Here is a 55,768-nt window from a genome sequence, read left to right on the forward strand (position 1 = left end):
TTGACCGACGTGGGCGCGCTGGCGGTGGACCGGGCCGGGTTCTGGCAGGTCCCGGTACCCGGGACGCCGACGCTGCCGGTGCTGGTGCGCTGCCCGGAGTCGGACCTGGCGCAGGTGCTGGACGTGTTGCTGGACAACGCGGTGAAGTACGGCGGGGCGGTGCGGGTGTCGCTGGGCGCGGACCGTTCGGCCGGTGTGGGGTGGGTCGAGGTGCACGACGACGGTCCGGGGTTGACGGCGGAGGAGCTGGCGTTGGCGACGTCGAGGTTCTGGCGCGGGCGGTCGGGGAAGCCGGGCACGGGGCTCGGCCTGGCGATCGCGGACCAGTTGGTCAAGGCGCGGCAGGGCGTCCTGTCGTTGTCCTCGGTGGACGGGTTCACCGCGCGCGTGACGCTGCCGCTGGAGCCGGTGCTGTGAACCGGCGGGTGTTCCTCCTCGGGCTGCTGGCCGGCACGGCCGGGTGCACCGCTGGGGCGCCGTCCGGCGAGTTGGCCATCGCGGCCGGTGAGCGCGGCGGGATGTACTTCGACTTCGCCACCCTGCTCGCCGAGCAGCTGGTCGACGTGCGCGGGCGGGTGCTGGAGACGGAGGGCAGCCTGGCGAACCTGGCCCTGCTCGCCGACGGTCGGGCCCAGGTCGTGCTGACGCTCGCCGACTCGGCCCGCGTCGCCGATCCCGGTCTGGAGCTGCGTGCCCTCGGTCGGGTGTACGAGAACTACCTCCAGCTCGTGGTGCGCGAGGACGATCCGGCGCGGATGCCCGCCGACCTGGCCGGGCGGACCCTGTCGCTGGGCGCCGAGGGGTCGGGCGCGTCGCTGTCCGGTGAGCGGATGCTGGTCGCCCTGGGTCTGCGGGACTCGGTGCGGGTGGAGCACTTCAGGCTCGGCGACGCCGCCCAGGCGTTGGTGGAACGGCGGATCGACGCGCTGCTGTGGTCGGGCGGGGTGCCGACGCCGATGTTGGACGGGCTGACCGGGATCCGGCTGCTGCCGCTCGCCGAGCTGCTGCCCGGTCTGCGCGCGGCGCACGGTTCGGTGTACGAGCAGGTGCCGGTGCCGGTGGGCGTCTACGGGGCGACCCGCGAGGTGCCGACGATCGGGGTGGCGAACCTGCTGGTGTGCCGGGCGTCGCTGCCGGACGCGGTGGCCGCCGCGATCACCCGCACGTTGATCTCCCGTGCCGCCGCCCTGGTGCCCCAGCAGACGCTCGGCACCCAGTTCCTGGACGTCCGCAGTCTGATCGGCACCGCCGGCCTCCCCCTCCACCCCGGCGCCGCCGCCACCTACCGCACCATCCACGGCTGACCCCCCGCGTGAGTCCTCCGTCCTGAACGGAGGACTCACGGGGTCATGTGTTGGCGGTGTAGGCCTCGCGGAGCAGGCAGAGGGTGTCGTCGTCCACGTCGTCGGCGCTGACGATGCCGATCCGGACGGTGATGGTGTCGTTGCCCAGGGAACGCGCCGCTTCGAGGCGACCGGTCGCCTCGTGGCCGGCCAACCGCAGGCCCAGGTCGACGCGGGCGCGCGAAGTCGCCTTGACGATGGCGAACGTGCGCCGCGGCGACACCAGCGCCACGTACGTCTTGCGCGCCTGGACGCGCATCGGCCCCAGCAACGCCGCCTCGGCCAGCAGCCGGTCGAGGATGGGACGCAGCTCGGGCCGGTCGGCGTACTGGGCGTCCACCAACGCGTCCGACGACGCCTCCAGCACGTCCGGGTAGCCGAACCGCTCCATCACCAACAGCATCTGCGGGTACCCGGTGACACCCTGCTCCCGCAGCCAGACCCGCAGGTCACGCTCGTTGCCGAGCCCCGAGGACAGCACCCGCCGGTTCCACTCGGGCACGCCCTCGCCGGTGCCGCGGCGCAGCTGCGCCGCGGACCAGTCGACCATCTCCCGCAACCTCGTCGACACCACGGCCGACATCCTGCCCGCTCAGGGCAGACGTTGCCCGAAGAGCAGCGCGCCGGCCACGGCGACCATCCCCAGCACGGTGCCCAACACCACCCACGGCCGCGACGCGTCGGCCTGCTTCTTCTCGTAACCGATCTGCTCGCCCAGCGTGTCGTACACCCGGCGCAGCTCCTCGGCGCTCGCCGCCTTGAAGAACTCACCGCCGGACCGCTCGGCGATCTCCTTCATGGAATCGTCGTCCACCGGCACTTCCTGCTGCCGTCCCTCGATCTCGACCACGCCGTCCTCGGTGCCGAACGAGATCGTGGAGATCGGGATGCCGGCCTTCTTCGCGTCATCGGCCGCCTCGGTCGCCTTGCGGGTGCCGACCGTCTCCTTGCCGTCGGTCATCAGCACGACGCGCGCCGGCGGTGGGCCGTCCGCGCCGCCGACGACCTTGCCGAACGAGTCGACCGCCGCCAGCGCGGCCACGATCGCGTCACCGGTGGCCGTCGACTGGGCGAGCTTCAGCCCGTCGATGCTCTGGGTGACCGCCTCGCGGTCGGTGGTCGGCGCGACCAGCACGGTGGCCGACCCGGCGAACGAGATCAGCCCGAGGTTGATGCCCGGCGTGAGCCCGTCGGCGAACGACTTGGCGGCGACCTGCGCGGCCTCCAGCCGGGACGGCTTGACGTCCGTCGACTTCATCGACAGCGACGTGTCGATCACCAGCATCACGGTCGCGCGGTTGCGCGGCACCTTCTGCTCGGCGGTCGGCCCGGCCAGCGCCACCGTCAGCACGATGAACGCCACCATCAGCAACGCCGCCGGCACGTGCCTGTACCAGCCCTGCCGCTTGGGCGCGACCTTCTCCAGCATCGGCAGGTTGGCGAACCGCAGCGTCCGCTTGCGCAGCACGCGTTGCAGCACCACGTAGAACACCGCGAGCGCCGCCACCACGAGGAGCAGCAGGAACCACCACGGCGCGGTGAAGCCGGACAGGCTCATCAGGCCACCCCTCCCGACCAGCGGCGCTTGCGTGCGACGACGAAGCGGACAATGTCGGCGATCCAGTCCGAGTCGGTGCGCAGGACCAGGTGGCCCGCACCGGCGCGGCGCAGGCCGGAGGCCACCTCGGCACGGTGTTCGGCCGCCGCCGCCGCGAACTCGCGGCGCAACAACGGGGACGCCACCACCTCGCGTTGCCGACCGCTCTCCGGGTCGGCCAGCACGACCGTGCCGACGTCCGGCAAGTCGATGTCGCGCGGGTCGATCACCTCGATGGCCACCAGGTCGTGCCGGGCGGACAACGCGCGCAGCGGGCGCTGCCAGTCCGTGCCGCCGAGGAAGTCCGAGATCACCACGACCAGACCGCGGCGACGCGGCGGGCGGCGCAACTGCTCGACCACCTCGGCCAGCGAACCGCGGGTGCCCTCCGGCGCGCGGGGTGTCTCGGCGACCTTGCGGATCAGGCCCCGCGAGTGCGCCAGGCCGCCGCGCGCCGGCACCCGGGCCAGGTTCTCGCCGGTCGACACCAAGGCGCCGATCCGGTTGCCGCCGCCACGGGTCAGGTGCGCGACCGCGGCCGTCGCGGCGACCGCGAGGTCACGCTTCTCGCACGCCGCCGTGCCGAAGTCGAGGCTCGGGGACAGGTCGATCGCGAGCCACGTCTCCAGCTCGCGGTCGGCGACCGTCTCCCGGATGTGCGGCACGGTGGTGCGGGCGGTGACCGCCCAGTCCATCCGCCGGACGTCGTCGCCGGGCTGGTAGGGCCGCGCCTCGCCGGGCTCGGAGCCCGGTCCGGGGACGAGGCCCAGGTGGTTGCCCTGGAGCAGCCCGTCGAGCCGGCGGCGGACCTCCAGTTCGAGCGTGCGCAGCGCCGCTTCCATCCGACCGCCGTGCAGGATCGGCGGCGCCCAGTTCGGCCGCTCGGGGATCGCCGGAGTCGACTCGGTCACGGCCTGCCCGCGGGCTGCGGGGCCTGCGGACGTGCCGAGACCTGCGGCAACGGCACGGTCTGGAGCACCCGGGTGATGATGTGGTCCAGCGGGACGCCGTCGGCCAGCGCGTCGTAGGACAGCACCAGGCGGTGGCGCAGCACGTCCGGCACCACGTCCACGACGTCCTGCGGCAGCACGTAGTCGCGCCCGCGGACCAGGGCCAGGGCGCGCGCGGCGGCGATGATGCCGAGGCTGGCGCGCGGCGAGGCGCCGTACGCGACCCACCCGGCCACGTCGTTGAGCTGGTGCTCCTTGGGCGCGCGGGTCGCGATGACCACCCGCACCACGTAGTCGACCAGCGCGTGGTGCACGAACACCCGCGAGGCCACGCCCTGGAGGCGGACCAGCTCGTCCGCGCCGAGCACCTGGCTGGGCACCGGCGACTCGACGCCCATCCGGTAGACGATCTCCCGCTCCTCCTCGGCCGTCGGGTACTCGACCTGGATCTTGAACAGGAACCGGTCGCGCTGGGCCTCGGGCAGCGGGTAGACGCCCTCGTTCTCGATCGGGTTCTGGGTGGCCAGGACCAGGAACGGGTTGGGCATCGGGAAGGTCTTGCCGCCGATGGACACGTGCCGCTCGGCCATGACCTCCAGCATCGCCGACTGGACCTTGGCGGGCGCGCGGTTGATCTCGTCGGCGAGCACGAAGTTCGCCACCACCGGGCCGAGCTCGACGTCGAACGTCTCGCTGCCCTGGCGGTAGATGCGGGTGCCGAGGATGTCGGCGGGCACCAGGTCGGGGGTGAACTGGACGCGGGAGAACGAGCCGCCGACGACGTTGGCGAAAGTCTCCACGGCCAGCGTCTTGGCCACGCCGGGCACGCCCTCCAGCAGCAGGTGGCCCTTGGCCAGCAGACCGACGAGCATCCGCTCGACCAGCCGGTCCTGACCGACGATCACCCGCTTGACCTCGAACACGGTGCGTTCGAGCAGCTGGGCGTCACGAGCCGGCGTGTGGATCGCCTCGGCGGCGGGCTCGGACAAAGGTCCTCCTCGACAGGGTTGTGCGACTGCCCGCCCAGTCTCCCCCGACGACGGTATGGACCTTGTGAAGGGGGTCCTGACGTGCTCGACGGCCCGTTCCCGCACGCGTGACCGCCTGCCGGCTCGCGCTGACCCGTCGACCACTCAGGCACCGCGAGTCCTCCGATCGGGCACCGCGAGTCCTCCGGTCGGGCACCGCGAGCCGCGCGCTGAGGCCGTTATCGGGTGAGGTCGTGGGGGGTGTCGACGTCGTGCGCCTCACCTGGCCGGGCGGCGACGGTCACCGGGGTCAACGGGCCGAGGACGGAGCGCATCGAGACGTCACGGGGGTCGGCGGGCAGTGCGCTGCGCAGCGCTTCCGTGCGCCACGCGCCGGTGAGCCACTGATGCCGGCCGGCATCGTCCACGAGCACCGCACCGGTGTCACCGACCGCCGCCAGCAGCCGGTCCACCGTGGACCGCGTGATGCCCGGCTGGTCCACCGCCAGCACCACGACCACCTCGGCGTCCACGTGCGCGAGCCCTGCCGCCAAGCCCGCCAGCGGTCCCCCGCCCGGCGGGTCCTCCCGTGCCCACGTCACGCCGGGCACACCGTCCTTGCCCGGACCGACGACGACGGTCTGCCGTGCGGGCGCAACGGCGGTCAGCACGTGGTCGAGGAGCGTGCGGCCGTCGACCACGACCGACGCCTTGTCGACCCCGCCCAGCCTGCTGCCCCGCCCACCCGCGAGGACCACCGCCGCCCAGGACGTCACGCGCCAACGGTAGCCGCGACCTACGCGGGCTCGCCCAGCGCGTCGTCCTCCGCGGTGAACAGCATCCACAGCAGCGCCGCCACCACCAGCGCGCTCGTCACGAACACCGGGAACACCAGGTCGAACACGCTCGTGCCCACCGGCACGTCGAACGCCGGGTCGACGTCCACCCGCACCGCCGCCATGCCGGTGTAGTGCATCCCGGTGACCGCCACCCCCATGATCAACCCGGCCGCCAGCCGCGCCACCGTCGCCTTCACCACCAGGGTGAACCAGAACGCGGCGGTCGCGGCCACCACAGCGATCACGCACGACAGCACGACCATGGTCCGGTCGTAGGAGATCTCACCCCGGAACCGGATCGCGGACATGCCCATGTAGTGCATCCCGGCCACGCCGAGCCCGGCCACCGCACCCGCGATCAGCAGCCGCATCCTGGTGAACCGCAGGAGCGTGACCAGGGACAGCCCGACCCCGACCACCCCGATCGCGACCGCGGCGGACAGCGCGGTGACGGGCGCCGAGTACTTGACCGCCGTGCCGGGCACGTCGAAGCCCAGCATGGCGATGAAGTGCATGAGCCAGATGGCGACGCCGCCGATCGAGACCGCGCCGAACACCGTCCACCGCACCTTGGCGCCGCGGGCCTGCTCCGCGCGGGCGCGGGCCATGCACGCCAGGCCCAGCAGCGAGCCGACGACGGAGACGACGTAGGCGAGCGCGAGGGTGGAGAGACCGTCCGAGAAGTGCTGCATCGAGTCGTGGTTCACAAGGGCACACCGATCCTGGGTCCAGGTGAGGCGCGCCGCGCTTCCCCATGAACTCGGCGGCACGCCACATTCCTAACCCGCTGTAATCACTTTCACCACATCGGACCAGGCATGTTCATAAAGTCGCAATCGAGATGGCCTATTTCTCTACTGTGGGTAGTCATGCCCTGCGCTGAACGGCCCACACCTGCCCCCATGTGGGTGAGAGTCCACAAATCGCGCCTCAACCTGCGGAGTGGACCAACCAGGGGTCCGCCAGCGCCCCACCTCCCCCGACCGCGACGGGCGGGTCGCGTCGTGACCACCCAGGACGGCTAACCGCCCGCCCGCCGGCCGACCACCCGGTTCCGACCGGCGTCCTTCGCCTCCAGCACCGCCACGCTCGCCTCCTCCACCGCATCGGTCACCGACGCGCCGGGCAGCACCTCCACCACGCCGATCGACACCGTCACCACCCCGCCGGCGTTGCCCCGGTGCTCGACGCCCAGCCGTTCCACCGCCTGCCTGATCCGCTCGCCCAACGCCAGCGCGCCCTCCAGCCGGGTGTCCGGCAGCAGCACGGTGAACTCCTCGCCCCCGTACCGGTACGCGCGGTCGGCGGACCGGGCGGTGCGGTGGATGGCCTGGCCGACCTCGCGCAACGTCTCGTGCCCGGCCAGGTAGCGGTACAGGGTGTTGTAGCTGTGGAAGCGGTCGATGTCGACCAGCAGCAGGCCGTACGGCTCGCCCACGCGGTTGAGCCCGGCGTGGTCGGCGTCGAACGTGGCCGGGTTCGGCAGGCCGGTCCGCTGGTCGATGGTCGCCGCCTCGGCCAGCGCCCGGTTCTCCGCGTGCAGCTCCTCCAGCCGTTCGGCGAGCCGGTCGACCTGGTGCTTGCGGGCCAGCGCCCAGTCCTCCAGGTCCTCGTCGTACACGGCCACGCCCACCGGGCCGATCGTCTTCGCCCGGTACATCGCCAGGTCCGCCTGGTGCAGCAGGTCCTCCGCGCCGTGACCCGGCCGGACGAACGTGATGCCGGCCGACACCGACACCCGGACCACGCCGTCCGCCAACGTCACCGGCGTGGCGATCACGGACAGGATCTCGCGCGCGGCGGCGATGGCCTGCTGTTCGTCCAGCCGGTCGAGCAGCACGACGAACTCGTCGCCGCCGAGCCGCGCCGCCGTGCCGCGACCGGTCACGACGGCGGCCAGCCGGAACGCGACGAGGCGCAGCACGTGGTCGCCCACCGCGTGGCCGTGGTGGTCGTTGACCTCCTTGAACTGGTCGAGGTCGAGGAACAGCAGCACCGTGCCCGGCGCGCCGCGCACCGCCTGCTCCAGCCGGGGCAGGAATCCGGTGCGGTTCGCCAGACCGGTCAGCACGTCGGTGTTGAGCCGGCTGCCCAGTTCGTCCGCCGCCTCCGCCCAGCCCGTGACGTCGAGCGCCACCACCACCAGGCCGCGCACGTCCGGGTCCTCGGTCAGGTCTCGGGCGACGAGGTCGACGCGCCGGTGCACGGACCCCTCCACCGGCACCGCGCACGTGCACCGCGACGCGCCCGTGCGGCCCACCGCCTGGAGGAACGTGCCGACCGCCGCCGCGTGGCAGGACGCCACCAGGTCGGGCAGGACACCGGACGCAGCGCCGAACAGCCGCCGCGCCGCCGGGGAAGCCCACCGGACGGAGAGGTCGGTCGGGTCGACCACCAGCACCGCGGCGTCGGCGTGTTCGAGCACCGCCTGGTGGAAGCGGCCGTTCATCGCGACGCGCTGGGGAACCGCGGCGCGGCCTGGTCCGCGGCACCGCGGCCACGTCTCCCGGTGTTCGCCCCGCCGTCATCGGGCAGCAGTGAGCCGGCCGTCATGGTCCCCCCTGGACGTGACTTCCCTCAGATCTCCGGACGTTACCGAATCCGTGTCGCGCATTCGGGTGATCATGACCGAAATTACCAAATATCCGCATTTCGGGACACTGATTCGCCACCACGCCGAATAAGGGGCATATTCGCCCTGAGTCCACAGTGGACCGGGCAATCCGAGTCCCGACCCCGCCATCCCGCTCCCGCTCGACCAGGTGAACCGGCTCAAGCCGTACGCGCGACCTGCCGATGGGGCGGTGCTCGATCGAGCGAGATCCAGACCTGTGCGGGAGGAGTTCGGCATGGTCTTGCGCGACCGCGTCCGCGACGTCGTGGACGGCAAGCGCTTCCAGCGGATGATCATCGGGGTGATCGTGGTCAACGCGATCGCCCTCGGCTGCGAGACGTCACCGGCCGTGGTTTCGTCGTACGGCGGCCTGTTGACCATGCTGGACAACGCCGCCATGGTGATCTTCGTCGCCGAGTTGGCCGCGCGGTTCTACGCGCACCGCCTCCGGTTCTTCCGCGACCCGTGGAACTGCTTCGACCTCGCCGTGGTCGGCATCGCCCTGCTGCCCGCCGCCGGGCCGCTGTCCGTGATCCGGGCGCTGCGCATCCTGCGCGCGCTGCGCCTGGTCGCGATGGTGCCGAGCATGCGCCGCGTGGTGACCGCGCTGGTGCGGTCGATCCCGGGCCTGCTGTCGCTGTCCGGTCTGCTCGTGCTGCTGCTGTACGTCAGCGGTGTGGTCGCCATCAACCTGTTCCGCCCCAGCGGCGATCCCCGCTTCGGCGACCTCGGGTCGACCGTGCTGACGCTGTTCCAGATCACCACCGGTGACGGCTGGTCGGACGTGATGCGGGACCTGATGGCCACGCAACCGCTGGCCTGGGTCTTCTTCCTGGTCTACCTGCTCGTCGGCACGTTCACCATGCTGAACCTGTTCATCGCGGTGGTGTGCAGCGCGATGGAGTCCGAATCCGAATCCGAACCCCGGTCCGAGTCCAGTCCCCAGCCCCAGCCCCAGCCCGAACCCGAGCCCGACAAGCCCGCGAAGGCGAGCGCCCCGGACGACCGGCTGCTGGAGGAGATCAGGGCGCTGCGCGAGGAAGTGCGGGCGCTGCGCCTCGAACCGGTGGGCGATCGCGGCTGAGCGAGACAGCGGCTACAGCAGGCGCGTGGCGTACGGCATGATCCCGCCGTACCGGACGGGGGCGACGCGGACGGACGAGCCGGAGTACGGCGCCTCGACCATCATGCCGCCGCCCAGGTACAGGGCGACGTGGGTGCCGCCGCCCGGACCCCAGAACAGCATGTCGCCGCGCTGCGCCTGGGCGAGCGGCACCTTGCGGCCGGCGTTGTACTGGTAGCCGCTGTAGTGCGGCAGGTAAACGCCCACACCCGCGAACGCGTACATCATCAGCCCCGAGCAGTCGAAGCCGACGCTGTAGTAGTCGCCGTGCGCGTCGCCGACGCCGCCGTCGCGGATGCCGACGGTCGGGCCGTCGTAGTTGCCGCCTCCCCAGGAGTACCGCACGCCGAGTTGGCTCATCGCACGGGCGACGACGGTCTCCACGCCGCCGGGGCTCGGCCGCACCACGGGCTGCGGACGAACGGCCGGCGGTGGCGCGGGCTGAGCGGCAGCAGCCGCGGCCAGTGCCGCCTGGCGCGCGGCTTCCTCCTCCGCGCGGCGCTTGTCGGCCAGCCACTGGTTGTACTGGGCGCGCTGGCCTTCCAACCCTTCCACCGCGCCCAACGCCTGGTCGAGCTCACCCTCCACCGCGGCCTTGTCGTCTCGGATGCGCTGCGCGGCGGCGGCCTCGCCCCGCTGTGCCTCGGAAGCGGCGGCCTGGGCGGCGTCCGCCTGCTGCTTCGCCTGCTCGGCGGTGGCCTCCTTCCGGCCGGCCAGGTCGAGCGCGGCACGGGCGGCGGCGTCCTTGTTCGCCTTCTCGCCCCGGCTGCGCTCCACGTCGTCCAGCGCGTCGAGGCTGGACTCGCTGACCGCCTCCAGCAGCTGCGCGCGGGCGAGCAGGTCCTCCGGGCTGGACGCGCCGATGTAGGCGGAGACCGAGCCGACGAGGCTGCCCTGCCGGAAGCTGGCGCCGGCGAACTCGTCCAGCCGGACGCGGGCCTGCTCGACGGCGTGACCGGCGGCGTCGGCCTCGACCTTCGCCGCCTCCGCCTCGCGGCGCGCCCGGTCGGCCTCGTCCCGCGCGGTTTCCAGGTCGACCCGCGCCTTGTTCGCCAGCTCCATCTTGAACGCGACGTCGTCGGTCAGCTGCCGCAGGCGGGCCTCGGCGTCGGTGAGCCGACCGGTCAGCTCGCCGACCAGCGCTGCCTTCGCGTCCGCCTGCTGCCGGCCGGCGCCGATCTCGGCGTCACTGGGATTGGGAGGTGGTGGCGGCACGGCGACGGCCGTGCCCGCCAGACCCACCACGGTGATCAGCGAGACCACGATCGGGACCATCCACCGCGTCACGACCCCCGCCTCCTCGCGCATTCAGCCGATCCGCGTTACGCCGAATGGCGTCACGGGATCCGACTCTGCCACTCCCACCTCACTGATTCCAATGGTCCCGGCGTGAACATCAACCACATGGGTCACAGCACGCGTCTCAAACATCCTGTCCATCGGCGACCGAGGGCCCTCAGTTGACCTCGCGGTCCAGGTCGGACCAGTACGGCGCGCGCAGCTTGAACTTCTGCACCTTGCCGGTGGCGGTGCGCGGGATGGCGTCGCGGAACTCCACCGACGTCGGCGCCTTGTAGCCGGCGAGCCGGGTCTTGCAGTGCGCGATCAGCTCCGCCTCGGTCACCTCGGCGCCCTCGGCCGTCACGATCAGCGCCTTGATCGTCTCGCCCCACCTGTCGTGCGGCACGCCGATCACCGCCGCCTCGGCCACCGCGGGGTGGCTGAACAGGGCGTCCTCCACCTCGATGGACGACACGTTCTCGCCGCCGGTGATGATCACGTCCTTCTTCCGGTCGGAGATCGTGAGGTGGCCCTCGTCGTCCAGCGAGCCGCCGTCACCGGTGTGGAACCAGCCGCCCTCCAGCGCCTCGGCGGTGGCCTCGGGGTTCTCCCAGTACCCGGCCATCACGACGTTCCCGCGGGCCAGCACCTCGCCGCTCTCGGACACCTTGAGCCGCCCGCCCAGCCCCGGCGCCCCCGCCCGCGACAGCTTCCGCGCCCGGTCGTCCGCCGACAGCGCGTCGTCAGCCGGTCGGGACCGGTTGAACGTGAGCAGCGGTGACGTCTCGGTCAGGCCGTAGAGCTGCAGGAACTCCCAGCCCAGCTCCTCGGCGACGCGGGCGATGGTGCGGCTCGGCGGCGGCGCGCCCGCGCAGATGATCCGGACGCGGTCCCGGCCCGGGATCTCGCCGTCCCACTCCTGGGCCGCGTCGAGGACGGCGCTCCAGACGGCGGGCGCGCCGCACATCAGCGTGACGCCGTGGTCGCGCACGCGCCTCAGGATCTCGGCGCCGTCGACCTTGCGCAGCACGACCTGCGGCACGCCGAGGCCGGCGAGGCCGAACGGCATCCCCCAGCCGTTGCAGTGGAACATCGGCAGGACGTGCATGTAGACGTCCCGCTCCCACGCGCGGGCGTGCATGGCGAACGTGACCGCGTTGATCCAGATGTTGCGGTGGGTCATCTGGACGCCCTTGGGCCGGGCGGTGGTGCCGGACGTGTAGTTGACGGTGGCGGTCGCGTCCTCGTCGGGCTCGCTCCACGGGCGCGGCTCGGTGTCGAACCGCATCAGCTCGGACTCGGTCTGCTCGCCGAGGACGAACCGGTGGCGGGCGGTGATCCCGCCGGAATCCGGTCCGAAGTCCAGTTCGGGGTCCACGAGCAGGACGGACGCGCCGCTGTGCTCGACGATGTAGGACACCTCGTCGGCGCGCAGCCGGAAGTTGACCGGCACCGCGATGCGGCCGGAAGCGGGCACGGCGTGCAGCAGTTCGAGCAGCCGGGCCGAGTTGTGGCTGACCACGGCGACCCGTTCGCCCTCGCCGACGCCCAGCGCGTCGAACCCGGCCTGCCAGGCGCGGACGCGGGTGGCGAACCGGCCGTAGGTGGTGGTCGGCACGGGGGCCGCGGGCTGGTCGGGCTCGTCGACGGCAGCCGTCGTGTCGGCGAAGACCTGCTCCGCCCGGTAGAGGAAATCGGCGACGGTCAGGGGTACGCGCATGCACCGTGACCTTATTGACCACCGCCCGCGTTGACCACCGTTCGGCTCACCCGGTCGTCAGCACGAACCGGCGGTTGAGGGGCTGCACGGGGCGGGAGTGGTCGGCGTGGGCGCGGATGAAGGCGCGCAGGGCCGGGTCGTCCACTTGGACCGGTTCGCTCATCACCACCCAGCTCACCACCTCCTGGAACTCGCCGGTGGTCAGCGAGCCCTCGTAGCGGTGGAAGCCGCCGCCGGGGAACAGCGCGGGCAGGTCGATGCCGCTCGGCGGTTTCGCCTCCGACGCGCCCGGCTCACCGAGGCCGAGGAACACCGCGACCACGCAGGCCCGCAGGCCGTCGTCCGCCCTCAGGTGGACGGCGTGCATCTCCGCACCCCGCGACCGGCCGTCGACCCAGTGCTCGCTCGGGCGGTGGAAGTGGATGTTGTCGAGCCGGAACTCGCGCCCGGACAGGAGCACCGTGTGCTCGCCCTTCGGCCGCAGGCGCCAGCCGTGCCCCTCCTCGGCCGCGCTGAACTGGTCCGCGCGCCACCGCACGGCCAGCTCGTCCGCCAACTGCGGCACGACCACGGCGTCGCGGATGTTGATCGGTGACTGCTGGCCTCCCACACCGGCGATGCTGCCACCGGGACCTGGTCACGAGAGGATGGTCCAGCCTCCCGAACGGGTGACTACCAGCTGCTCGGGTCGCCCCAGGTGCGGACCGGGCCGGTCGCCACCACCGGCACCGCCGCCAGCTCCGGCAACGCCGAGGCGGCCGGTTCGCGCACGACGGCAGCCGCCAGTTCGTCGTACGGCGTCGGCTCCAGGGCGCAGATCACCACCGCCGCGCCCGCCCGCGCCGCCAACGGCACCAGCTGCGCGGCGGGCTCCACCATGAGCGACGTCCCGGCCACCAGCATCACGTCGCAGTCCAACGCCGCCGTCCGCGCCGCGCGCAGCACATCGGAGTCCAGCGGCTCGCCGAACGCCACCGCGGCCGGCCGGAGGATTCCACCGCACACGACGCACTGCGGCGGCGAGTCACCACCGCGCACGCGGTCCAACGCCTCGCTCATCGCACCGGCGGCACCACACGAGACGCACACGACGCGGGACATCGACCCGTGCAGCTCCACCACCGACGAAGACCCGGCCCGCTGGTGCAGCCCGTCGACGTTCTGCGTCACCAGCGACCGCACCCGCCCGGCGCGTTCCAACACCGCCAACGCGTGGTGCGCGGCGTTGGGCTCGGCCGTCCACATCGGATCGTCCAGCCAGGACTCCCACGCCGCCCGCCGCGCCTCCGCCGACGTCGCGAACGACGACGCGTCGAACCCGAACCGCACCACGCCCGACTCGACGGAGACCCCTGCGCCGGTGAGCACGGTGATCCGCCGTGCGACGGCCATCACGTCCCGTGCACTCATGCACCTACCGTGCCACACGCCTGCGAGCATGTCGGGGTGCGAGGGACACGTCGGAGGAGCCGACCATGAGACGACCGTTGGCGGGGCCGACCACCCGACACCGGGCTGGAGCGGTGCTCGGAGTTATCGGTTTGGTCACAGCGGCGGTGGGCACGTTCCTGCCCTGGCTGCGTTCCGGCACGGTCACGAGGACCAGTTACGAGGTGCTCGCTCTTCGTGGTTTCGCCGGGTTGGACGGCGTGCCGGGGGAGATCGTGCGCGGGATCTGGGTCGGACTCACCCCGTTGGCGGTGTGCTGCGTGGTGCTCTGGGTGCTGCGACTTCACCGGTTCGCCGCGTGTGTCGCACTTCTCTTTGGCACGATTGCGGGAACGGTGGCGGCACTGGCCGCCGTCCAAGGGGGCAACGAGGCAGCACTGGTCGGGATCAGCATGACCGGACCGGTGACAACCCTCGGTGGTGCCGTGCTGGGGGTCGCAGGGGCGATCACCGTGCTCACCGCGAAATCCCGCACAGCGATCAGCACTCCAGGAGGAGCACCGTGAGCTACCCAGGCGGCGGCGGAGGCGAATGGCCACCGCAGAACAACCCGTACGGCCAGCCGCAGCAGGGGGGCTACCCGCAGCAGGGCGGCTACCCCCAGCAGGGCCCGCAGCAGGGCCCGCAGCAGGGCCCGCAGCAGGGGGGCTACCCGCACCAGGGCGGCTACCCGCAGACCGGTCCACAGCCTCAGCAGGGTTACCCGCAGACCGGTCCGCAGGGCTTCCCACCGCCCCAGCAGCCCGGCTACCAGCAGGACTTCGGCCAGCAGCAGCCGTACGGCTTCGCCGGTGGCGAGCCGCCGAAGAAGAAGCGCACCGGCCTCGTCATCACCGCCGTCGTCGCCGTCCTCGCGCTGGCCGCGGGCACGGTCGGCACGGTGTGGGCGCTGCGCAGCTCCGACGACGTGGCGGCGGGCTCCGAGAGCCCGTCCACGGCGGCGAACAACCTGCTCAGCGCGCTGGGCAGCGGTGACGTCCTCGGCATCATGAACGGTCTGGCGCCCGCCGAGGCCAAGCTGAGCAAGGACTACACCGAGGCCACCATCAGCGAGGCCAAGCGGCTGGAGATCCTGAAGGCGGACGCCGACCCGAACAAGCTCAGCGGTGTCCAGATCAAGAGCGAGGGCATCAAGTTCGACGACGCCGCCGCGGAGAAGGTCAACGACCGCCTGACGATCAACAAGGTGGTCGAGGGCAAGATCACGATCACCTCGGACGTCAAGCAGATCCCGTTGACCGACAAGCTGGTCGACGCGCTCGGCGCGGACCTCGACAAGGCCGCTCCCGAGACGGAGACGCTGGACTTCGCCAAGGAGATGGCGGACCGCAAGGGCAAGCCGATCGGCATCGCCACCATCAAGGTCGGCGACGAGTGGTACCCGAGCCTCTTCTACACCATCGCGCACGCCGCCTTGGAGTCCGAAGACCTCAAGTGGCCCGCCAAGGGCATCGCGCCGGCCGGCGCGGGCTCGGCGAACGAGGCCGCCAAGCAGATGGTGACGAAGGCGCTCGCCGGTGACTTCGAGGGCGTCATCGCGCTCCTGCCGCCGGACGAGATGGGCGTGCTCCAGGACGTCGGCCCGATCCTGCTGGACCAGATGGGCAGGACGCCCGACACGGGCGCGAAGCTGATCGAGCTGGAGACCGACTCGAAGGACGTCCCCGGCGGCTCCCTGCTCACCATCCGCGAGCTCGTGATCGAGGCCGAGGGCGAGGAGGTCTCGATCAGCCGTGACGGCGACTGCTACTCCGCCACCGTCCAGGGCAAGTCGCAGAAGCTCTGCGCGGACGAGATCACGCAGCTGGTCGAGCAGCAGGGCGGCAGCCAGATCCCGCCGGCCGCGGTCGACGTGATCGCCCGGATCGGCGCGCAGGTGCTGAAGGACGGCATCGGCGTGGTCGCCACCGAGGTGGACGGCAAGTGGTACGTCAGCCCGTTCCGGACCTACAGCGAGCTGTTCCTGACGCTGATGCGCGGTCTGGAGCCGAAGGACATCGACGAGCTGATCAAGGCCGCGAAGTAGTCCTGCCGAAAGTAGTCCTGCCCTGTCGTCCCGCAGTCCTGGTCCACCGGTCGGCCCCCGTCGCGCGCGTCATCCGCGGCGGGGGCCGACCGCTGTCCCGAGCCAGGTCGCGCCGGCCACGAACAGCACCGCGAGCAGGCCGGAGAGCGCCAGCGCGGACGTGACGCCGTCGTCGTGGGACAGCGACCACAGCACGTTGCCGACCGGCGGCGTGCGACCGAACAGGAACACCACCGCCACCAGGGCGGTCGCCGCGAGCACGGACCAGCCGGGCTGCGTGATCACCGGACGGCCGCACAGCACGCCGACGCCCACGCCGACGAGCGCGCACACCGCGAGCGCCGCGAACCCCTGCGCCACCGTGCCGAGCGGGTACGGGCGGGGCTGGGTCAGCACCGGCGCCAGTGCGGCGACGACGGCCAGCCCCAGCGCCGCGAGGACGGACAGCACGGTCACGGCGGCCTGGGCGCGCGCCCAGCCTCCCGCCGCCACCACCGTGATGGTCCGGCGGACCGGGTCCTCGGCGGTCGCGATCACCACCGTCAGCCACACCGACACCGGGTAGACCAGCACGCACGTCCCGGCGTACGCGGGCAGCGGCGGCCCGGCGTCGGAGGCGTAGAGCATCCCGAGCACGGCCACGTGCAGCAGCAACGGCGGCAGCCAGCGCTGGGTGCGCAGCACGTCCACCAGCAGGTACCGCACCAGCGCCGTCACGACCGCACGCTCCGCACCGAGCAGCCCAGCCGCAGGGCCTCGGCCAGCACGCCGTCGCTGAACCCGGGCCGCACCTCGACCCGCGCCCCGCCGCCGACCGCGCGTGCCGCGGACACCCCTTCCAGCGAGCTGATCAGCGTGAACGCCTCCCCCACGGACTCCAGTTCGATCACCACGCCACCATTCGCCACCGTGCCGAGCGCCACCTCGCGCGCACCGGGCACGTCGTGCCCGTGGTGGTCGGTCAGCACGACGGCGGCCCCCGACGACGCCACCAGGTCGGGCAGCACCCCGGCCGCGGCGGCGTCCAGCCCGGACCACGGCTCGTCCAGCACCAGCAGGTCCGTCGCGTGCAGCGCCTGTGCCAGCGCGACCTTCTGCGCGTTGCCCTTCGACAGGGTCGCCATCGGCGCGGTGGGTTCGCCCACGAAACCCAGCGCCTCGACCAGGTCCCACCGCACCGGCACGCCCCGCACGGCGGCGAGGTGGCGCAGGTAGTCGCGGGCGGACAGCTTCACGCCGCTGGGGAACCGCTCCGGCACGTACCCGACCGACGCGCCCCTGGTCACCCGCCCGGCCGAGGGCGCCGTGACGCCCGCGGCGACGCGCAGCAGGGTCGACTTGCCGGACCCGTTCCCGCCGCGCAGCACGACCACGTCACCGCGTTCCACCGTCAGCGAGACGTCGCGCAGCACCCACGGCCCGCGGCCATAGCGCTTGCCGATTCGATCAAGACGCACCACGGATGTGATGATGCCCCGATCAACGTAGGACCGGGTTGAAGCGGAATACAGGACACGCGTACTGTTTGGGGTGAGAGGGCGCCGCACCGCACGGTGCGGAAGACTCGACAGAAGTTCCCCTACCGACTTCGCGCGTGACCAGATGGAGTTTCACGTGACTGCACCAAGCAAGGACAGCTTCGGCGCCCGCGGCACGCTCACCGTCGGCGACGCCTCGTACGAGGTGTTCCGGCTGAACGCGGTCGACGGCGCCGAGCGCCTGCCGTACAGCTTGAAGATCCTGCTGGAGAACCTGCTGCGGACCGAGGACGGCGTGAACATCACCGCCGACCACGTGCGCGCGCTGGGCAGCTGGGATCCGTCGGCCGAGCCGAACACCGAGATCCAGTTCACGCCGTCCCGGGTGGTGATGCAGGACTTCACCGGCGTGCCGTGCGTGGTCGACCTGGCCACCATGCGCGAGGCCGTCACCCACCTCGGCGGCGACCCGACGAAGGTGAACCCGCTGGCGCCCGCCGAGCTGGTCATCGACCACTCGGTGATCGCCGACATCTTCGGCCGGCCGGACGCGTTCGAGCTGAACGTCGACCTGGAGTACCAGCGCAACAAGGAGCGCTACCAGTTCCTGCGCTGGGGCCAGACCGCGTTCGACGAGTTCAAGGTCGTCCCGCCAGGCACCGGCATCGTGCACCAGGTGAACATCGAGCACCTGGCCCGCGTGGTGATGGTCCGCAACGGCCAGGCGTACCCGGACACGCTCGTCGGCACCGACAGCCACACCACCATGGTGAACGGCATCGGCGTGCTGGGCTGGGGCGTCGGCGGCATCGAGGCCGAGGCCGCCATGCTGGGCCAGCCGGTCTCCATGCTGATCCCGCGCGTCGTGGGCTTCAAGCTGCACGGCGAGCTGCCCCCCGGCGCGACCGCGACCGACCTGGTGCTGACGATCACCGAGATGCTCCGCAAGCACGGCGCGGTCGGCAAGTTCGTCGAGTTCTACGGCTCGGGCGTCGGCGCGGTGCCACTGGCCAACCGCGCCACCATCGGCAACATGAGCCCCGAGTTCGGGTCCACCTGCGCGATCTTCCCGATCGACGGCGAGACCATCGACTACCTGAAGCTGACCGGCCGCACGGCCGAGCAGCTGGCGCTGGTCGAGGCCTACGCCAAGGAGCAGGGCCTCTGGCACGACCCGTCGGTCGAGCCGGTGTACTCCGAGACGCTGGAGCTGGACCTGTCGACGGTCGTCCCGTCGATCGCCGGCCCGAAGCGCCCGCAGGACCGGATCGACCTGACCGACGCCAAGCAGGCGTTCCGGCAGGCGCTGGGCGCGTACGTCTCGAACACCGACAGCGCGGCGGACTCGCCGGTGGACGAGGCGTCCAAGGAGTCGTTCCCGGCCAGCGACTCGCCCGCGCTGAGCAACGGCGACGCGGGCGGCAAGCCGCACGTGTTCCACACCGCCGCCGACGGCGCGGAGGGCCGGCCGTCCAACCCGGTCAAGGTGTCGCTGGACGGCGCGGAGTTCGAACTGGACCACGGCGCCGTCGCGATCGCCGCGATCACGTCGTGCACCAACACGTCCAACCCGTCGGTGATGCTCGGCGCGGCGCTGCTGGCGAAGAAGGCCGTGGAGAAGGGCCTGGAGCGCAAGCCGTGGGTCAAGACCACGCTGGCTCCCGGGTCCAAGGTCGTCATGGACTACTACGAGCGCGCGGGGCTGCTGCCGTACCTGGAGAAGCTGGGCTTCCACCTGGTCGGCTACGGCTGCACCACGTGCATCGGCAACTCGGGCCCGCTGCAGGACGAGATCTCGGCCGGCATCAACCAGGGCGACCTGGCGGCCGTGTCGGTGCTGTCGGGCAACCGGAACTTCGAGGGCCGGATCAACCCGGACATCAAGATGAACTACCTCGCGTCCCCGCCGCTGGTGGTGGCGTACGCGCTGGCCGGTTCGATGGACAAGGACATCACCACCGAGCCCTTGGGCACGGACCAGGACGGCGAGCCGGTGTACCTGGCCGACATCTGGCCGTCGCCGCAGGAGATCTCCGAGGTGGTCGCGTCGTCGATCTCCCCGGAGGGCTTCGCCAAGGGCTACAAGGACGTGTTCGCCGGTGACCAGCGGTGGCAGTCGCTGCCCACGCCGACCGGCAAGACGTTCGAGTGGGACCCGCAGTCCACGTACGTGCGCAAGCCCCCGTACTTCGAGGGCATGCGGATGGAGCCGTCCCCGGTGACGGAGATCAGCGGCGCGCGGGTGCTGGCGCTGCTGGGCGACTCGGTCACCACGGACCACATCTCGCCCGCCGGTTCGATCAAGGCCGACTCGCCCGCGGGCAAGTACCTGACCGAGCACGGCGTGGAGCGCAAGGACTTCAACTCGTACGGCTCGCGCCGGGGCAACCACGAGGTGATGATCCGGGGCACGTTCGCGAACATCCGGCTGCGCAACCTGCTGCTCGCCGACGAGGACAACGGGCAGGGCGTCCAGGGCGGGTTCACCCGCAACTTCCTGGAAGAGGGCGCGCCGCAGACCACGATCTACGACGCGTCCGAGGCCTACGCGGCGGCCGGTGTGCCGCTGGTCGTGTTGGCGGGCAAGGAGTACGGCTCCGGCTCGTCGCGCGACTGGGCCGCGAAGGGCACCTCGCTGCTCGGCGTGCGGGCCGTGATCGCCGAGTCGTTCGAGCGCATCCACCGGTCGAACCTGATCGGCATGGGCGTCCTGCCGCTGCAGTTCCCGGAGGGGTCTTCGGCGGCGTCGCTGGGCCTGGACGGCACGGAGACGTACGACTTCACCGGCATCACCGCGCTGAACGACGGCGACACGCCCCGGACGGTGCACGTGGTGGCGACGAAGGCGGACGGCTCGAAGGTGGAGTTCGACGCGGTCGTCCGCATCGACACCCCCGGTGAGGCCGACTACTACCGCAACGGCGGCATCATGCAGTACGTGCTGCGCAAGATGGTCCGCAGCTAGTCATCGGTGCGCGACAGGGCCGTCCACCTCCGGGTGGGCGGCCCTGTCGCCGTCGCGGCGGCCGGCGGAGAGCCGGCGGCACGCCGCGCGGATACCGCCCACCGCATTGTCGTCACAATTCCGACTACTAACGTAACGAAGCCCCGATCAAAAACGACCGATCATTTCCACTAGACCGATCGGGTGAACGCAGTGCCATTCCACGGAATACCCGCCTAACCTCGTCTTGCCGACGCCATCCGACTCGCACGGAACTGTCATTTGGTCGGATCTCTGCTGGTCCGCACCTGTTCGGGGACTGACAAACCCGGCTTCGCCGGGGTGCTCGACGTGATTCCAGAGGGGAATTCACGTCTCGTCGGCACGCACGAGGAGGTGCGAAACCGAATGCACAAGAACTCTCGAAGACGCGCTTGCGGCGTCACCGCGATCCTGCTGGCCGCATTGGCCTCCCCACTCGCCACGACCACCGCCGCGACAGCCGCCGACGGAACGGTCACCGGCACGAAGGCGCTCGGTGTCACGGACATCGCCTGTGGTGGCTCCGTCCCGGTCACCGTCACGCTCGACGCCGCGACCGGCATCGCCGGCAACCCGGTGGACATCGAGCTGGTCCTCGACCGGTCCGGCAGCATGCAGGGCGCCATCGGCACCCTCAAGGTCGCCGCCAAGTCGTTCGTGGACATCATCGACGAGGCCACCGACGGCTCGCTGGACGGTGTGATCGCCAACGGCAGCCGGATCGGCGTGGTCAGCTTCGCCGACGGCGCCACGGTGGACGCGCCGCTCTCGTCGGACGCGAACGCCGCCAAGGCCGCCATCGACGCGCTCAACGCGTCCGGCGGCACGAACCACTCCGCGGCCATCTCCACCGGCCAGGCGCAGCTCGCCGGATCACTGCCCGGCAACTCCAAGACGATGGTCGTCATGACCGACGGCGTGACGACCGTGGGCAGCGACGCGAGTGACGACGCGGCAGCGGCACGGGCGGCCGGCACCGAGATCTTCGGCATCGGCCTCGGCTCGGTCGACTCGGCCGAGATCCGGGACTGGACGACGGACCCCGACGCCACCCACTACTACGAGGCCCCGACTCCCGCGCAGCTGCAGGAAATCTTCGAGGCGATCGGCGCGGCCATCGTGGTGCCCGCGGCGACGAACGTGACCGTGGTCGACACCGTGGCGCCGCAGTTCTCGGTCAGCGGCGCGGCGGTCTCCAAGGGCTCGGTCGGACAGGCCGGCAACCAGCTCACCTGGACCATCGACGAGCTCGGCACCGAATCGGTGACCCTGACGTTCACCGCGACCCACCTCCCGGCTGCCGGCGGCGGCGCACTGGCGGTCAACCCGTCGGTCGTCTACTCCGACACCGAGGGCCACGTCGTGGCGTTCGGCAACCCGACCGTGAACGTGCGCGGCTGCGCGGCGGCCATCGACGTGGAGCCCGAGCACGAGGTCAACGAACTCGGCACGCCGGGCCAGACGCACACCGTGACCGCCACCGTCACCGACGACTTCGGCGACCCGGTGCCGAACACGGCCGTCACCTTCGCGATCCTGTCCGGCCCGAACGCGGGCGCGGCCGGTGGCTCGAACACCTCGGCCGCCGGCACGGCGGACTTCGCCTACCCGGCCACCCAGGGCCTCGCGGGCCTCGGCCAGGACTCGATCCGCGGCTGCTTCACCCACGCCGCCGGCCACCAGGTCTGCGACGACGTGCTGAAGGACTGGGTGGACACCACTCCCCCGGTCGTGACGTGCCAGCCCACCAACAACCCGAGCGGCGGCACCGTGCCGCCGGCCGACAACGAAGACGGCTTCTTCGTCCTGACCGCGACCGACGCGGTCGACCCGAACCCGCAGGTGTTCGTCTCCGACTCGGCGAGCACGGCCGTGTTCGGCGGGTTCCCGTCCGGCACGAAGATCAAGCTGGTGCAGGCGCCGGGCGCGACGCCGAACCAGAAGGCCGGTGTCGGTGACATCGACTGGCGCATCACGCTCAAGGGCGACGCCCTGGTCTACGGCGTGGACGCGTCGGGCAACCAGTCCGCTCCCGTGAGCTGCCTGGTCCCGCCGCCGCCGAAGTAACCACCGCACGCAGGACGACCGCACGCAGGACGTGAGGGGCGCAGACAAGGGCGTCCCTCACGTCCGCGCGGTCACCCGAGGATCGGGCCCAGGTAACCGCGGAGGACGTCTTTCAGCTCCCCCGCCAACGCCGGGTGCAACACCGGTAGTCGCACTGGCCACGGTCACGTCCCGAACGCCTGAAGCGACACGCCTTCAGCCCGAGTGAGCACGCCGGGTAGCAGGCGGACTTCCGCCTGCTACCCGTGCCGGTCCGACCGGCAGCCCTACCGGTGACGCCGAGGTCGCATCACGCGACGGCGGTCCCCTCCAGCTCGACCATCAGCTCGGGGATCGCCAGCCGGGCCACCCCGAGCATCGTGGTGGCCGGCGCCACCCCGGCGGCCCCCAACCGTGACGCCAGCACGCCGTAGTGCGGGAACAGCAGGTCCACGTCGGTGGTGTAGACGTTGAGCCGGACGAGGTTCGCCAGGGACATGCCCGCCTCGCCGAGAACGGCCTCCAGGTTGTCGAGGCTCAGCGCCAGCTGCGCCGCCATGTCACCGGCGTGCTCGGGCTTGCCGTCGCCGCCCATCGAGGTCTGCCCGGAGCAGTACAGGGTCCGGGTCTGCCCGGATACGATCTCGCCCTGGTTGTACCCCATCGGCACGGACCACCCCCAAGGGTTGACGGCCGTTCGTTCCACTGCCACATCAGCTCCATTCGACTCGTCGACACGTACGTGCAGCCTCGCAACGAATCACGACACCCTGTGTCGTGTATTCCCGTAGGGTTCTGGCGTGCGCGCCGACCGGTTGGTCTCGCTGGTGCTGCTGCTGCGCCGGCACGGCCGGCTGTCCGCGACGGCGCTGGCCCGCGAGTTGGAGGTGTCCACCCGCACCGTGCTGCGTGACGTCGAGGCGCTGTCGGCGGCCGGTGTCCCGGTCTACGCCGAACGCGGCCGGCACGGCGGTTTCGCGTTGTTGCCCGGTTTCCGGACGGAGCTCACCGGGCTGAACCACGACGAGGCGCTCGCCCTGCTGGTCGCCGGATCACGGCGCGGCGCGCAGGCGTTCGGCCTCGGCTCGGCGCTCGCGTCCGCCATGCTGAAGGTGGTTGACGCGCTGCCCGAGAGCCACCGGGACACCGCGGCCGACGTGGCCGAGCGCTTGCTCATCGACCCGGAGACCGACCTCCTCTCGCGCCGCGTCGTCGCCGAGGAAGTGCCCGACGCCATCGTGGCCGAGGTCCGGCGCGCCGTGTTCGCCGGGCACAAGCTGCGCATCCACTACGCGGCCGCGGGCCAGGCGCCGCAGTGGCGCACGGTGGACCCGATCGGCCTGGTCACCGTGCGCGACCAGGGCTACTTGCTGGCCACGAGGTCCGGCGCGGACCGCACCTACCGGCTGTCCCGGATCTCGGCCGCCGAGGAACTCGCCGAACCCGCGCAGCGAGCGGACCGGGTGGACCTGGACCGGGCCTGGCAGGAACGCAGCACGCGGTTCCGGGCCGGCGACGACCAGGTCACCGTGCTCGTGCGGGTGAACCCGGCACGGAGAGAGGACTTGCTGGGCACGGCGCTGGCCGTCCTCACCGAAGGAGCCGACGCGGACGGCCGGCTGCGGATGGAAGTGACCTTCCAAGACCGACGTCACGCCGAGTGGGCGCTGTGGCAGCTCAGCGCGAACGCGGAAGCCCTGGCCCCGCAGTGGTTGCGCACCGCCCTGTGCGACCGCGCCGCCGCGCTGGCCGACTGCTACCGCACCTGAACGCTGCCGCTGTCAGGCGGCGGCGCGGCTGGGGTCCTGGCGGGTGCGGCCGTCGCGTCCGCCACGGCCGCACCCCGGATCGCTAGAACGGCTGGACGTCGGGCTGGAACACCTGCCCGTCGGCCGGGGCCACGAGGTTCACCAGGTAATCCGTCACCAGCGCGTCCGCGCCGGCGCTGTCACCGAGGATGCAGTGCCCGAACGAGTCCACGCTGATCAACCGCGCGTTGCCGAGCTGCCGGACCATCCGCTTCGAGAACTCGTACCGGGTCGCCGGGTCGTAGTAGTTGCCCACCACGACGACCGGGTTCGGCGTGCGGCGGTGCCACGGGCCGGCCCACCGGTCGGGGCGGGGCGCCGGCCAGGTCGCGCACGTCAGCAGGTCGGACGCGGCCTGCTGGCGGCCGAACGTCGGCGACTCGCGCTCCCACTTCGCCGCCAGCACCGGGAACAGCTGCGGCACCCGGACGAACGGCTTGTCCGTGCAGTTCACGCCGTAGTACGAATCGTCGTACAGGTACTCGGTGTCGCCCGTGCGCCCGGCCCGGATGTCCGCCAGGCCGTGCTTGTTCGCCAACGGCGGCAGCAACTCGGCCTGCGCGGTGAAGGTGGCCACGCCCGGGTGCAGCACCGCGTAGACGCCCTGCAACCACGCCGCCAGCGCCTTGAACCTGGTCGGCGCGTACAGGTCGCCGGTGACCCGGCCGATGTAGCCGTCGTAGGTCACGACCTGGCCGGACGGCAGCGTGATCGACCGCGTGCGCAGGTGGTCGCGCACCTCGTCGAACTTCGCGCGCGGGTCGCCCTCGCTGTACGCGCACTTCTCGCCCTCGGCGTCGCAGCGCTCCAGGAACGCGTCCAGCGCCAGCTCGAAGCCCTGGGCGCGCTGCCGGTCGTACTCCGCGCCGTCGGACGTGCGCAGCGCCGGGTCGACGTTGCCGTCCAGCACCAGGGCGCGGGACTTCGACGGGAAGACGTTGGCGTAGGTCGCGCCGAGCAGCGTGCCGTAGGAGAAGCCCACGAACGTGAGCTGCCGATCGCCGACGCCCTCCCGCAGCAGGTCGAGGTCACGCGCGACGGCCTCGGTGGACATGTGGTTCAGCAACGGACCCGCGTTGCGCGCGCACGCGTCCGTGTAGTCCTCGGTCGCGTCCATGGTGTTGCGGATCTCGGTGCGGGTGACCGGGATGGCCGACATGCGACCGAAGATCTCGTCGGCCTCTTCGAGGGTCTTGAAGCAGCGCAACGGCGAGCTGCGCCCGACGCCGCGCGGGTCGAACCCGATCAGGTCGAACCGCTTCATGACCTCCGGCTGGAAGAACGAGCTGCCGTAGGCGGAGTAGATGAGCCCGGCGCCACCGGGACCGCCCGGGTTGATGAACAGCGAGCCGATCCGGTTGGCCTGGTCCTCCGCCGGGCGCTTCATCAGCGCGATGCTGATCTTCGGGCCGTGCGGCCGGGCGTGGTCCATCGGCACCGGGTGGTCGGCGCAGCTGACCTTGTCCCGCTGCGCGGCCGGGATCTCCGCCAGCACGTCGGCCGCGCACGTCGTCCACTGGACCGGGGCGGCGCCCGGAGTGGCGGCGGCGGCGTCGACGGCCACGAGACCGCACATCACCGTGCCCACGGCCAGCGCTAAGGCCAAGGTTCTCTTCTGGAGTTGCATGTGGTGGCGCTCCCTCGGTTCACTCGGCGTCGCCCCTCGGTGACACCACGACGCCATCGCGCGAGAGTCGCACTCGTTCGTGGGCGGCAACACCCGCAGAACGGAGGATTCGTGACCTACGGACGGTTCTTGCCAGGCCTCGTCCTGTCCGAGCGCTTCTACCGGGAGGCGGTCGAACCGCTGGTCAGGCGGCACTTCGGCGAGGTGCCGCACAGCGCGGCCCGGATCGGTCCCGGGTCCGAAGTGCTGGGCTTCGACACCGAGCGGTCCGCCGACCACGACTGGGGCCCGCGCCTGCAGCTTTTCCTGGACCCGGACGACACCCGCGCCGACGACATCCGGACGGCGCTCGCCGAGGACCTGCCCAAGTCGTTCCTCGGGTATCCCACGCACTTCGCCGGCGGCGGTAGCGCGCGGATGGCCCACACCGACGGGCCGGTGGACCACCGGGTGGACGTCACGGACGCGGGCGCGTGGTTCGACCGGGAGCTGGGCTTCGACCCGCGCGCCGGCGTGACCGTGCGGGACTGGCTGGCCGCGCCCACCCAGCGGTTGGCGGAGACGACGGCGGGCGGGGTGTTCCACGACGGGCTCGGTGTGCTGACGACCGCGCGGGAGGCACTGGCCTGGTACCCGGACGACGTGTGGCGCCACGTGCTGGCGTGCCAGTGGCTGAGGATCTCGCAGGAGGAGGCGTTCGTGGGCCGCTGCGGGGAAGTCGGGGACGAGCTGGGGTCGGCCGTCGTCGCCGCCCGCCTGACCCGCGACCTGATGCGGCTGCGCCTGCTGATCGACCGCCGCTACCCGCCCTACGGCAAGTGGCTCGGGTCCGCGTTCGCCCGGTACACCGAGCTGGTGCCGGTGCTGCGGGCGGTGCTCGCGGCCACCGACTGGCACGACCGGGAGCGCCACTTGGCCTCGGCGTACGAGGACGTGGCGTCCCGGTGCAACGAGCTGGGCCTGGCCGAGCCGGTGGACCCGACCACGCGGCCGTACCACGACCGCCCGTTCCGGGTGCTGCACGCCGAACGGTTCACCGCCGCCCTGCGCGCGGCGATCACCGACCCCGAGGTCGCCTCGCTGCCGCTCGTCGGTGCTGTCGACCAGTACGTCGACAGCACCGACGTGCTCGCGCACCCGGTCCGGATCAGGGTCCTGGAGCGCTAGCGGCGGCGCGAGCCACCCAACCGCGCGGGCCGCCCGATGGCGCCGGCCGACCGACGGCGCGGACTAGATGATTGATTCCAAGGGGTAGGCACCTGGAGATGTGGGGCGAGGGTGTCGATGTACGGGTTGTGACGACCGACATTGACACCCTCGCGACCGCACTCTATGTCAGAACCGACGACCTATTGAGGGACGCGCCGCACCTCGCGCCGTGGCGTCCGAAGGTCGGCCTGCGACCCCGCCTGACCGACGCGGAGTTGGTCACCCTGGCGGTGATGCAGGCCCTGCTCGGATTCACCTCCGAGGCCCGCTGGTTACGCCACGCCCGCGCGCATCTAAGGCATCTGTTCCGCTACCTGCCCCTACAGCCCGGCTACAACAAGCGGCTGCGCAAGGCGTCCGGCCTGGTCAAGGCGGTCATCCGGCTGTTGGCCGTCGACACCGCACTGTGGACCGACGACGTGTGGGTGGTCGACTCCACGCCGGTGGAGTGCGGCCGGTCGCGGGAGACCACGCGACGCTCCGACCTGGCCGGATGGGCCGAGTACGGTTACTGCGCTTCGCACTCCCGCTTCTTCTGGGGCCTGCGGCTGCACCTGGTCTGCACCCTGGGCGGCCTGCCGATCGCCTTCGCGTTGACCGGCGCGAAGGCCGACGAACGCACCACCCTGCTCGGTATCCTCGACGCCGACCCGACGCTCGCGGTCGAGCGTCCCGGCCAGGTCCTGATCGCCGACCGGCAGTACTACGGCCGCGACTTCGAACACGCCCTGGCCGACACCGGCCTCCGGCTGCTGCGCCCGGCACGCAAAGGCGAAGCCGAACGGCCCGGCGCAGCCCTGTTCAAACCACTGCGCCAGACCATCGAGTCGATCAACCAGACCTTCAAAGCCCAACTCGACCTCGAACGACACGGCGGACGCACACCCACCGGGGTCATCGCCCGCGTCCTGCAACGCATCCTCGCCCTGACCGCCGCCATCTGGCACAACGACCACACCGACCAGCCGATCAAGCGCTCCCTGACCGCCTACGACCACTAACCCTTGGAATCAATCATCTAGCCGACGGCGCGGGCCAGGGAGAGCGCGAACCGGCCCTCCGAGTCGGTCCACCAGCGGTGCACCTCGAAGCCCGCCGCGCCCAGCTCGCGGGTCACGCCGTCGCGCCGGAACTTCGCCGACACCTCCGTCCGCAGCTCCTCGCCCTCGGCGAACTCGACGTCGAGGCCGAGAGCGGCGACGTGGGCCTTGACCGGGCGGACCGCCCGCAACCGCATCTCGATCCACTCCTCCTCCGCGTTCCACAGGGCGACGTGCCGGAAGTCGTCCGGGTCGAAGTCCGCGCCCAGCTCCCGGTTCATCACGCGCAGGACGTTCCGGTTGAACTCGGCCGTCACGCCGTGCGCGTCGTCGTACGCGCGGACCAGGACGTCCGGGTCCTTCACCAGGTCCGTGCCCAGCAGCAGCCACTCCCCCGCGTTCAGCACCTCGCGCACCGACGCGAAGAACTTGTCGCGCTCCTCCGGGATCAGGTTGCCGATCGTGCCCCCGAGGAACGCCACCACCCGCGGCGGCGAGCCCGGCAGCAGGCCCAGGTGCTCGGTGAAGTCGCCGACCACACCGTGCACCCGCAGGCCCGGGTAGTCGGCCATGATCGCCTTCGCCGCCTCGGTCAACGCCGAGGGCGACACGTCCAGCGGCACGAACTCGGTCAACGTGCCGTGGTTGCGCAGCGCGCTGAGCAGCAGCCGCGTCTTCTCCGACGAGCCCGAACCCAGCTCGACCAGCGCGTGCGCGCCGGTGAGCGCGGCGATCTCCGGCCCCCGCACGACGAGGATCTCCCGTTCCGCGCGGGTCGGGTAGTACTCGGGCAGCCGGGTGATCTCCTCGAACAGGTCGCTCCCGACCGCGTCGTAGAACCACTTCGGCGACACCCACTTCGGCCGCGCGGTCAGCCCCGCCCTCGCCTCGGCCCGCAGCGCGACGGCCGCGTCCTCGGGAGTCAGGTGCACGTCCAGCACTGGCTCGGTCATCCTCGTCCAATCCGTTGAACGTCCACAGTAGACCGATCTGCCGTGACGACGTGCCCGTCGGGCACCTCCCGCCAGCGCGGGTCGTCGTCCAGCGGCTCGGAGGCCAACGTCACCGCGCCGGCGCCGGACAGCACCCACAGCGAGTGGGTCCACGTGGTGCCGGCGAGCACGGTTCCGTTGGTGAGCAACAGGTTCAGCCGCGAGCCGGGTGCGGCGGCGGCCACTTCGGACACCACGTCGGCGAGCGCCGCACCGGGCGCGGCGCCCGACGCGAGCCGGGACCGCACCAACGCCCACAGCAGGGCCGCGTCGGTCGGCGCGTCCAGCGTGAGCAGGGTGGACACGGGCAGCGTCCTGGCCACGCCCACCACGGACTCCGGCCAGTCGGCGACCCGACCGTTGTGGCTGAACAGCCACTGCCCGTCGGTGAACGGCGCGCAGGCCGTGTCCGCGACGGGCATGCCGACCGTCGCCGACCGGACGGCGGCCAGCACCGCGCCGGACACCGTGACCCGACTCAGCGCGAGCAGGTTCTCGTCCGACCAGATCGTGCCGGCCCGGCGGTAGCGCAGCGCCGGGCCGCCCGGCACGGGGTACCAGCCCACGCCGTAGCCGTCCACGTTGACCGTGCCGCCGCCGCGCATGTCCCGCGGCGCGTACGACTGCCGGACCAGCGAGTTCGGCGGGTCGTGCACCAGCGCGGCGACGGGCACGGCGGGACCCAGGTAACCCAGGTGGCGGCACACGTCAGACCGAGTCGTCGGGCGAGGCGTCCCGCGCGCAGCGGAAGCCGGCGAAGATCTGCCGCCGGATCGGGTAGTCCCAGTTCCGGAACGTCGAGCGCACCGCGGACTGGTCGCTGCCGAACGACCCGCCGCGCAGCACCTTGTGGTCCGGGCCGAAGAACACCTGCGAGTACTCCGCGTACGGGAACACCTCGAAGCCGGTGTACCCGTGGAAGTCGGAGCTGGTCCACTCCCACACGTCGCCGATGAGCTGGTGCACGCCCAGCGCCGACACGCCCGCCGGGTACGCGCCCACGGGTGCGGGGGCGAGGTGCCGCTGGTTCAGGTTCGCGTGCCGTTCCGCCGGCTCCTCGTCGCCCCACGGGTAGCGGCGCGACCGGCCCGTCGCCGGGTCGAACCGGGCCGCCTTCTCCCACTCGACCTCGGTGGGCAACCGCTTGCCCGCCCACCTCGCGTACGCCTCGGCCTCGTGGTGGCAGACGTGCACCACGGGCTGCTGCGGGTCGATCGGCGCGGTGACGCCGAACGCCGTGCGGTACCACTGGTCCCCGACGCGGTCCCAGAACCTCGGCGCGGCAAGGGAAGCCTTCCGGACGTGCGCCCAGCCGGCCTCGCTCCACCACCGCGGGTCGGTGTAACCGCCGTCCGCGATGAACGCCGCGTACGCGCCGTTCGTCACCGGGGTCGTGTCGATGAAGAACGGATCGGTGACGACCTGGTGCGCGGGCCGCTCGTTGTCCAGCGCCCACGCCTCGGTGGACGTGCCCATGGTGAACGGGCCACCGGGCACCAGGACCTCGGCCGGGCCGACCGGACCACCGCGCGGCGGCGGCGGGGCGTCCAGCACCGGCTCGCCCACGCGCAGCTGGTGGGTGGCGAGCATGGTCTCGTCGTGCTGCTGCTCGTGCTGCACGATCATGCCGAACGCGAACCCGCCGTCGACCAGCCTGTGGCCTTCGAGCGGGGTGCGCTCCAGCACGTCGAACACCTTGTCGCGGACCTCGCCGACGTACTGCCGGGCCTCGGCGGGGCCGAGCAGCGGCAGCTCCGGACGACTCGACCGGGCGTGCTTGAACGCGTCGTAGAGCTCGTCGATGTCCGCCCGGACCGGCTCCCGGCCGCCCACGTCGCGGACCAGCCACAGCTCTTCCTGGTTGCCGATGTGGGCGAGGTCCCACACCAGCGGGGACATCAGCTTGGAGTGCTGGCGGACGAGGTCGCGGTCGTCCACGGCGTCGGTGAGCAGCCTGCTGCGGTCGCGGGCACGGGTGAGCTGGGCCGCGATCCGGTCGCGGACGCCGGCGCTGTGGGACCGGTCGGCGCCGGTAGCGCCTGCGCCGGTCAGGCCTGCGCCGGTCGGGTTGAGGCTGGTCGGGTTCAGGCTGGTCGGGTTCAGGCTGGTCGGGTTCAGGCTGGTCATGAACGGCCCCCTGCCGTCTTCTCAGCGAGCATTCGGTGCAGTTCCTCGGCGATCGCGTCCGCCTGGCTTGCCGACAGGTCGGTGTCGGACAGCGCGACGCAGCCCAGGTCGACCACGTCGCGCGCCGCACGGGCGAGCACCGGGTCGTCCAGGCCGTAGCGCGCGGCGGCGAGCCAGCGGTTCGTCGCCGTCTCGGTGGCCGCCAGCACGCCGTCCACGGTCTCGGGCGCGCTGAACAGCGCCGCCATCAACACGACCGGCGGCAGCCACCGGCCGACCGGCGGGGTGTCGAGGTAGCGCACCTCCAGGTACCCGCGCGGCCGGACCGGCGGGAACTGGAGGGTGAGGTGGTAGTCGAGGTCGTCCTCGGTCGCCGGCCGGTCGTGCGCGCCCGCGATCCAGTCGGCGAACGTGAAGCGGTGCCGGGGCAACCAGTTCGGGCCCGGTCTGCGCACCGCGATGACCGGCGTGTCGAGCACGCGCTTGGCCCACGCGGCGGCCGGGTCGGCGCACACCGCCGCCGGACGGGTGCGCACCGGGTCGGTGGCGTAGAGGGTCCGCATCCTGGCGCTGGCCCAGTCGGTGCGGCGGCCGTTGACGCCGGGCGAGTTGGCGAACAGGGCGTTGAGGACGGGGCCGAGCGCGTGCACCGCGGCCCAGCGCTTCGGCAGGTCGCGGGCCAGACCGAAGTCCAGGCACACCTGGAGGCCCGCGGTGCTGCACATCATCGTGATGCCCTCGGGCCCGAGCGGGGCGAAGGCGTGCTCCATGGCCGCGTAACGGGGGATCTGGAGCATCCGGTGCGGCGGGCGGAACGGGTCCGCGCCGCGGTGGCCGAGCCGGAGACCGGCCGGTTCGAGCAGGTTCCGCAGGTGGTCCATGTCCGCCGTGACGGTCTTGACGAGTTCCGTCAGCGATTCGCGGGGCGGGGTGGAGATCTCGACCTGTCCACCCGGTTCCACGGTCAGCGGGGTGCCGGAAGGCAGTGGCCGCTGAGGGCTGTCGGGGACGAGGGTCGGTGGCGCGTGCTTGCCGAGAGCGGACGCGAGGGTCTTCGCGTCGAGCGGTCTGGCCGGGTCTTCGACGTGGTGGACGGTCCATTCGAATTCGACTCCGAGCAATCTCGGAGGTCCGTGCTTGAAGCAGACCGACGCGACGTACGCCTCGGCCTCGGCTCGATCCCGGAACACCGCCGGGGTGGGTCCCGGAACCGGGACATTACGGACAGCAGTCACTTTGGGCACTCCCCGTGATCATTCTGGCCCGATCGACGCTACACGGGGGCACCGACACTCGCAGCCGAGCAAAAGCCTTACAGATCAACGACATGTCGGTTGCGGGAACCACTCGTGACCACCGAACAGCCGGTGCGCGACGGCCGTCCGTCCGGCGACCGACCGCCGCCGCACTGCTCCGAACGGACGTTTCGCGGTGCCGGAGCGGACGACTCGCGGTGCCGGAGTGGAGGGCTCGCGGTCAGCGGGTGCGGTAGTGGGTGGCCCAGCGGTGGAACTCGGCGCGCGACGACGGCACGTCCAGCGCGATCCGGTCCAGCACCTCCACCTGGCGGCGCCCGGCGGGCAGGGCGAACGACGAGCGCAGCACCCCCACGTGCCCCGCCGCGAACGGCACCAGCCGGACCGGCACGTCACCCCGGCCCGCGAGCACGTCCAGCTGGTCGGCCATCACCGCTCCGTCGCCCACGCACGCGTGCAACGCGGCCTCGTGCACGAAGAACCGCGCGTGGGGCAGGGCACCCGACGCCGGACCGCCGTGGCCGCTGTCGTCACCCAGCGCCAGCGTGTACGCGGGTGTGCGCAGCGGCTCCGGGACGCACAACGTCTCGAACACCACCACCTCGCACCCGATCGGCTGGTCGGCCGGATCGCCCGATCGACGGCCCACCAGCCTGATCAGATCGATCAGGTCCGGTCCGCGCCGATTGCGGTCCACGGTGGACGGTCCACTCGACCAGCCCAATCCCGGCACCAGCCTGAGCGGCGGCCGGATGTCCTCACCTGCGGTCACGGTGCGCCACCGTAGTGACGTTGACCAGGGGTTTCGAGCCAGGAACACCAAGTCCACCCCAAAGTGGACCAAGTCAAGCCGTACGTACTGATTGGATTTCCCCGAGCGGCCCTGGCAACATCGACCGGTGCCCAGGGTGAGCCAGGACCACCTCGATGCCCGCCGCCGCCAGATCCTTGACGGTGCGCGCGCGTGTTTCGCTCGTTTCGGCTATGAAGGCGCGACAGTGCGCCGTCTCGAAGAGGCTACCGGCCTGTCCAGGGGCGCGATCTTCCACCACTTCCGGGACAAGGAGTCGCTGTTCCTCGCCCTCGCGGAGGACGACGCGCTGCGGATGGCGGAGGTCGTCGCCGAGCAGGGTCTGGTGCAGGTCATGCGCGACCTGCTGGAGCCGCCCGACCCGAACGAGGTCGAGCACCCCGCGGACTGGCTCGGCACCCGGCTGGAGGTGTCCCGCCGGCTGCGCACCGACCCCGAGTTCCGCGCGCGCTGGGCGGAGCGGTCCCGCCAGCTGACCGACGCGACGCGGCAGCGGCTGGAGCGCCAGCGCGAAGCCGGGAACCTGCGCGACGACGTGGACGTGGACGTGCTGACGTCGTTCCTGGAGCTGGTGCTGGAGGGCCTGGTGTCGCACCTGGCCATGGGCCTGCCCGCGGACGACCTCGAACCCGTGCTCGACCTGGTCGAGGAGAGCGTGCGCCGCCACCGACGCACGGGGTGACGGTCCGGGACCCCTGGCCGCCGGCCCCGCCCGCCTCGCGGACGGGATGGTCGCCGTGGCCGTGGTGCTGCTCGGCGCGTGGCTCGACCGCGCCCGCCGTCCGGTGTCCGCGTTGGCGGCCAACCGGTTCGTGCTGTCCGCCATGGCACTGGCCATGGTGTTCGCGCCCGCGCCGTGACTCGTGGCGGCGGCGTTCGTCGCGGGCATCACGCTGCCGATACGGGCGGCGGTTTCACCGACGTGGGTCCAGCCGCCTGGCGACCGACCTGCCCTGGGCCACGTCGCAGGACGCGTTGCTGTTCAAGGCGGCGGCGATCGGCGGACCGGCGCTCGCGGCGGTGCTGAGCACGGCCGCGTCGCCCGCCGTGGCGGTGGCCGTGGTCGGCGCGCTGTCGTTGGCCGGTGGGCTCCGCACGACGACGTTGCGCGTGCCGCCGCACCCGCCCGCCGAGCACCCGTCGCCGCGTTCCGCGATGTGGCGGGGTCTGCGGCACCTGGCCCCACTCCCCCGCTGCGCGGCTCGACGGTCGCGTCGGCCTGCCGCCAGTTGCCGCGGTGGCGTCCCGAACGGGTGGTCTTCACGACCATCGCGCTATACGGGGTGACGCTCGCGCCCTGGCGACCACCGCGCACTTCGCGGTGCTGGTGGGCTTGGCGGTGCTCAGCGGCCTGGCGCAGGGGCCGACACTGACCGCCACGATCACGGCGCGCCGGCGGTACACGCCCGAGGGATTGTCAGGACAGGTGTCGACCACCGGGGCGAGCCGGGAGGTCGGCGCGTTCGCGGCGGGCGCGGCGGGCGGCGGCGCGTTGCTCACCGCCTGGCCGCCGCCGGCGGTGATCTTGCTGGTCCCGGCCGGGCGGCTGGTCGCGGCGTCACTCGGAGCAGCCGCCGCCAGGCCGAAGCAGGCCGTTGCCGCGACCCCATAGGATCGCCGACATGGCTGACCCGCGACCTGCCCACGTGCACCGGGTGCGGGTGCGCCCGGTCGACTGCGACCGCCAGGGGATCGTGCACGCCTCGCGCTACGGGGTCTTCTTCGAGGCCGCGATGGTGGAGACGCTGCGGTCGCTGCTGGGGTCCTACAAGGAGTTGGAGAAGCACGGCATCGACTTCGTGATGGCCGAGACCTCCATCCGGTACCTCAGCCCGGCCCGGTTCGACGACCTGCTGCGCATCTCCGTGCGCGTGCGGACGCTCGGCACCACCACGTTGACCATGGGGTTCGAGGGCGACGTGGACGGCACACCGGTCGTCACCGGCTGGAACCGCTACGTCTCGTTCGGCACGCCGGAGCTGCGCAGCACCCCGATCCCGGCGGACTTCCGCAAGGTGCTGGAACGCCGTCCGGCCACGTCCCGGACCACCCCGGCCCCGAGGACAGCGCCTACGTCCGCACCCGCGCCCCGGAGCTGACCGCGTGACCCGCGCCTGAGCCCTCGGCCCGAGCCACGACCCGGCCCCCTTCGACGCGGACCGCGGTCTCGGTCTCGTCGCTCACCGCCGGCACGCCCGCCGCGCCCGCCAACGCGCCGTCCTCGTCGCACACCACCCGGATCGCGGGCCACGCGTGGACCGGGAACGCCTGCCGCAGGCTGACGCACAGCTGCGCCGTCACCAGCCGTGCCAGCGGGGCCAGCTCCGCCGGCGTGCCGGTGACCATCGCGAGGGTGACCCGCGCGCCGGTCCGCACCGCTTCCTCCACCGCCGCCAGCCGGTTGAGACCCAGCACGACGACGACGCCGTCCCCGTCCGGCGTCACCGGCTCACCGCGCACGAGGTCGACCACGGTCGGCGGCGCCCACGGCCCGTCCTCCCGCCGCACGGGCGCGCGGACGGGCAGCGGCCACCAGTCGCTCAACTCCAGGCCCGCCAACTGCTCGCACGCGCTGACCACGTCGAACGGCTCCAGGAAACCGGGCGCGGCGGTGGCCAACTGGCTCGCGCCGTGCAGGGTCGCGAGCACGACCTCGGCCTTGCGCACCATCCTGAACGGCGGCGAGCCGGGCTGCGGCACGACCCGGTCCAGGGCTTCCATCGCGAGGCTCAGCAGCACGGCGTCCAGCTTCAGCAGTTGCGTGAACGGCCGCCGCGTCACCTCCTCCGCGACCACCTCGGGCATGAAGTCGCGCGTCAGCGCGTCGTGGCTGAGCGAGGTGACCCAGGCGCGGGCCAGCGCGCCGAGGGCTTCGCGGACGTCCGAGCCGCGATGCGGGTCGGACGGCGCCGTCGCGCGCTCCGCCAGGTCCGCCAGCACGGCGAAGTAGAGCGCGCGCTTGCCGGGGAAGTTCGAGTACACCGCGCCCCGGGTGAGTTCGGCCCGCTGGGCGATCGTGTCGATCTTGGCGTCCCGGAATCCGCGTTCGGCGAACTCGGTGCGGGCCGCGTCCAGCACGCGCGCCCGGTTGCGCTCCTGCGCCTCCGCCCTGCTCAGCCGCGCCATCGAGCACCCCGTTTGCCACGCGTCACGGGATCAAGATACCGTCACCATTCAGATGATGAGAACATCTGATGTGAACATCCGGAGGCCCGCGTTGACCGTCCCCGAGATCGACCCCGCCAACCCCGACGTGCTGCTCGACCCGTTCACCGCCTACGCCAAGGCCCGTGAGGAGTCGCCGGTGGCGCGGATGCCCGTGCCCGGCATGGGCGACCTGTGGATCCTGACCCGGCACGAGGACGCCCGCGCGATGCTCGGCGACCCCCGCTTCCAGCTGAACGCGAACAGCTTCATGCGCCCGCCCGGCATCCCGGACCACTGCCTGCCCTACCTGCGCACGATGTCCGAGATGGAAGGCCCCGAACACGTCCGGCTGCGCAGGCTGGCCGCGCCCGCGTTCACCGCGCGGCGGGCCGAGGGCTTCCGGCCGCGCATCGAGGCGATCGTGACCGCGCTGCTCGACGCCCTGCCGGACGGCGACACGGTGGACCTCATGCCGCACTTCGCCCGGCCGCTGCCGATGGACGTGATCTGCGAGCTGGTGGGCATCCCCGCCGAGGACCGGCCGCGGTGGCGCGAGTACGGCGTGGCCGTGGTGGCGGGCTACGGACCGGGGTTCCTCGCCGCGATCCCGGGGATCGTCGAAGGTGCGAAGACGGCCGTTCAGCTGCGCCGGACGTCACCGGGGGACGACCTGATCTCCCAGTTGCTGCGCGCGCAGGACGACGACGGCGACCGGCTCTCCGACGCCGAGCTGGTCACCCTGGTCTGGCAGCTGGTGCTGGCCGGGCAGACGCCGGCGAACCTCATCGTCAACGGGCTGGAAGCGCTGCTCACCCACCCCGACCAGGTGGCGGCGGTGCGGGCGGACCCCGGCCTGATGCCGCGCGCGGTGGAGGAGTTGACCCGGTGGGTCGGCCCGCAGCTGCTCGCCGCGCCCAGGTACACGCAGGAGGAGGTGGCCTTCGGCGACGTGGTGATCGGCAAGGGTCAGCCGGTGATGGCGGGGATCCTGTCCGCCAACCGCGACCCGCGCGTGTTCACCGGGCCGGACGAGCTGGACGTCACGCGCGAGCCCTCGGGCGGGCACCTCGGGTACTCGCACGGCCCGCACTTCTGCCTCGGCGCGGCGTTCGCCAAGGTGCAGACCGAGGTGGCGCTTTCCGCTGTCCTGCAACGGTTCCCGGACCTCGCCCTGGCCGAGCAGCCGCGGGCCATCCCGGACGGCGGCACGTGGCGGTTGGCCTCGCTGGTCGTCCGGACCCGGAAGTGACCCGGAAGTGACCCGGCGAGCGACCAGGTGGTGGTCATGCGGTGAGCGGGGGATCAGGGGCCGAAGAACTCGGCGGTGATCTCGTCCGCGATGTCCTCGACGGTCCGACCGTCGGTGTCGACCACGAGATCGGCGTCGTCCGGCACCGGCGTGGGAACGGCCAGCCGGCGGAGGTCGTCCGCCGGACGTCCCCGGAGGTCGTCACCGGGGATCGGCGGCCCCTCTCCCCTGCCGCGCATGAGCAGGCGCGCCACCAGTTCGTCGTGACTCGCGCGCAGCCGGCACAGCTTCGCCCCCGGCAGGAAGTCGCCGTGGTCACCGGAGACGACGAGGTGCCGGGCGCCCTCGTCACGATGGGCCCGCCAGACCGCGTCGAGCCGGCGTGCGGTGCGTGCCGCGTCGAGCGGCGGTGTGGTGAAGGTGATCTGGGCGAGGTCGACGTAGGCGGACTTGGTGGTCGCGGTGAGGCGGGTGAACACCGCCCAGCCCACCACCGACTTGCCCACCGCGCGCGGTCCGGCGATCCAGAGGACGGTCATCCGCGCCACCTCGCCCGCACGTCCGCCGCGACCTCCGCCGGCGCGCGGCCACCGGTGTCCACGGTGCAGTCGGCGAAGTCGGCGCGGTCCAGCTCGTCGGCTTCGTCGAGGACCAGGTCGACCTGGTCGGTGAGCCACCCCCGACCGAGGAACCGGGCGCGCAGTTCGGCGCGGTCCACCCGCAGCCGGCACAGCGTGACGTCCGCGCCGGGCAGCCGGTCGGTGTAGCGGCGGGCCGTGGCGGCGGTGTCGAGGATGCCGGAGACGACGAGCGGGGCGCCTTCGAGGTCAGGCCACAGCGCACCGAGCGCGGCCGACTTGACCCGGTGGTTCTCCGGGTCGTCGGCGGAGCCCGGGTAGCAGAGGCCGAGCTGGTCGGCGTCGACGTAGGCGGCCCGGTCGAGCGCGCGGTAGACCAGCCAGCCGACCGTGGACTTGCCGACGCCGGACGGGCCGAGGAGCCAGAGGACGGCGGTCATCGCGCTGGAGCGTAGTGCGGCCGGGTCGAGAGGGCGAAGCGTTTTCGGGTGTGACGAATCGATACCCGTTCGGGGAAACCACCAGCCGGCATTCAGGAACGTGGTGCATGCTTGTGGTGCGCAACGACCCGCCGCACCGCCGCCGCGGCGGGTCGTTGCGCTTTATCCGCATTTCTGCGGACTCCCGAGCGCACTCACTTGCGCCGGCCGACCCGTTCTCCGGCATCGTGCTCCTGCCGGGCCTGCTCGACTTTCTCCAGGTTCACCGCCGACCACTCGGCCAACGCCGCGAACAATGGCGCGAGGCTGCGGCCGAGTTCGCTGATCTCGTACTCGACTCGCGGCGGGACTTCGGCGTGATAGGTGCGGGTGACGAGCCCGTCGCGTTCCAGTTGCCGCAGCCGCTGGGTCAGCACCTTGGGCGTGATCGTGGTGATGCGGCGGGACAGCTCCACGAACCTCAGCCGACCGGACGCGTTCAGCGTCCACAGGATCGGCGTCGTCCACCGGCTGAACACCATGTCGACCACCGGCGCGATCGGGCAGGCCTGCTCCGGATCGGACGCCGCACCGGGCGTCCACGTCGTGCCGCTGGTCACAGCGAGCCCCTTCCGCCATTACTTTCCTCTAGGTACCTACTATATCGAGGACAGTAACTTCCCCCGAGTACGCAGGACTCGACCACTCGGGAGTGGACATGATCGTGGTGACGGGGGCGACGGGGAACGTCGGCCGGACGCTCGTGCGGGCACTGGACGTGGCCGGTGAGCAGGTGACGGCCGTGTCGCGGAAGGTCTCGGCGGTGGACGTGCCGGACGGGGTGCGCACGCTGGCGGCGGACCTGATGGAGCCGGAAAGCCTCAAGCCGGCGCTCGACGGCGCCGACGCGCTGTTCCTGCTGACCGCCACGGCCGACTGGATGGCGGCCGGCGGCGACGGGACCGTGCTGGAGAACGTCCTCGACCTCGCGCGGGCCGGTGGCGTCCAGCGGGTCGTCCTGCTGTCGTCGCAGGGCGTCGGCACGGGCCGCCACCCGTCGGAGTTGGAGGACGCGGTCAAGGGGGCGGGGCTGCCGTGGACGGTGCTGCGGCCCGGCGGTTTCGACTCGAACGCCTTCGCGTGGTCCGCGACGATCCGCGCGGAGCGGGTGGTCGCGGCGCCGTTCGGCGACGTCGCGCTGCCGACCGTCGACCCGGACGACATCGCCGAGGTGGCCGCCGTGACGCTGCGGCAGCCGGGTCACGCGGGCGCGACGTACGTGCTGACGGGACCGGCCCCGATCACACCGCGGCAGCAGGCCGCGGCGATCGGGGACGTGCTGGGCGAGCCGGTCCGGTTCGTCGAGCGGACCCGTGACGAGGCACGGGCGCAGTTGCTGCGGTTCATGCCCGAGCCGGTCGTGGACGCCACCCTCGGCGTCCTGGGCACGCCGTCGGCCGAGGAGCAGCGGGTGAGCCCGGACGTCGAACGGGTCGTCGGCCGTCCGGCCCGCGCGTTCGCCGACTGGGCCGCGCGCAACGCCGCCGCGTTCAAGTGACCCTTCGTTACGCCGTACGGGTGCACTAGATCAATCCGCGCGCGGTCACCCGGCCGCGACCCACCGGCTCGGGGTGCGGTTCGGTGCAACGTTTGGTGCACTCGTGGGGTGGATCTGATCGAGGCTCACGGACGCGCGATGACGGAGTTCGACTCGCGGGTGCGCCGGGTGCGCCCCGAGCAGTGGGAGTGGGGCACTCCCTGCAAGGAGTGGACGGTCCGCGACCTGGTCAACCACCTGGTCCACGAGCAGCTCTGGGCGCCGGAGCTGCTGGCCGGCTGCACGGTCGACCAGGTGGGCGACCGCTTCGACGGCGACCAGCTCGGCGAGGACCCGCTGCACTCGTGGGTGCTGGCGGCGGCTGCGGCGAGGGAGGCGTGGATCGCGCCGAAGGCGTTGCTGAAGTCGGTGCACCTGAGCTCCGGCAGGTCGCCGGCCACCGAGTACGGCTGGCAGATGACGACCGACCTGGCCGTGCACGCCTGGGACCTGGCGCGTGCCATCGGGGCGGACGAGCGGATCGACCCGGACGTGGCCGAGGCGGTGCTGGAGTACATCGAGCCGAACGCCGAGTCGTGGGCGGCGAGCGGGCTGTTCGACCCGCCGGTGCCGGTGCCGCCGGACGCCGACGCCCAGACCAGGCTGATCGCCCTGCTCGGCCGCACGCCCTGAGGTCCGCCGACCGGCTGGGCCGTCACGCGCCCCGGAGGACGTGCCGCCGGTCACGGACCGTTGACGCCCGGCTCCCAGCTCTCCGGCCGACCGCTCTCGGTCAGCAGCAGCTGCCAGTCGCCGAAGCCCATCGGCGCGTCGTGGTGCCAAGGGAACCGACCCTCGGCGGTCGGCACGATGATCTGGAGGGCGGCGAAGTCGCCCTTGCCGTACAGCAGGAACGCGCTGCCGAAGAACTCCGGGTAGAAGCCCTTGAACACGCGCTCGAACGTGATCGGCACACCCTCGAAGAAGTCGTAGTACAACCGGCCCGGCACGAACCGCTCACCCTTGCGGGCCCGGTCGACGTAGGCGTGGATGAGCACCTTGGCGTGCTCCTCGGGCAGCCCGAGCACCACCGCCTCGGCCACGCCGAACCTCCGCCAGGCGCCCACGGAGAACGAGTACCCGGCGCCTTCGGCGTCCTCGGGCACGGCGACCACCGCGTGACCGTGGACCTCGGCCTGGGTCAGCAGCCAGTTGCGCAGGTTGATGTCTTGTGGGCTCGGGGCGGCAGGGCTCGACACCCGGCCCATTCTGCCTGTCCAGGCCGTTAACCCCGCATAAGCACCGCTCACCCACGCCGACAGCCCCGCGCCGGCACGACCGGACACGGGGCTGCGGAGCTGACCGCGGAGCTGCGGAACAGGAGGTCAGCCGACCTCCGCCATCACCTCGTCGGTGACGTCGAAGTTCGCGTAGACGTTCTGCACGTCGTCGCAGTCCTCCAGCGCGTCGATCAGCTTGAAGATCTTCCGCGCGCCGTCGGCCTCCAGCTGCACGGACACCGACGGCAGGAAGTTCGCCTCCGCCGACTCGTAGTCGTACCCGGCGTCCTGGAGAGCTTTGCGCACCGCGACCATGTCACCGGCCTCGGACACGACCTCGTAGCTCTCGCCCAGGTCGTTGACCTCCTCGGCCCCCGCGTCCAGCACCGCCATCAGCACGTCGTCCTCGGCCAGGTCGCCCTTCGGCACGATCACCACGCCCTTGCGGGTGAACATGTAGGCCACCGAGCCGGGGTCGGCCATCGAACCGCCGTTGCGGCTCATCGCCGTGCGGACCTCGGACGCGGCCCGGTTGCGGTTGTCGGTCAGGCACTCGACCAGCACCGCCACGCCGTTGGGGCCGTACCCCTCGTACATGATGGTCTGCCAGTCCGCGCCGCCCGCCTCCTCGCCGCCGCCGCGCTTGCGCGCACGCTCGATGTTGTCCAGCGGCACGGAGTTCTTCCGCGCCTTCTGGATGGCGTCGTACAGCGTCGGGTTGCCGTCCGGATCACTGCCGCCGGTGCGGGCAGCCACCTCGATGTTCTTGATCAAGCGCGCGAAGAGCTTGCCGCGCTTGGCGTCGATTGCGGCCTTCTTGTGCTTGGTGGTCGCCCACTTCGAGTGGCCGCTCATGTGTCCTCCGTCGAATACTCAGCCCGCCGCACGGACCATGTCCACGAAAAGGCGGTGCACTCGCCCGTCACCGGTCAGTTCCGGGTGGAACGAGGTGGCGAGCACGTGCCCCTGCCGAACCGCGACGATCCTACCGGCGGCCTCTCCCGAGTCCGCCGATTCGGGCACCCGGGCGAGTACTTCCACCTCTGGGCCGGCAGATTCGACCCATGGGGCGCGGATGAACACCGCGTGCACGTCGCCGACATCGGTGAAGTCGAGATCGGACTCGAAGGAATCCACCTGCCGGCCGAACGCGTTGCGCCGCACGACGATGTCGAGCCCACCGAGCTGGTGCTGGTCGGGCCGGCCGTCGAGGACCCGGTCGGCGAGCAGGATCATCCCGGCGCACGACCCGTAGGCCGGCATGCCTTCCTTGATCCGCGCCCGCAGCGGCTCCAGCAGGTCGAACGTGGCCAGCAGCCGGCTGATGGTCGTCGACTCGCCGCCCGGCAGCACCACGCCGTCGACCTCGGCCAGTTCCTCCGGCCTGCGGATCGGGCGGGCGAGGACGTCGGCTTCCGCCAACGCCACCAGGTGTTCACGGACGTCGCCCTGGAGGGCGAGCACACCGACGACGGACACGGCTGGGATTCCTCCTCGTTGAACTCCCACCAGCCTAGGTGACCGGGTCGGACGGGTGCTCGTGGCACCCGCCCGACCCGGTCGGCCTTCCCGCGGCGCGCTAGTGGTCGCGCACCGCGACCCGTTCGGCGGCCTGGTGGGCCGCCGAACGACGGGCTGTGGGCGGCTCGCCACCCGACGGAGGGCAGGACGGCGAGCACCGGGACATACGCGATCCGGACGGACCCGGCGAACACCGGATTCGTCGCGGAGGTGAACAGGAGGTCGCGAAGTGGAGAACCGAATCGCGGGAACACCGCCAACCGGCGTTCAGCACCTCGTCGCCTTCGCGCCGAACCAGGAGCGGATGCGCGCGGTGACCCGTTGTGGCAGGTCCGGCAGCCGCACAGCCCGATTGGGGCACCCGACGGCGACCGGCTCCGCGGCGCTCTGCTCATTCGTGACGACCGGACATTAGTGGCTCGCGGCGGGCTCCCGGAAATCGCTTGAGGAAGACTTGATGTAATCCTCTTCACAAGGTCCGGAAAGGGCCTGGTCGAGGTCGTCCCAAATGTCCTCGACGTCCTCCAGGCCGACGCTCAGGCGCAGCAGGTTCGCGGGCACGCCGGACGCCTCGCGGGCGGCGTCGGGCACGAGCCGGTGGGTCAGCGCGGCGGGGTGCTCGATCAGCGTGTCGACCGAGCCGAGGCTGACGGCGGGGGTGACGAGCCGCAGCCGGCGCACCACCGCGGCCGGGTCCTCGCGGGTGGTGAACGCGAGCATCGCGCCCGGACCGCGCATTTGCGTGCCGATCAGCCCTTCCGGGTCGGCGCCGGGAAGGCTCGGGTGCCGCACCAGACCGGTGCCGGGGTGCGCGTCGAGCCGCGCCGCCAACTCGACCGCGCCGCGCTGGGCCGCCTCGACCCGCAGCGGCAACGTGGCCAGGCCGCGGTGCATGAGGTAGCCGCCCAGCGGGTGCAGCACGGCGCCGGTGATGATCCGGACCTGGCGCAACGGCGCGGCGCGCTCCTCGTCGCACGCCACCACGCCGCCGAGCACGTCACCGTGGCCGCCGAGGTACTTGGTGCCCGAGTGCAGCACGTAGGTGGCGCCGTGGGCGGCGGGGTTCTGGAGCACGGGCGTGGCGAACGTGTTGTCCACGACCACCGGCACGTCACCTGCCCGCGCGACGATCGCGGCGATGTCCAGCAGGTCCAGGTTGGGGTTGGCCGGCGTCTCGACCACCACCAGGCCGGTCTGCGGGGTGATCGCGGCGGCGACCTCGTCGGCGGCGGCGTAGGTGGTGCGGACGCCGAGCAGGCCGGACGACAGGAGGTGGTCCGTGCCGCCGTAGATGGGCCGCACCGCGACCACGTGCGTCTTGCCGGTCAGCACGCACGCGGCCTGCACCACGGCGGTCACGGCGGCCATTCCGCTGCCGAACGCCACGGCGGCCGACGTGCCCTCCAGCGCCGCCAGGGCCTGCTCGAACCGGGCCACGGTCGGGTTGTGCAGCCGGGAGTAGACCGGCGAGGTGGCCCGTGCCGCGCCCTCGGCGAACGCCTGCAGCGCGTGGCCGCCCTCGGTCTGGTCCGGGATCGGGTAGGTGGTGGACAAATCGATCGGCAGGGCGTGCACGCCCAGGTCGGCGAGGTCGTCGCGCCCACCGTGCACCGCCGTCGTTCGCAACCGCGTCATGCCCGAATCGTGGACTTGTCGTCGGCCGTGGGGGGAAACTTCCGCAGGCTGTTCGGCGGGCGGAGGGGTTCGACGTGCTGGATTCGGTGGACGCGGCGATCGTGCAAGAGCTGCAGAAGGACGCACGGCTGCCCAACAAGGACCTCGCGGACCGGGTCAACGTGGCGGCGTCCACGTGCGTGGTCCGGCACCGGGCGCTGCGCGAGCGCGGCGTGATCACGGGGTACCACGCGGAGGTCGACCTGGCCGCCGTCGGGCGGCCCGTGCAGGCGATCATCGCGGTGCGGGTCCGGCCGCACACGAGGGCGATCGTGGAGCCGTTCATGGAGTACGTGCTGTCGTTGCCCGAGGTGCTCGCGATGTCGCACGTGGCGGGCCCGGAGGACTTCCTGGTGCACGTCGCCGTGGCCGACACGGCCCACCTGCAACGCCTGGTCCTGGACCGCTTCACCACCCGGCGGGAGGTGAGCGAGGTGCAGACGAACCTGCTGTTCCAGCACGTCCGCAAGCACACCGTGCCGCCGGCGGGAGACGACCGGTGGTCTTGAGCCGGTGGAGGCGTGGGGTCGGGGCCCGGCTTCGCGCCCCGACCCCACGTCCGGTCAGGCGGTGATCCGCACCGACGACGTGCCCGCGCCGTGCGACTTGCCCGGCGAGCGGACGCCGTTCACGGTCGAGGTGTCGAAGGCGAACGTGATGACCGCCGCGGCGATGGCGTCGGCGTTGACGTCCAGCGCCTCCGCGTTGACGTTGCCGCGCAGGTCGTAGCCCGCCGCCAGCTGCGCGTACAGGGCCGCGTCGGCGCCGTCCGCGACGGGCGTGAGGCTGTCGCACGACTGGTGGTAGCACGGGTCGAACGACGCGCCCGCCACCCCGCCGTACCTGGCCGCCTGCGCCGCGGTCTTCACGCCTTCGGCCCCGGTGAACAGGCCACCGGCCGGGATGCCCACGGCGATGAACGGGCCGTAGTCGGACCGGCCGGAGAACTCGGTGTCCTCCGACGGCACGCCCCGGTCGGCGTAGAACTTCTCGAACACGTCCTCGATCTCCGCCGAGCCGGGCGGGATGAAGCCGGGCGCGGCCGTGCCGCTGGAGTTGTCGCCGTCGTAGACGCCGTTGAAGTGGTTCGGCGAGCCGACCATGTCGAAGTTCAGGTACAGCGCGATCCGGTCCCGCTCGGCCTGCGGCAGGGTCGCGATGTAGTGCTCCGAGCCGAGCAGGCCCTCCTCCTCCGCGCCCCACCAGCCGAACCTGACCAGGTTGTTCGGCTTCACCTTGGCCATCTTGACCGCGACCTCCAGCAGCGCGGCGGAACCGGTGCCGTTGTCGTTGACCCCCGCGCCGTCCTGGACGCTGTCCAGGTGCGCGCCCGCCATCACGACGTTGTCGGCGAGACCCGCGCGGGACTCTGCGAACACGTTCCACGCGGTGCGGGTCTCGGACACGAAGTCGACCTTCACCCGGACCGTGCGCGGCCCTTCGGCGGCCAGTTCCGCGCCGACCGCGAACGTGGCGAAGACGACCGGGATCGCCAGGCCGGGGGTGTCGCCGACGGGCGTGGACAGGCCCGTGCGGCCCGGCTGGCCCTCGTTGAACAGGATCACACCGGCCGCGCCCGCGGCCTGCGCGTTGAGCGCCTTCTGGGCGAACCCGCACGAACCGCGTTGCAGCAGGGCGATGTCGCCCGCCGCGAACCCCGCGAAGTCGGCCGCCTCGCAGCCGCTGGAGTTGGAGTTCGCGTCGGGGCCGGGCGGGATGACCACGTCCACGGGCGTGACGGTGCCGGTGGCCTCGCCGGTGAACGTCGGGGTGAAGCCGTTGCGGGTGAAGTCGCGGTCCGCGACGTAGGTCCTGGGCGTGGGCGCGAGCTGCTGGAGCTCGGACTTCTCCTCCGTGTAGGGGAACTCGAACTCCTGCACGGTGGGCGAGTACCCGGCGGAGGTGAGGGTGTCGACGACGTAGTCGACGGACGCCCGGTAGCCGGGCCTGCCCGCGGCCCGGTCGCCGTGGACGTCGGCGATGTCCTGGAACGCGTCGAGGTGGCGCATCACGCCGTCGAGCGTGACGGCTCTGGTGAGCTTGTCGGGTGAGTTGTTGTTCGGATCGGCGGCGGCCGGCCCGACCACGAGGAGTGGCGCGGTCAGGACGAGCGCGGAGGTGACGGCGAGCCGCCCGCGGCGGGTACGAGAGGACATGACTTGCCTCCATGTGTGACGGGCACCACTGATGGGGTCGCCCGAACGTGGGTCCTCTGTTACACCGATCAGCCCACAGCCACCCTGGCGTCGGACGCACGCCGTCAAGCCGGTGCGGTGAACGTGTGTTAGCAAGGGGGCATGGGGATCACCGAGGACGACGCCGGCAACCAGACGACCGTGGACGCGCTGCGCGAACTGCTCGACGGCCGCTGGGGGGCGCTCCGCCGCAGCTCGATGGAACTCCTCGCCGGGCTCAAGCACCCCGGCGACCTCGGCCGCGAGGACTACCGGGCCTGGGTGCTGGAGCAGCTGCACGCGCTGGCCGACGGCGGTCACCCGCTGATCGGGTTCCCCGCCGAGTACGGCGGCCGGGACGACGTGGGCGGCTCGGTGGTGGCGTTCGAGGTGCTGGGGTTCGGCGACCTGTCCGTGATGGTCAAGGCGGGTGTGCAGTGGGGCCTGTTCGGCGGCGCGGTGCAGGCGTTGGGCACCGCCGAGCACCACGACCGGTACCTGCGCGCGATCATCGACCTGGAGTTGCCGGGCTGCTTCGCGATGACCGAGACCGGCCACGGGTCGGACGTGCAGAACCTGCGCACCACGGCGACCTACGATCCGTCCACCGAGGAATTCGTCGTGCACACGCCGGACGTGTCGGCGCGCAAGGACTACATCGGCAACGCGGCCCGTGACGGGCGGATGGCCGTGGTGTTCGCGCAGTTGGTGACGGGCGGCGAGGGGCGCGGCGTGCACGCGGTGCTGGTGCCGATCCGGGATGGCGACGGCGCGCCGACGCCGGGCGTGCGGATCGAGGACTGCGGGCCGAAGGCCGGTCTGAACGGCGTGGACAACGGGCGGCTGTGGTTCGACGAGGTGCGCGTGCCGCGGGCGAACCTGCTCAACCGGTACGGCGACGTCGCGCCCGACGGCACGTACTCCAGCGCGATCGAAGGCGAGGGACGCCGGTTCTTCACCATGCTCGGCACGTTGGTGCGCGGGCGGATCAGCGTGGCGGGCGGCGCGGGCAGTGCCACCAAGAAGGCGTTGACGCTGGCCGTCCGGTACGGCGACACGCGCCGGCAGTTCACCCGGCCGGACACCGGCGCCGAGGTCGTGGTGCTCGACTACCTGGCCCACCAGCGGCGGCTGCTGCCCGCGCTGGCGACGTCCTACGCGTTGCACTTCGCGCAGGAGGAGATGGTGGCGGCGCTGCACGACGTGGGCGACGACCGGCAGCAGCGCGAGCTGGAGTCGCGGGCGGCCGGGCTGAAGGCGGTGGCGACCTGGCACGCGACGCAGACGATCCAGACGTGCCGCGAGGCGTGCGGCGGCGCGGGGTACCTGTCGGAGAACCTGATCGCCGGGCTGAAGGCCGACACCGACGTGTTCACCACGTTCGAGGGCGACAACACGGTGTTGTTGCAGCTGGTCGCGAAGGGGCTGCTGACGAGCTACCGCGATCACGTCGGCGACCTGGACCCGTGGGGCATGGCCCGGTTCGTGGCCGACCAGGCGGTGAGCGTGGTGATCGAGCGGACGGCCGCTCGGGCGATCATCGACCGGCTGGTGTCGGGCAGCTCGGACGCGCTGCTGGACCGGGGCTGGCAGCTGCGGCAGTTCGAGGACCGCGAGAAGCACGTGCTGGAGGGGTTGGCGCGGCGGCTGCGGCGGGCGTCGGCGGAGAACGCGTTCGACGTGTTCAACGCCGCGCAGGACCACGTGCTGCACGCCGCGCGCGTGCACGTGGACCGGGTGGTGCTGGAGGCTTTCGTGGCGGCGGTGGACCGGTGCGGCGACCCGTCGGCGGCGACGCTGCTGGACCAGGTGTGCGACCTGTACGCGCTGAGCACGATCGAAGCGGACCGGGCTTGGTTCCTGGAGCACGGCCGGCTCACGCCGCAGCGGGCGAAGGCCGTTTCGCAGGCGGTGAACGAGCTTTGCGGCCGGTTGCGACCGCACGCGAGGACCCTGGTCGACGCCTTCGGCATCCCGGAGACGTTGCTCACGGCCCCGATAAGCGTCTGAAAGGTCCAGAATAGGCGTTATGGATGACAGCGCGCAGATCAGTCTCGGTCTGGCCCGGTACGTGCGAGCGGTGGCCGAAGAGGTCGGCGTGCCGCCCGAGGGCACCGAGTTCGAGGTCAGCGACACCGCCACGGCGTACCTGGGCCTGGAAGGGCCGGGACGCGACCTGATGCTGCTCTGGAGCGAACAGCGCGGCTGGTCGATCGCGGTGGAGACCGACCCGACCGAGAAGCCGGTCGTGGTGGCCCACTTGGGCCTGCCCCTCGTGCCGCCGCCGGACGCGGTGGCGAAGTTCGTGGACGACGTGCTGGCGGGCAAGCCGGGCAGCACCGAACCCGACCTCGGCGGCACCCGCGACCGGCACCGGCTCGCCTCCCGGCTGAGCGAGTACTTGTAGTTCCTACGACATGCCGGCGAACCGCAGGCCGGCGGTCGTCGCGGCGGCGAGCACGACCACCACCACGAACGGCGCCTTCCGCCACGCCGCGACACCGCCGACCAGCACCCCGATCGGGAGCGCGAAGCCCGCGAAGCCCTGGCCCTTGGCCAGGGTCGACGTGGCGACCAACGCGAACAGCAGGACCGTCGCCGAGGTCGCCATCAGCAGCTTGACCCGGTCGGACAGCTTCAGCCGGTCGCGCAGCAGCGGGCCGGAGAGCCGGAACGCGTAGGTGCCGGCGGCGAGCACCAGGATGGCGGTCAGGGTCATGCCGGCACCCTCTGACGTGCGGTGACCAGCAGACCTACCACCGCGCACAGCACCGGGACGCCGGCGGGCAGGAACGGCGTGGCGGCCAGCGCGACGGCCGCGCCGAGCAGGGCGGCGTTCCTGGTGGCGGCGTCCTTGAGGGCTGGCAGCAGGAGCGCGAGGAGCGCCGCGGGGAACACCGCGTCCAGACCCAGGGCGTTCGGGTCGCCGATGGTCTGCCCGATCAGCGCGCCGGCGACCACCGACGCGTTCCAGGCGATGAACAGGGAGACGCCGCACAGCCAGTAGGCGGTCTTGGCCTTGCGCGGGTCGGGTTGCGCCAGCGCGAAGGCGGTGGTCTCGTCGATCAGGAGGTGGCTGCCGACGAGCCGTTGGAGCAGGCCCTTGCCCAGCACGTCGCCGATGGCCAGGCCGAACGGCAGGTGGCGGACGTTGAGCAGGAGCCCGGCCACCACCGCGGCGGCCGGGCTGCCGCCGGCGGCGACCACCCCGACCGCCATGAACTGCGAGCCGCCCGCGAAGACGAGCAGGGACATCACGACGGGGAGCCACCAAGACATCCCCGCGCTGGTGGAGATCGCGCCGAACGAGGCGCCGCTGACGGCGGCACCGGCCGCCACCGCGGAGACGTCACGCAGCAGCTCGGGGTCCAGGGTTCGCCATGTCGAACGCATCGTCTTCTACGATGAACAGCGGAAGGCCGTTCGTCAAGCCGAACGATTGGACTGTCATGTCGAACACAGGCGCGCCGCTGCAGGTCATCGCAGCTTCGCTCCGCCGCGAGCGCGAACGCGCCGGGCTGTCGCTGAGCGAGTTGGCCAAGCGGGCGGGGATCGCGAAGTCGACGCTGTCCCAGTTGGAGGCGGCGAGCGGCAACCCCAGCGTGGAGACCCTGTGGGCGCTGGGCGTGGCGCTGGGCGTGCCGTTCTCGCGCCTGGTCGACCCCCCGGCTGGCCGCGTCCAGGTGATCCGCGCCGGGGAGGGCCCGGCGATCTACTCGGAACGCGCCAACTACACCGCGACCCTGCTCGCGTCCTGCCCACCCGGCGCGCGCCGCGACATCTACATGCTCCGCCTGGAACCGGGCACGGCCCGCGAATCCGAGCCGCACATGTCGGGCACCGTGGAACACGTGATCGTCAGCACCGGCCGGATGCTCGCCGGACCGCGGACGGAACCGGTCGAACTCGGCCCCGGCGACTACCTCGTCTACCCCGGCGACATCCCGCACACGGCACAGGCACTCGAACGGGGAACCACCGCCCTGCTGGTCTCGGAGCACGTCTAGATGATTGATTCCAAGGGTTAGTGGTCGTAGGCGGTCAGGGAGCGCTTGATCGGCTGGTCGGTGTGGTCGTTGTGCCAGATGGCGGCGGTCAGGGCGAGGATGCGTTGCAGGACGCGGGCGATGACCCCGGTGGGTGTGCGTCCGCCGTGTCGTTCGAGGTCGAGTTGGGCTTTGAAGGTCTGGTTGATCGACTCGATGGTCTGGCGCAGTGGTTTGAACAGGGCTGCGCCGGGCCGTTCGGCTTCGCCTTTGCGTGCCGGGCGCAGCAGCCGGAGGCCGGTGTCGGCCAGGGCGTGTTCGAAGTCGCGGCCGTAGTACTGCCGGTCGGCGATCAGGACCTGGCCGGGACGCTCGACCGCGAGCGTCGGGTCGGCGTCGAGGATACCGAGCAGGGTGGTGCGTTCGTCGGCCTTCGCGCCGGTCAACGCGAAGGCGATCGGCAGGCCGCCCAGGGTGCAGACCAGGTGCAGCCGCAGGCCCCAGAAGAAGCGGGAGTGCGAAGCGCAGTAACCGTACTCGGCCCATCCGGCCAGGTCGGAGCGTCGCGTGGTCTCCCGCGACCGGCCGCACTCCACCGGCGTGGAGTCGACCACCCACACGTCGTCGGTCCACAGTGCGGTGTCGACGGCCAACAGCCGGATGACCGCCTTGACCAGGCCGGACGCCTTGCGCAGCCGCTTGTTGTAGCCGGGCTGTAGGGGCAGGTAGCGGAACAGATGCCTTAGATGCGCGCGGGCGTGGCGTAACCAGCGGGCCTCGGAGGTGAATCCGAGCAGGGCCTGCATCACCGCCAGGGTGACCAACTCCGCGTCGGTCAGGCGGGGTCGCAGGCCGACCTTCGGACGCCACGGCGCGAGGTGCGGCGCGTCCCTCAATAGGTCGTCGGTTCTGACATAGAGTGCGGTCGCGAGGGTGTCAATGTCGGTCGTCACAACCCGTACATCGACACCCTCGCCCCACATCTCCAGGTGCCTACCCCTTGGAATCAATCATCTAGAACGCAGTTCGAGCGATCCAGTCGAGCGGTGAACCGACCGATGGATCTTGCATGCAGACGGCAACCGCGCACCTACAGTCGAAGGCATGAGCGAGCGCGACACCAAGCCGGTCCACATCCGCGACGTGCCCGCCGACGTGGTCGACACCCTCCAGGCAGGAGCGAACGCCGAGGGCATGTCGCTTTCAAGGTCATCCGAGGCCTGGACCTCAGTGGCAAGCCGACGAGCGAACAGGCGGCCTCGGTGATGCAGAACGTGCAGGACGCACCCATCGAGCGCTTCGCTCATCGCGAGCTGCTCGAACGCGGTGGGCCATCCGCCACAGCTTGTCCGCGTTCGACTCGCTCTACGTGGCGCTCGCGGAGCAACTGGACGTTCCGCTCCTCGCCTGCGACGAGAAGATGACCGGTTCCAACAGTCATCAGCCAGGTCGAGGTCTACCCGATTTCCTGACCTGAACGACTGCGGCCCGCCGGGTGCCGGCGGGCCGTCGTCATCGCGAAGCGCTACCGCGCCAGGATCACCAGCCGCGCTCGGCCAGGCGGTGGGGCTCCGGGATCTCGTCCACGTTGATGCCGACCATCGCCTCACCGAGGCCGCGCGACACCTTCGCGATCACGTCCGGGTCGTCGTAGAACGTCGTCGCCTTCACGATCGCCTCGGCGCGCTGCGCCGGGTTGCCGGACTTGAAGATGCCCGACCCGACGAACACGCCCTCCGCACCCAGCTGCATCATCATCGCGGCGTCGGCGGGGGTGGCGATGCCGCCCGCGGTGAACAGCACGACCGGCAGCTTGCCGGCCTCCGCCACCTCGCGGACCAGCTCGTACGGGGCCTGGAGCTCCTTGGCGGCGACGTACAGCTCGTCGGTCGGCAGGTTCTGCAACCGCAGCAGCTCGGCTCGGATCTTGCGCATGTGCGTGGTGGCGTTGGAGACGTCGCCGGTGCCGGCCTCGCCCTTCGACCGGATCATCGCCGCGCCCTCGGTGATCCGCCGCAGCGCCTCACCCAGGTTCGTCGCACCGCACACGAACGGCACGGTGAACTGCCACTTGTCGATGTGGTTCGCGTAGTCCGCCGGGGTCAGCACCTCGGACTCGTCGACGTAGTCCACGCCGAGCGCCTGCAACACCTGCGCCTCGACGAAGTGGCCGATCCGCGCCTTCGCCATCACCGGGATGGACACCGCGGAGATGATGCCGTCGATCATGTCCGGGTCGCTCATCCGGGACACGCCGCCCTGCGCGCGGATGTCGGCGGGGACCCGCTCCAGCGCCATGACCGCCACGGCGCCCGCGTCCTCGGCGATCTTGGCCTGCTCGGCGTTGACCACGTCCATGATCACACCGCCCTTGAGCATCTCCGCCATGCCCCGCTTGACGCGGGAAGTGCCGGTGACCTGGGTGCCGGTGTCGGGTGAAGTGGTCACGGCCAACCTTTCTCGAAGTAGAGGACTTACACCTCCATGTTACGGGCGACGTGGACCGCCCAAGCATGCCAATCACGCCCGTTCTCGGCAGGCCACTTCCCCTCCCTTCGCAGGTAGTGGCCTGGGCCACCCTCCGGTTCGCGACCTCCACCACCGGCACGCCGACACCGCGCCACAGCCCTGGTCGCGACTCCCGTCCGCGTTCCTCCTGCCGGGTTGGGTCTGACCGCTTGGGGTTGTCCCCCGCGCCGCACGGGTGTGAGATCGGACACTAATCACTTGTGGAGGTGTGGGTCCCATGGGCAACAAACACTCCGACAACGGCAACTCGGCAGGCGCGGTCGCTGTGGACGATCCGGCCAAGGTCCGCAACGTCGTGCTGGTCGGCCCGTCCGGCTCCGGCAAGACGACGCTCGCCGAGGCCCTGCTCGCCGGCACCGGCGTGCTCACCCGGGCCGGATCGGTCACCGAAGGCAACACCGTGTGCGACCACGACCCCGCCGCGGTCCGCCAGCAGCGGTCGGTCGGGCTCGCGGTGGCGCCGATCCGGCACGGCGACATCAAGATCAACCTGATCGACACCCCCGGCTACGCGGACTTCGTCGGCGAGTTGCGGGCCGGACTGCGCGCGGCGGACGCGGCGCTGTTCGTGGTCAGCGCGGCGGAAGGGGTGGACGCGGCCACGATCACGCTGTGGGAGGAGTGCGCGACGGTCGGCATGCCGCGCGCGGTCGTGGTCGCCCGCACCGACCACCAGCGCGCGGACGTGACCACCGAGATCGCGTCCTGCCAGGCGGCTTTCGGCGCCGGCGTCGTCCCGCTGTACCTCCCCGGCGACGATGGCGGCCTGGTCAACCTGCTCATCACCGACGACCCCCGCTACGAGGAGGACCGCAACACGCTCATCGAGGGGATCATCGCGGAGAGCGAGGACGAGACCCTCATGGACCGCTACCTCGGCGGAGAGGACGTCGACCAGGCGACGCTCGTCGCGGACCTGGAGACGGCGGTCGCGCGCGGCTCGTTCCACCCGGTCATGCCGGTGTGCGCGCTGACCGGCCTCGGCCTGCCCGAGCTGCTCGACGGCATCGCCCGCGCGTTCCCCTCTCCCCTGGAACACCCGCTGCCGGACGTGACCACCGTGGACGGCATCCCGCAGCCGCGCATCGAGGCCGACCCCGACGGACCGCTGGTGGCGGAGGTCGTGCGCACCTCCGTCGACTCGTACGTGGGCCGTGTCTCGCTGGTCCGCGTGTTCTCCGGGACGCTGCGCCCCGAACGCCCGGTGCACGTGTCGGGCCACGGCATGGCCGACCGGGGTCACGAGGACCACGACGTGGACGAACGGGTCGCGCACGTCTACTCGCCGCTGGGCGCGAGCCTGCGCGAGGTGCCCTACTGCGTGGCCGGCGACGTGTGCGCGTTGACCAAGCTCGGTTCCGCCGAGACCGGCGACACGGTGTCCGCGCCGGAGAAGCCGCTGCTGATGGCGCCGTGGGAGATGCCCGAACCCCTGCTGCCGGTCGCGGTCGTGCCGCGCAGCCGCAGCGACGAGGACAACCTGGCCCGCAACCTGGGCAAGCTGGTCGCCGGCGATCCGACGCTGCGGCTGGAACGCAACTCCGAGACCCACCAGCTGGTGCTGTGGTGCATGGGCGAGGCGCACGCGGACGTCGTGCTGGCCCGGCTGCGCGCGGGTGGGGCGGAGGTCGACACGGAACCGGTGCGGGTGGCGTTGCGCGAGACGTTCGCGAGCCAGGCCAAGGGCCACGGGCGGCACGTGAAGCAGTCCGGCGGGCACGGCCAGTACGCGGTGTGCGACATCGTCGTCGACCCCCTGCCGCGCGGGTCCGGCTTCGAGTTCGTGGACAAGGTCGTCGGCGGCGCGGTGCCCCACCAGTTCATCCCGAGCGTGGAGAAGGGCGTGCGGGCGCAGCTCGAACGCGGCCTGCTGGGCGGGCACCCCGTGGTGGACATCCGGGTGACGCTGGTCGACGGCAAGGCGCACTCGGTCGACTCGTCGGACGCCGCGTTCCAGACCGCCGGGTCGCTGGCGCTGAAGGACGCCGCCGCGAACGGCAGGACCGCGCTGCTGGAACCGGTGGACGCGGTGACCGTGCGACTGCCGGACGACCACCTCGGCACCGTGCTCGGCGACCTGTCCAGCCGGCGCGGGCGGGTGCTCGGCACCGAGGCGGAGAGCCCCGGCTACACGGTGATCCGCGCCGAGGTGCCCGAGACGGAACTGCTCCGGTACGCGGTGGAGCTGCGTTCGCTCACCTCGGGCACCGGCAGGTACACGCGCCGGTTCAGCCGGTACGACCCGCTGCCCCAGGCGTTGGCGGCCCAGGCGAAGTAGCGGTCGCGGGGACGGAACCGGGCCGGCGAACGCCACCGGCCCGGTCCTCGCCCACGCGTTCCGAGTGCTCAAGTCGTGCTGGGTGCTCAGGTGTTCCGGCGTGCTC

58 protein-coding genes (2 of these 58 running past the window's edge) are annotated in these 55,768 nt (G+C 71.8%); 23 read left to right on the forward strand and 35 right to left on the reverse strand.

Going from position 1 to position 55,768, the window contains the following annotated elements; translation table 11 throughout:
* Positions 1–417, forward strand: the end of a protein-coding gene (locus tag ACRAKI_RS24700) for an ATP-binding protein (protein ID WP_447002898.1). Its footprint begins 939 nt before the window's first position; 417 of the gene's 1,356 nt are visible here — the last part of the coding sequence; its start codon lies off the left edge, out of view; the stop codon is at positions 415–417.
* Positions 414–1,304, forward strand: a complete 891-nt coding sequence (locus ACRAKI_RS24705) for a TAXI family TRAP transporter solute-binding subunit (RefSeq protein ID WP_447002899.1) — start codon at positions 414–416, stop codon at positions 1,302–1,304. Before ACRAKI_RS24700 ends, ACRAKI_RS24705 begins: the two co-directional genes overlap by 4 nt.
* Positions 1,305–1,347: 43 nt before the next feature.
* On the opposite strand, the gene ACRAKI_RS24710 is transcribed toward ACRAKI_RS24705, so the two are convergent.
* The 7 genes from ACRAKI_RS24710 to ACRAKI_RS24740 form a co-directional block, all read right to left on the reverse strand.
* Complete coding sequence (locus ACRAKI_RS24710) at positions 1,348–1,917, reverse strand: DUF5655 domain-containing protein (RefSeq protein WP_447002900.1); 570 nt, start codon at positions 1,915–1,917, stop codon at positions 1,348–1,350.
* An 18-nt stretch (positions 1,918–1,935) separates the two neighbouring features.
* Positions 1,936–2,901, reverse strand: a complete 966-nt coding sequence (locus ACRAKI_RS24715; protein WP_447002901.1) for a VWA domain-containing protein — start codon at positions 2,899–2,901, stop codon at positions 1,936–1,938.
* Positions 2,901–3,782 carry a DUF58 domain-containing protein gene (locus tag ACRAKI_RS24720; RefSeq protein ID WP_447008500.1) on the reverse strand — a complete coding sequence of 294 codons (882 nt, stop codon included), beginning with the start codon at positions 3,780–3,782 and terminating at the stop codon, positions 2,901–2,903. The genes ACRAKI_RS24715 and ACRAKI_RS24720 overlap by 1 nt, the downstream gene beginning before the upstream one ends.
* Positions 3,783–3,847: 65 nt before the next feature.
* Positions 3,848–4,879 carry an AAA family ATPase gene (locus ACRAKI_RS24725; RefSeq protein WP_447002902.1) on the reverse strand — a complete coding sequence of 344 codons (1,032 nt, stop codon included), beginning with the start codon at positions 4,877–4,879 and terminating at the stop codon, positions 3,848–3,850.
* A 218-nt stretch (positions 4,880–5,097) separates the two neighbouring features.
* Positions 5,098–5,634, reverse strand: coding sequence for a molybdenum cofactor guanylyltransferase (gene mobA / locus ACRAKI_RS24730; RefSeq protein ID WP_447002903.1), 537 nt, complete (start codon positions 5,632–5,634; stop codon positions 5,098–5,100).
* A gap of 20 nt (positions 5,635–5,654) precedes the next feature.
* Positions 5,655–6,404, reverse strand: coding sequence for an MHYT domain-containing protein (locus tag ACRAKI_RS24735; RefSeq protein WP_447002904.1), 750 nt, complete (start codon positions 6,402–6,404; stop codon positions 5,655–5,657).
* 314 nt (positions 6,405–6,718) lie between these two features.
* Positions 6,719–8,146: a diguanylate cyclase domain-containing protein gene (locus ACRAKI_RS24740; RefSeq protein WP_447002905.1), complete on the reverse strand. Its 1,428-nt coding sequence runs from the start codon at positions 8,144–8,146 to the stop codon at positions 6,719–6,721.
* Between the two features lie 400 nt (positions 8,147–8,546).
* On the opposite strand from ACRAKI_RS24740, the gene ACRAKI_RS24745 reads away from it, so the two are divergent.
* Complete coding sequence (locus ACRAKI_RS24745; protein ID WP_447002906.1) at positions 8,547–9,395, forward strand: ion transporter; 849 nt, start codon at positions 8,547–8,549, stop codon at positions 9,393–9,395.
* A 12-nt stretch (positions 9,396–9,407) separates the two neighbouring features.
* On the opposite strand, the gene ACRAKI_RS24750 is transcribed toward ACRAKI_RS24745, so the two are convergent.
* The 4 genes from ACRAKI_RS24750 to ACRAKI_RS24765 form a co-directional block, all read right to left on the reverse strand.
* Positions 9,408–10,742, reverse strand: a complete 1,335-nt coding sequence (locus ACRAKI_RS24750) for an NlpC/P60 family protein (protein WP_447002907.1) — start codon at positions 10,740–10,742, stop codon at positions 9,408–9,410.
* A gap of 148 nt (positions 10,743–10,890) precedes the next feature.
* Positions 10,891–12,435 carry an AMP-binding protein gene (locus ACRAKI_RS24755; RefSeq protein ID WP_447002908.1) on the reverse strand — a complete coding sequence of 515 codons (1,545 nt, stop codon included), beginning with the start codon at positions 12,433–12,435 and terminating at the stop codon, positions 10,891–10,893.
* A gap of 46 nt (positions 12,436–12,481) precedes the next feature.
* Positions 12,482–13,045 (reverse strand): carbonic anhydrase family protein, encoded by a 564-nt coding sequence (locus ACRAKI_RS24760; RefSeq protein ID WP_447002909.1) that lies wholly within the window; start codon positions 13,043–13,045, stop codon positions 12,482–12,484.
* Between the two features lie 62 nt (positions 13,046–13,107).
* The gene (locus tag ACRAKI_RS24765) at positions 13,108–13,845 is read right to left on the reverse strand and encodes an SIR2 family NAD-dependent protein deacylase (protein ID WP_447002910.1); all 738 of its coding nucleotides are present in this window, start codon (positions 13,843–13,845) and stop codon (positions 13,108–13,110) included.
* 65 nt (positions 13,846–13,910) lie between these two features.
* Here ACRAKI_RS24765 and ACRAKI_RS24770 point away from each other — a divergent pair, with 65 nt between their 5' ends.
* Together ACRAKI_RS24770 and ACRAKI_RS24775 are read left to right on the forward strand one after the other, a co-directional pair.
* Positions 13,911–14,390: a hypothetical protein gene (locus tag ACRAKI_RS24770; protein ID WP_447002911.1), complete on the forward strand. Its 480-nt coding sequence runs from the start codon at positions 13,911–13,913 to the stop codon at positions 14,388–14,390.
* Positions 14,387–15,910, forward strand: a complete 1,524-nt coding sequence (locus ACRAKI_RS24775) for a flagellar basal body protein FliL (protein ID WP_447002912.1) — start codon at positions 14,387–14,389, stop codon at positions 15,908–15,910. The genes ACRAKI_RS24770 and ACRAKI_RS24775 overlap by 4 nt, the downstream gene beginning before the upstream one ends.
* 69 nt (positions 15,911–15,979) lie before the next feature.
* On the opposite strand, the gene ACRAKI_RS24780 is transcribed toward ACRAKI_RS24775, so the two are convergent.
* Complete coding sequence (locus tag ACRAKI_RS24780; RefSeq protein WP_447002913.1) at positions 15,980–16,627, reverse strand: hypothetical protein; 648 nt, start codon at positions 16,625–16,627, stop codon at positions 15,980–15,982.
* Positions 16,624–17,370, reverse strand: a complete 747-nt coding sequence (locus ACRAKI_RS24785) for an ABC transporter ATP-binding protein (protein ID WP_447002914.1) — start codon at positions 17,368–17,370, stop codon at positions 16,624–16,626. The genes ACRAKI_RS24780 and ACRAKI_RS24785 overlap by 4 nt, the downstream gene beginning before the upstream one ends.
* A 154-nt stretch (positions 17,371–17,524) precedes the next feature.
* Here ACRAKI_RS24785 and ACRAKI_RS24790 point away from each other — a divergent pair, with 154 nt between their 5' ends.
* A complete protein-coding gene (locus ACRAKI_RS24790) occupies positions 17,525–20,353 on the forward strand; it encodes an aconitate hydratase (protein WP_447002915.1) in 2,829 nt (942 codons plus the stop codon).
* Positions 20,354–20,740: 387 nt separating this feature from the next.
* Positions 20,741–22,441, forward strand: coding sequence for a VWA domain-containing protein (locus ACRAKI_RS24795; RefSeq protein ID WP_447002916.1), 1,701 nt, complete (start codon positions 20,741–20,743; stop codon positions 22,439–22,441).
* 289 nt (positions 22,442–22,730) lie between these two features.
* On the opposite strand, the gene ACRAKI_RS24800 is transcribed toward ACRAKI_RS24795, so the two are convergent.
* Positions 22,731–23,126 carry a RidA family protein gene (locus ACRAKI_RS24800; protein WP_447008501.1) on the reverse strand — a complete coding sequence of 132 codons (396 nt, stop codon included), beginning with the start codon at positions 23,124–23,126 and terminating at the stop codon, positions 22,731–22,733.
* 94 nt (positions 23,127–23,220) lie between these two features.
* On the opposite strand from ACRAKI_RS24800, the gene ACRAKI_RS24805 reads away from it, so the two are divergent.
* Complete coding sequence (locus ACRAKI_RS24805; protein WP_447002917.1) at positions 23,221–24,189, forward strand: helix-turn-helix transcriptional regulator; 969 nt, start codon at positions 23,221–23,223, stop codon at positions 24,187–24,189.
* Between the two features lie 82 nt (positions 24,190–24,271).
* Here ACRAKI_RS24805 and ACRAKI_RS24810 read toward each other — a convergent pair whose 3' ends face one another.
* Positions 24,272–25,855, reverse strand: coding sequence for an alpha/beta hydrolase (locus tag ACRAKI_RS24810; RefSeq protein ID WP_447002918.1), 1,584 nt, complete (start codon positions 25,853–25,855; stop codon positions 24,272–24,274).
* 111 nt (positions 25,856–25,966) lie between these two features.
* On the opposite strand from ACRAKI_RS24810, the gene ACRAKI_RS24815 reads away from it, so the two are divergent.
* A complete protein-coding gene (locus ACRAKI_RS24815; protein ID WP_447002919.1) occupies positions 25,967–27,022 on the forward strand; it encodes a DUF4037 domain-containing protein in 1,056 nt (351 codons plus the stop codon).
* Positions 27,023–27,150: 128 nt separating this feature from the next.
* The gene (locus ACRAKI_RS24820; RefSeq protein WP_447002037.1) at positions 27,151–28,065 is read left to right on the forward strand and encodes an IS982 family transposase; all 915 of its coding nucleotides are present in this window, start codon (positions 27,151–27,153) and stop codon (positions 28,063–28,065) included.
* A gap of 17 nt (positions 28,066–28,082) precedes the next feature.
* Here ACRAKI_RS24820 and egtD read toward each other — a convergent pair whose 3' ends face one another.
* From egtD to ACRAKI_RS24845, 5 genes are all read right to left on the reverse strand, one after another.
* Positions 28,083–29,057: an L-histidine N(alpha)-methyltransferase gene (gene egtD, locus ACRAKI_RS24825; RefSeq protein WP_447002920.1), complete on the reverse strand. Its 975-nt coding sequence runs from the start codon at positions 29,055–29,057 to the stop codon at positions 28,083–28,085.
* Positions 29,054–29,803, reverse strand: a complete 750-nt coding sequence (egtC, locus tag ACRAKI_RS24830; RefSeq protein ID WP_447002921.1) for an ergothioneine biosynthesis protein EgtC — start codon at positions 29,801–29,803, stop codon at positions 29,054–29,056. Before egtC ends, egtD begins: the two co-directional genes overlap by 4 nt.
* Before the next feature lies 1 nt (position 29,804).
* On the reverse strand, positions 29,805–31,223 hold the full coding sequence (gene egtB, locus ACRAKI_RS24835) for an ergothioneine biosynthesis protein EgtB (protein WP_447002922.1): 1,419 nt from the start codon (positions 31,221–31,223) through the stop codon (positions 29,805–29,807).
* Positions 31,220–32,458, reverse strand: coding sequence for a glutamate-cysteine ligase family protein (locus ACRAKI_RS24840; protein ID WP_447002923.1), 1,239 nt, complete (start codon positions 32,456–32,458; stop codon positions 31,220–31,222). The genes egtB and ACRAKI_RS24840 overlap by 4 nt, the downstream gene beginning before the upstream one ends.
* 241 nt (positions 32,459–32,699) lie before the next feature.
* Complete coding sequence (locus ACRAKI_RS24845; RefSeq protein WP_447002924.1) at positions 32,700–33,251, reverse strand: Scr1 family TA system antitoxin-like transcriptional regulator; 552 nt, start codon at positions 33,249–33,251, stop codon at positions 32,700–32,702.
* Positions 33,252–33,378: 127 nt separating this feature from the next.
* On the opposite strand from ACRAKI_RS24845, the gene ACRAKI_RS24850 reads away from it, so the two are divergent.
* Positions 33,379–33,972: a TetR/AcrR family transcriptional regulator gene (locus ACRAKI_RS24850; protein WP_447002925.1), complete on the forward strand. Its 594-nt coding sequence runs from the start codon at positions 33,379–33,381 to the stop codon at positions 33,970–33,972.
* Positions 33,973–34,018: 46 nt separating this feature from the next.
* Positions 34,019–34,150 (forward strand): hypothetical protein, encoded by a 132-nt coding sequence (locus tag ACRAKI_RS24855; protein ID WP_447002926.1) that lies wholly within the window; start codon positions 34,019–34,021, stop codon positions 34,148–34,150.
* Between the two features lie 54 nt (positions 34,151–34,204).
* Here the strand turns inward: ACRAKI_RS24855 and ACRAKI_RS24860 are convergent, their stop codons facing one another.
* Positions 34,205–34,387: a hypothetical protein gene (locus tag ACRAKI_RS24860; protein ID WP_447002927.1), complete on the reverse strand. Its 183-nt coding sequence runs from the start codon at positions 34,385–34,387 to the stop codon at positions 34,205–34,207.
* A 140-nt stretch (positions 34,388–34,527) separates the two neighbouring features.
* Between ACRAKI_RS24860 and ACRAKI_RS24865 the strand changes: the two genes are divergently transcribed.
* Both ACRAKI_RS24865 and ACRAKI_RS24870 read left to right on the forward strand, forming a co-directional pair.
* On the forward strand, positions 34,528–34,902 hold the full coding sequence (locus ACRAKI_RS24865; RefSeq protein ID WP_447002928.1) for a hypothetical protein: 375 nt from the start codon (positions 34,528–34,530) through the stop codon (positions 34,900–34,902).
* A 10-nt stretch (positions 34,903–34,912) separates the two neighbouring features.
* A complete protein-coding gene (locus tag ACRAKI_RS24870) occupies positions 34,913–35,389 on the forward strand; it encodes an acyl-CoA thioesterase (protein WP_447002929.1) in 477 nt (158 codons plus the stop codon).
* Here ACRAKI_RS24870 and ACRAKI_RS24875 read toward each other — a convergent pair.
* The gene (locus ACRAKI_RS24875; RefSeq protein ID WP_447002930.1) at positions 35,361–36,416 is read right to left on the reverse strand and encodes a TetR/AcrR family transcriptional regulator; all 1,056 of its coding nucleotides are present in this window, start codon (positions 36,414–36,416) and stop codon (positions 35,361–35,363) included. The two genes, ACRAKI_RS24870 and ACRAKI_RS24875, sit on opposite strands and share 29 nt — an antisense overlap.
* 55 nt (positions 36,417–36,471) lie before the next feature.
* On the opposite strand from ACRAKI_RS24875, the gene ACRAKI_RS24880 reads away from it, so the two are divergent.
* Complete coding sequence (locus ACRAKI_RS24880) at positions 36,472–37,686, forward strand: cytochrome P450 family protein (protein WP_447002931.1); 1,215 nt, start codon at positions 36,472–36,474, stop codon at positions 37,684–37,686.
* Positions 37,687–37,739: 53 nt separating this feature from the next.
* Here ACRAKI_RS24880 and ACRAKI_RS24885 read toward each other — a convergent pair whose 3' ends face one another.
* From ACRAKI_RS24885 to ACRAKI_RS24895, 3 genes are all read right to left on the reverse strand, one after another.
* Positions 37,740–38,225, reverse strand: coding sequence for a hypothetical protein (locus tag ACRAKI_RS24885; RefSeq protein ID WP_447002932.1), 486 nt, complete (start codon positions 38,223–38,225; stop codon positions 37,740–37,742).
* Entirely contained in the window at positions 38,222–38,704 is a 483-nt protein-coding gene (locus ACRAKI_RS24890) for a hypothetical protein (protein ID WP_447002933.1), read from the reverse strand. The genes ACRAKI_RS24885 and ACRAKI_RS24890 overlap by 4 nt, the downstream gene beginning before the upstream one ends.
* 194 nt (positions 38,705–38,898) lie before the next feature.
* Positions 38,899–39,225 (reverse strand): winged helix-turn-helix transcriptional regulator, encoded by a 327-nt coding sequence (locus ACRAKI_RS24895; RefSeq protein WP_447008502.1) that lies wholly within the window; start codon positions 39,223–39,225, stop codon positions 38,899–38,901.
* A 176-nt stretch (positions 39,226–39,401) separates the two neighbouring features.
* Between ACRAKI_RS24895 and ACRAKI_RS24900 the strand changes: the two genes are divergently transcribed.
* Entirely contained in the window at positions 39,402–40,241 is an 840-nt protein-coding gene (locus tag ACRAKI_RS24900) for an NAD(P)H-binding protein (protein ID WP_447002934.1), read from the forward strand.
* Between the two features lie 138 nt (positions 40,242–40,379).
* The gene (locus tag ACRAKI_RS24905; RefSeq protein ID WP_447002935.1) at positions 40,380–40,913 is read left to right on the forward strand and encodes a TIGR03086 family metal-binding protein; all 534 of its coding nucleotides are present in this window, start codon (positions 40,380–40,382) and stop codon (positions 40,911–40,913) included.
* A gap of 50 nt (positions 40,914–40,963) precedes the next feature.
* Here ACRAKI_RS24905 and ACRAKI_RS24910 read toward each other — a convergent pair whose 3' ends face one another.
* The 4 genes from ACRAKI_RS24910 to ACRAKI_RS24925 all read right to left on the reverse strand — a co-directional run bounded on the left by ACRAKI_RS24910 (position 40,964) and on the right by ACRAKI_RS24925 (position 44,656).
* A complete protein-coding gene (locus ACRAKI_RS24910; RefSeq protein ID WP_447002936.1) occupies positions 40,964–41,488 on the reverse strand; it encodes a DUF4262 domain-containing protein in 525 nt (174 codons plus the stop codon).
* 117 nt (positions 41,489–41,605) lie between these two features.
* Positions 41,606–42,355, reverse strand: a complete 750-nt coding sequence (locus ACRAKI_RS24915; RefSeq protein ID WP_447002937.1) for a YebC/PmpR family DNA-binding transcriptional regulator — start codon at positions 42,353–42,355, stop codon at positions 41,606–41,608.
* Between the two features lie 18 nt (positions 42,356–42,373).
* The gene (gene pdxT / locus ACRAKI_RS24920; protein WP_447002938.1) at positions 42,374–42,979 is read right to left on the reverse strand and encodes a pyridoxal 5'-phosphate synthase glutaminase subunit PdxT; all 606 of its coding nucleotides are present in this window, start codon (positions 42,977–42,979) and stop codon (positions 42,374–42,376) included.
* Between the two features lie 453 nt (positions 42,980–43,432).
* Positions 43,433–44,656, reverse strand: a complete 1,224-nt coding sequence (locus ACRAKI_RS24925) for a trans-sulfuration enzyme family protein (protein WP_447002939.1) — start codon at positions 44,654–44,656, stop codon at positions 43,433–43,435.
* 74 nt (positions 44,657–44,730) lie between these two features.
* On the opposite strand from ACRAKI_RS24925, the gene ACRAKI_RS24930 reads away from it, so the two are divergent.
* Complete coding sequence (locus ACRAKI_RS24930) at positions 44,731–45,204, forward strand: Lrp/AsnC family transcriptional regulator (protein ID WP_447002940.1); 474 nt, start codon at positions 44,731–44,733, stop codon at positions 45,202–45,204.
* 54 nt (positions 45,205–45,258) lie between these two features.
* Here ACRAKI_RS24930 and ACRAKI_RS24935 read toward each other — a convergent pair whose 3' ends face one another.
* Positions 45,259–46,851, reverse strand: coding sequence for a M28 family metallopeptidase (locus ACRAKI_RS24935; RefSeq protein WP_447002941.1), 1,593 nt, complete (start codon positions 46,849–46,851; stop codon positions 45,259–45,261).
* Positions 46,852–46,992: 141 nt separating this feature from the next.
* On the opposite strand from ACRAKI_RS24935, the gene ACRAKI_RS24940 reads away from it, so the two are divergent.
* On the forward strand, positions 46,993–48,879 hold the full coding sequence (locus ACRAKI_RS24940; protein ID WP_447002942.1) for an acyl-CoA dehydrogenase family protein: 1,887 nt from the start codon (positions 46,993–46,995) through the stop codon (positions 48,877–48,879).
* Between the two features lie 19 nt (positions 48,880–48,898).
* The gene (locus ACRAKI_RS24945) at positions 48,899–49,276 is read left to right on the forward strand and encodes a DUF6292 family protein (protein WP_447002943.1); all 378 of its coding nucleotides are present in this window, start codon (positions 48,899–48,901) and stop codon (positions 49,274–49,276) included.
* 3 nt (positions 49,277–49,279) lie between these two features.
* Here ACRAKI_RS24945 and ACRAKI_RS24950 read toward each other — a convergent pair whose 3' ends face one another.
* Together ACRAKI_RS24950 and ACRAKI_RS24955 are read right to left on the reverse strand one after the other, a co-directional pair.
* A complete protein-coding gene (locus ACRAKI_RS24950; protein ID WP_447002944.1) occupies positions 49,280–49,588 on the reverse strand; it encodes an AzlD domain-containing protein in 309 nt (102 codons plus the stop codon).
* Positions 49,585–50,262 (reverse strand): AzlC family ABC transporter permease, encoded by a 678-nt coding sequence (locus ACRAKI_RS24955; RefSeq protein WP_447002945.1) that lies wholly within the window; start codon positions 50,260–50,262, stop codon positions 49,585–49,587. The genes ACRAKI_RS24950 and ACRAKI_RS24955 overlap by 4 nt, the downstream gene beginning before the upstream one ends.
* A gap of 56 nt (positions 50,263–50,318) precedes the next feature.
* On the opposite strand from ACRAKI_RS24955, the gene ACRAKI_RS24960 reads away from it, so the two are divergent.
* Positions 50,319–50,876: a helix-turn-helix domain-containing protein gene (locus ACRAKI_RS24960; protein ID WP_447002946.1), complete on the forward strand. Its 558-nt coding sequence runs from the start codon at positions 50,319–50,321 to the stop codon at positions 50,874–50,876.
* 17 nt (positions 50,877–50,893) lie between these two features.
* Here the strand turns inward: ACRAKI_RS24960 and ACRAKI_RS24965 are convergent, their stop codons facing one another.
* Positions 50,894–51,808, reverse strand: coding sequence for an IS982 family transposase (locus ACRAKI_RS24965; protein ID WP_447002037.1), 915 nt, complete (start codon positions 51,806–51,808; stop codon positions 50,894–50,896).
* Between the two features lie 151 nt (positions 51,809–51,959).
* Between ACRAKI_RS24965 and ACRAKI_RS24970 the strand changes: the two genes are divergently transcribed.
* Positions 51,960–52,121, forward strand: a complete 162-nt coding sequence (locus ACRAKI_RS24970; RefSeq protein WP_447002947.1) for a hypothetical protein — start codon at positions 51,960–51,962, stop codon at positions 52,119–52,121.
* A 273-nt stretch (positions 52,122–52,394) separates the two neighbouring features.
* Here the strand turns inward: ACRAKI_RS24970 and pdxS are convergent, their stop codons facing one another.
* Positions 52,395–53,303: a pyridoxal 5'-phosphate synthase lyase subunit PdxS gene (gene pdxS / locus ACRAKI_RS24975; protein ID WP_447002948.1), complete on the reverse strand. Its 909-nt coding sequence runs from the start codon at positions 53,301–53,303 to the stop codon at positions 52,395–52,397.
* 298 nt (positions 53,304–53,601) lie between these two features.
* On the opposite strand from pdxS, the gene ACRAKI_RS24980 reads away from it, so the two are divergent.
* Positions 53,602–55,662: an elongation factor G-like protein EF-G2 gene (locus tag ACRAKI_RS24980; RefSeq protein WP_447002949.1), complete on the forward strand. Its 2,061-nt coding sequence runs from the start codon at positions 53,602–53,604 to the stop codon at positions 55,660–55,662.
* A gap of 104 nt (positions 55,663–55,766) precedes the next feature.
* On the opposite strand, the gene ACRAKI_RS24985 is transcribed toward ACRAKI_RS24980, so the two are convergent.
* Positions 55,767–55,768, reverse strand: a 2-nt sliver of a protein-coding gene (locus ACRAKI_RS24985; RefSeq protein ID WP_447002950.1) for a CoA-acylating methylmalonate-semialdehyde dehydrogenase. 1,525 nt of this gene lie beyond the right edge of the window; just 2 of its 1,527 coding nucleotides fall inside the window; the start codon falls outside the window, past its right edge; only part of the stop codon is in view: it crosses the right edge, with 2 bases visible at positions 55,767–55,768.

It is taken from the genome of Saccharothrix isguenensis (genome assembly GCF_052936305.1).

Excerpts from the sequence above, each read along its gene's own strand:
- ACRAKI_RS24715 (WP_447002901.1), bottom strand. The coding sequence starts at position 2,901 with ATGAGCCTGTCCGGCTTCACCGCGCCGTGGTGGTTCCTGCTGCTCCTC.
- ACRAKI_RS24720 (WP_447008500.1), bottom strand. The coding sequence starts at position 3,782 with ATGGAAGCGGCGCTGCGCACGCTCGAACTGGAGGTCCGCCGCCGGCTC.
- ACRAKI_RS24740 (WP_447002905.1), bottom strand. The coding sequence starts at position 8,146 with ATGAACGGCCGCTTCCACCAGGCGGTGCTCGAACACGCCGACGCCGCG.
- ACRAKI_RS24745 (WP_447002906.1), top strand. The coding sequence starts at position 8,547 with ATGGTCTTGCGCGACCGCGTCCGCGACGTCGTGGACGGCAAGCGCTTC.
- ACRAKI_RS24750 (WP_447002907.1), bottom strand. The coding sequence starts at position 10,742 with ATGCGCGAGGAGGCGGGGGTCGTGACGCGGTGGATGGTCCCGATCGTG.
- ACRAKI_RS24755 (WP_447002908.1), bottom strand. The coding sequence starts at position 12,435 with ATGCGCGTACCCCTGACCGTCGCCGATTTCCTCTACCGGGCGGAGCAG.
- ACRAKI_RS24765 (WP_447002910.1), bottom strand. The coding sequence starts at position 13,845 with ATGAGTGCACGGGACGTGATGGCCGTCGCACGGCGGATCACCGTGCTC.
- ACRAKI_RS24770 (WP_447002911.1), top strand. The coding sequence starts at position 13,911 with ATGAGACGACCGTTGGCGGGGCCGACCACCCGACACCGGGCTGGAGCG.
- ACRAKI_RS24795 (WP_447002916.1), top strand. The coding sequence starts at position 20,741 with ATGCACAAGAACTCTCGAAGACGCGCTTGCGGCGTCACCGCGATCCTG.
- ACRAKI_RS24810 (WP_447002918.1), bottom strand. The coding sequence starts at position 25,855 with ATGCAACTCCAGAAGAGAACCTTGGCCTTAGCGCTGGCCGTGGGCACG.
- egtD (WP_447002920.1), bottom strand. The coding sequence starts at position 29,057 with ATGACCGAGCCAGTGCTGGACGTGCACCTGACTCCCGAGGACGCGGCC.
- egtB (WP_447002922.1), bottom strand. The coding sequence starts at position 31,223 with ATGACCAGCCTGAACCCGACCAGCCTGAACCCGACCAGCCTGAACCCG.
- ACRAKI_RS24855 (WP_447002926.1), top strand. The coding sequence starts at position 34,019 with ATGGTCGCCGTGGCCGTGGTGCTGCTCGGCGCGTGGCTCGACCGCGCC.
- ACRAKI_RS24870 (WP_447002929.1), top strand. The coding sequence starts at position 34,913 with ATGGCTGACCCGCGACCTGCCCACGTGCACCGGGTGCGGGTGCGCCCG.
- ACRAKI_RS24875 (WP_447002930.1), bottom strand. The coding sequence starts at position 36,416 with ATGGCGCGGCTGAGCAGGGCGGAGGCGCAGGAGCGCAACCGGGCGCGC.
- ACRAKI_RS24880 (WP_447002931.1), top strand. The coding sequence starts at position 36,472 with ATGAGAACATCTGATGTGAACATCCGGAGGCCCGCGTTGACCGTCCCC.
- ACRAKI_RS24885 (WP_447002932.1), bottom strand. The coding sequence starts at position 38,225 with ATGACCGTCCTCTGGATCGCCGGACCGCGCGCGGTGGGCAAGTCGGTG.
- ACRAKI_RS24890 (WP_447002933.1), bottom strand. The coding sequence starts at position 38,704 with ATGACCGCCGTCCTCTGGCTCCTCGGCCCGTCCGGCGTCGGCAAGTCC.
- ACRAKI_RS24895 (WP_447008502.1), bottom strand. The coding sequence starts at position 39,225 with ATGGTGTTCAGCCGGTGGACGACGCCGATCCTGTGGACGCTGAACGCG.
- ACRAKI_RS24900 (WP_447002934.1), top strand. The coding sequence starts at position 39,402 with ATGATCGTGGTGACGGGGGCGACGGGGAACGTCGGCCGGACGCTCGTG.
- ACRAKI_RS24905 (WP_447002935.1), top strand. The coding sequence starts at position 40,380 with ATGACGGAGTTCGACTCGCGGGTGCGCCGGGTGCGCCCCGAGCAGTGG.
- ACRAKI_RS24910 (WP_447002936.1), bottom strand. The coding sequence starts at position 41,488 with ATGGGCCGGGTGTCGAGCCCTGCCGCCCCGAGCCCACAAGACATCAAC.
- ACRAKI_RS24915 (WP_447002937.1), bottom strand. The coding sequence starts at position 42,355 with ATGAGCGGCCACTCGAAGTGGGCGACCACCAAGCACAAGAAGGCCGCA.
- ACRAKI_RS24925 (WP_447002939.1), bottom strand. The coding sequence starts at position 44,656 with ATGACGCGGTTGCGAACGACGGCGGTGCACGGTGGGCGCGACGACCTC.
- ACRAKI_RS24935 (WP_447002941.1), bottom strand. The coding sequence starts at position 46,851 with ATGTCCTCTCGTACCCGCCGCGGGCGGCTCGCCGTCACCTCCGCGCTC.
- ACRAKI_RS24940 (WP_447002942.1), top strand. The coding sequence starts at position 46,993 with ATGGGGATCACCGAGGACGACGCCGGCAACCAGACGACCGTGGACGCG.
- ACRAKI_RS24945 (WP_447002943.1), top strand. The coding sequence starts at position 48,899 with ATGGATGACAGCGCGCAGATCAGTCTCGGTCTGGCCCGGTACGTGCGA.
- ACRAKI_RS24950 (WP_447002944.1), bottom strand. The coding sequence starts at position 49,588 with ATGACCCTGACCGCCATCCTGGTGCTCGCCGCCGGCACCTACGCGTTC.
- ACRAKI_RS24955 (WP_447002945.1), bottom strand. The coding sequence starts at position 50,262 with ATGCGTTCGACATGGCGAACCCTGGACCCCGAGCTGCTGCGTGACGTC.
- ACRAKI_RS24960 (WP_447002946.1), top strand. The coding sequence starts at position 50,319 with ATGTCGAACACAGGCGCGCCGCTGCAGGTCATCGCAGCTTCGCTCCGC.
- ACRAKI_RS24970 (WP_447002947.1), top strand. The coding sequence starts at position 51,960 with ATGAGCGAGCGCGACACCAAGCCGGTCCACATCCGCGACGTGCCCGCC.
- ACRAKI_RS24980 (WP_447002949.1), top strand. The coding sequence starts at position 53,602 with ATGGGCAACAAACACTCCGACAACGGCAACTCGGCAGGCGCGGTCGCT.